The 57,149-nt window shown below is 61.8% G+C and carries 52 protein-coding genes, 1 tRNA gene and 2 riboswitches (1 of these 55 cut by a window edge); of the genes, 29 read left to right on the top strand and 24 right to left on the bottom strand.

What is annotated here, in order from left to right; translation table 11 throughout:
- Positions 1–2,021: the 3' portion of an NAD(+) synthase gene (locus tag J5274_RS02550; protein WP_142824645.1), read on the top strand. The gene continues 22 nt to the left of window position 1, outside the view; 2,021 of the gene's 2,043 nt are visible here — the last part of the coding sequence; the start codon falls outside the window, past its left edge; its stop codon occupies positions 2,019–2,021.
- Between the two features lie 49 nt (positions 2,022–2,070).
- Here the strand turns inward: J5274_RS02550 and J5274_RS02555 are convergent, their stop codons facing one another.
- Together J5274_RS02555 and J5274_RS02560 are read right to left on the bottom strand one after the other, a co-directional pair.
- Positions 2,071–2,832, bottom strand: coding sequence for an IclR family transcriptional regulator C-terminal domain-containing protein (locus J5274_RS02555; RefSeq protein WP_142824644.1), 762 nt, complete (start codon positions 2,830–2,832; stop codon positions 2,071–2,073).
- A gap of 196 nt (positions 2,833–3,028) precedes the next feature.
- Positions 3,029–3,103, bottom strand: a tRNA-Gly gene (locus J5274_RS02560).
- A 249-nt stretch (positions 3,104–3,352) separates the two neighbouring features.
- Between J5274_RS02560 and J5274_RS02565 the strand changes: the two genes are divergently transcribed.
- The 4 genes from J5274_RS02565 to J5274_RS02580 all read left to right on the top strand — a co-directional run bounded on the left by J5274_RS02565 (position 3,353) and on the right by J5274_RS02580 (position 5,896).
- Positions 3,353–3,862: a prolyl-tRNA synthetase associated domain-containing protein gene (locus J5274_RS02565; RefSeq protein WP_142824643.1), complete on the top strand. Its 510-nt coding sequence runs from the start codon at positions 3,353–3,355 to the stop codon at positions 3,860–3,862.
- A 57-nt stretch (positions 3,863–3,919) separates the two neighbouring features.
- Positions 3,920–4,888 (top strand): thioredoxin, encoded by a 969-nt coding sequence (trxA, locus tag J5274_RS02570; protein ID WP_142824642.1) that lies wholly within the window; start codon positions 3,920–3,922, stop codon positions 4,886–4,888.
- 148 nt (positions 4,889–5,036) lie between these two features.
- A complete protein-coding gene (locus J5274_RS02575; RefSeq protein WP_142824641.1) occupies positions 5,037–5,699 on the top strand; it encodes an LON peptidase substrate-binding domain-containing protein in 663 nt (220 codons plus the stop codon).
- An 8-nt stretch (positions 5,700–5,707) separates the two neighbouring features.
- On the top strand, positions 5,708–5,896 hold the full coding sequence (locus J5274_RS02580; protein WP_111219606.1) for a Trm112 family protein: 189 nt from the start codon (positions 5,708–5,710) through the stop codon (positions 5,894–5,896).
- A 7-nt stretch (positions 5,897–5,903) separates the two neighbouring features.
- Here the strand turns inward: J5274_RS02580 and J5274_RS02585 are convergent, their stop codons facing one another.
- On the bottom strand, positions 5,904–7,196 hold the full coding sequence (locus J5274_RS02585; protein ID WP_257625649.1) for a ubiquinone biosynthesis hydroxylase: 1,293 nt from the start codon (positions 7,194–7,196) through the stop codon (positions 5,904–5,906).
- Between the two features lie 5 nt (positions 7,197–7,201).
- Between J5274_RS02585 and tesB the strand changes: the two genes are divergently transcribed.
- The 6 genes from tesB (at position 7,202) to J5274_RS02615 (ending at position 14,677) form a co-directional block, all read left to right on the top strand.
- Complete coding sequence (gene tesB, locus J5274_RS02590) at positions 7,202–8,083, top strand: acyl-CoA thioesterase II (RefSeq protein WP_142824639.1); 882 nt, start codon at positions 7,202–7,204, stop codon at positions 8,081–8,083.
- 222 nt (positions 8,084–8,305) lie between these two features.
- The gene (locus J5274_RS02595) at positions 8,306–8,644 is read left to right on the top strand and encodes a P-II family nitrogen regulator (RefSeq protein ID WP_111220017.1); all 339 of its coding nucleotides are present in this window, start codon (positions 8,306–8,308) and stop codon (positions 8,642–8,644) included.
- Positions 8,645–8,672: 28 nt separating this feature from the next.
- Positions 8,673–10,040: an ammonium transporter gene (locus tag J5274_RS02600; RefSeq protein ID WP_142824638.1), complete on the top strand. Its 1,368-nt coding sequence runs from the start codon at positions 8,673–8,675 to the stop codon at positions 10,038–10,040.
- A 243-nt stretch (positions 10,041–10,283) separates the two neighbouring features.
- Positions 10,284–12,947: a DNA translocase FtsK gene (locus J5274_RS02605; protein ID WP_142824637.1), complete on the top strand. Its 2,664-nt coding sequence runs from the start codon at positions 10,284–10,286 to the stop codon at positions 12,945–12,947.
- A 133-nt stretch (positions 12,948–13,080) separates the two neighbouring features.
- Positions 13,081–13,749 carry an outer membrane lipoprotein carrier protein LolA gene (locus J5274_RS02610; protein WP_142824636.1) on the top strand — a complete coding sequence of 223 codons (669 nt, stop codon included), beginning with the start codon at positions 13,081–13,083 and terminating at the stop codon, positions 13,747–13,749.
- Positions 13,750–13,873: 124 nt separating this feature from the next.
- A complete protein-coding gene (locus J5274_RS02615) occupies positions 13,874–14,677 on the top strand; it encodes an exodeoxyribonuclease III (protein ID WP_142824635.1) in 804 nt (267 codons plus the stop codon).
- Positions 14,678–14,684: 7 nt separating this feature from the next.
- On the opposite strand, the gene J5274_RS02620 is transcribed toward J5274_RS02615, so the two are convergent.
- Together J5274_RS02620 and J5274_RS02625 are read right to left on the bottom strand one after the other, a co-directional pair.
- On the bottom strand, positions 14,685–15,140 hold the full coding sequence (locus tag J5274_RS02620) for a cyclic nucleotide-binding domain-containing protein (protein WP_111219592.1): 456 nt from the start codon (positions 15,138–15,140) through the stop codon (positions 14,685–14,687).
- Between the two features lie 10 nt (positions 15,141–15,150).
- Positions 15,151–15,834 (bottom strand): response regulator transcription factor, encoded by a 684-nt coding sequence (locus J5274_RS02625; RefSeq protein ID WP_142824634.1) that lies wholly within the window; start codon positions 15,832–15,834, stop codon positions 15,151–15,153.
- A 154-nt stretch (positions 15,835–15,988) separates the two neighbouring features.
- Between J5274_RS02625 and J5274_RS02630 the strand changes: the two genes are divergently transcribed.
- From J5274_RS02630 to J5274_RS02650, 5 genes are all read left to right on the top strand, one after another.
- Entirely contained in the window at positions 15,989–16,537 is a 549-nt protein-coding gene (locus J5274_RS02630) for a L,D-transpeptidase (protein WP_142824857.1), read from the top strand.
- Between the two features lie 145 nt (positions 16,538–16,682).
- Positions 16,683–17,513, top strand: a complete 831-nt coding sequence (locus J5274_RS02635) for an aldo/keto reductase (RefSeq protein WP_142824633.1) — start codon at positions 16,683–16,685, stop codon at positions 17,511–17,513.
- 96 nt (positions 17,514–17,609) lie between these two features.
- A complete protein-coding gene (locus J5274_RS02640; protein ID WP_142824632.1) occupies positions 17,610–18,149 on the top strand; it encodes a DedA family protein in 540 nt (179 codons plus the stop codon).
- Between the two features lie 172 nt (positions 18,150–18,321).
- A complete protein-coding gene (locus J5274_RS02645; RefSeq protein WP_111219583.1) occupies positions 18,322–18,558 on the top strand; it encodes an Lrp/AsnC ligand binding domain-containing protein in 237 nt (78 codons plus the stop codon).
- Between the two features lie 189 nt (positions 18,559–18,747).
- Positions 18,748–19,947 (top strand): glycosyltransferase family 4 protein, encoded by a 1,200-nt coding sequence (locus J5274_RS02650; RefSeq protein ID WP_219274744.1) that lies wholly within the window; start codon positions 18,748–18,750, stop codon positions 19,945–19,947.
- A gap of 33 nt (positions 19,948–19,980) precedes the next feature.
- On the opposite strand, the gene J5274_RS02655 is transcribed toward J5274_RS02650, so the two are convergent.
- The 7 genes from J5274_RS02655 to epmA all read right to left on the bottom strand — a co-directional run bounded on the left by J5274_RS02655 (position 19,981) and on the right by epmA (position 28,209).
- Positions 19,981–22,470: a glycoside hydrolase family 2 protein gene (locus J5274_RS02655; protein WP_142824856.1), complete on the bottom strand. Its 2,490-nt coding sequence runs from the start codon at positions 22,468–22,470 to the stop codon at positions 19,981–19,983.
- 14 nt (positions 22,471–22,484) lie between these two features.
- Positions 22,485–23,444, bottom strand: a complete 960-nt coding sequence (locus tag J5274_RS02660; protein WP_219274745.1) for a DUF1839 family protein — start codon at positions 23,442–23,444, stop codon at positions 22,485–22,487.
- A gap of 8 nt (positions 23,445–23,452) precedes the next feature.
- Entirely contained in the window at positions 23,453–24,361 is a 909-nt protein-coding gene (locus J5274_RS02665; RefSeq protein WP_142824629.1) for an amino acid--[acyl-carrier-protein] ligase, read from the bottom strand.
- A 5-nt stretch (positions 24,362–24,366) separates the two neighbouring features.
- Entirely contained in the window at positions 24,367–25,548 is a 1,182-nt protein-coding gene (locus tag J5274_RS02670) for an acyl-CoA dehydrogenase family protein (RefSeq protein WP_142824628.1), read from the bottom strand.
- The gene (locus J5274_RS02675; protein ID WP_111219575.1) at positions 25,548–25,799 is read right to left on the bottom strand and encodes an acyl carrier protein; all 252 of its coding nucleotides are present in this window, start codon (positions 25,797–25,799) and stop codon (positions 25,548–25,550) included. Before J5274_RS02675 ends, J5274_RS02670 begins: the two co-directional genes overlap by 1 nt.
- 278 nt (positions 25,800–26,077) lie before the next feature.
- Complete coding sequence (locus J5274_RS02680; protein ID WP_142824627.1) at positions 26,078–27,148, bottom strand: lysine-2,3-aminomutase-like protein; 1,071 nt, start codon at positions 27,146–27,148, stop codon at positions 26,078–26,080.
- Positions 27,145–28,209 carry an EF-P lysine aminoacylase EpmA gene (epmA, locus tag J5274_RS02685; protein ID WP_142824626.1) on the bottom strand — a complete coding sequence of 355 codons (1,065 nt, stop codon included), beginning with the start codon at positions 28,207–28,209 and terminating at the stop codon, positions 27,145–27,147. Before epmA ends, J5274_RS02680 begins: the two co-directional genes overlap by 4 nt.
- Before the next feature lie 150 nt (positions 28,210–28,359).
- On the opposite strand from epmA, the gene efp reads away from it, so the two are divergent.
- A complete protein-coding gene (gene efp, locus J5274_RS02690; protein ID WP_142824625.1) occupies positions 28,360–28,929 on the top strand; it encodes an elongation factor P in 570 nt (189 codons plus the stop codon).
- Positions 28,930–29,015: 86 nt separating this feature from the next.
- Here efp and J5274_RS02695 read toward each other — a convergent pair whose 3' ends face one another.
- Positions 29,016–30,887 (bottom strand): ABC transporter ATP-binding protein/permease, encoded by a 1,872-nt coding sequence (locus J5274_RS02695; RefSeq protein ID WP_142824624.1) that lies wholly within the window; start codon positions 30,885–30,887, stop codon positions 29,016–29,018.
- A 238-nt stretch (positions 30,888–31,125) separates the two neighbouring features.
- Positions 31,126–31,206, top strand: a riboswitch (SAM riboswitch).
- A gap of 46 nt (positions 31,207–31,252) precedes the next feature.
- Between J5274_RS02695 and metA the strand changes: the two genes are divergently transcribed.
- From metA to J5274_RS02725, 6 genes are all read left to right on the top strand, one after another.
- Positions 31,253–32,176, top strand: coding sequence for a homoserine O-succinyltransferase (gene metA / locus J5274_RS02700; protein ID WP_142824623.1), 924 nt, complete (start codon positions 31,253–31,255; stop codon positions 32,174–32,176).
- A 106-nt stretch (positions 32,177–32,282) separates the two neighbouring features.
- Positions 32,283–33,308, top strand: coding sequence for an aldose epimerase family protein (locus tag J5274_RS02705; RefSeq protein WP_142828773.1), 1,026 nt, complete (start codon positions 32,283–32,285; stop codon positions 33,306–33,308).
- 89 nt (positions 33,309–33,397) lie between these two features.
- The gene (locus tag J5274_RS02710) at positions 33,398–34,171 is read left to right on the top strand and encodes a GntR family transcriptional regulator (RefSeq protein ID WP_142824621.1); all 774 of its coding nucleotides are present in this window, start codon (positions 33,398–33,400) and stop codon (positions 34,169–34,171) included.
- A complete protein-coding gene (locus J5274_RS02715) occupies positions 34,168–35,193 on the top strand; it encodes an SIS domain-containing protein (RefSeq protein WP_142824620.1) in 1,026 nt (341 codons plus the stop codon). The genes J5274_RS02710 and J5274_RS02715 overlap by 4 nt, the downstream gene beginning before the upstream one ends.
- Entirely contained in the window at positions 35,193–36,377 is a 1,185-nt protein-coding gene (nagA, locus tag J5274_RS02720) for an N-acetylglucosamine-6-phosphate deacetylase (RefSeq protein WP_142824619.1), read from the top strand. The genes J5274_RS02715 and nagA overlap by 1 nt, the downstream gene beginning before the upstream one ends.
- Positions 36,374–37,102 carry an SIS domain-containing protein gene (locus tag J5274_RS02725; protein WP_142824618.1) on the top strand — a complete coding sequence of 243 codons (729 nt, stop codon included), beginning with the start codon at positions 36,374–36,376 and terminating at the stop codon, positions 37,100–37,102. Before nagA ends, J5274_RS02725 begins: the two co-directional genes overlap by 4 nt.
- 28 nt (positions 37,103–37,130) lie before the next feature.
- Here J5274_RS02725 and J5274_RS02730 read toward each other — a convergent pair whose 3' ends face one another.
- The 4 genes from J5274_RS02730 to J5274_RS02745 all read right to left on the bottom strand — a co-directional run bounded on the left by J5274_RS02730 (position 37,131) and on the right by J5274_RS02745 (position 40,787).
- The gene (locus tag J5274_RS02730) at positions 37,131–37,532 is read right to left on the bottom strand and encodes a response regulator (protein WP_142824617.1); all 402 of its coding nucleotides are present in this window, start codon (positions 37,530–37,532) and stop codon (positions 37,131–37,133) included.
- Between the two features lie 177 nt (positions 37,533–37,709).
- On the bottom strand, positions 37,710–39,536 hold the full coding sequence (locus J5274_RS02735) for an ABC-F family ATP-binding cassette domain-containing protein (RefSeq protein WP_209187646.1): 1,827 nt from the start codon (positions 39,534–39,536) through the stop codon (positions 37,710–37,712).
- Between the two features lie 3 nt (positions 39,537–39,539).
- Positions 39,540–40,190, bottom strand: coding sequence for a thiamine diphosphokinase (locus tag J5274_RS02740; RefSeq protein ID WP_142824615.1), 651 nt, complete (start codon positions 40,188–40,190; stop codon positions 39,540–39,542).
- Positions 40,191–40,262: 72 nt separating this feature from the next.
- The gene (locus J5274_RS02745) at positions 40,263–40,787 is read right to left on the bottom strand and encodes a MarR family winged helix-turn-helix transcriptional regulator (protein WP_374113728.1); all 525 of its coding nucleotides are present in this window, start codon (positions 40,785–40,787) and stop codon (positions 40,263–40,265) included.
- Between the two features lie 113 nt (positions 40,788–40,900).
- Here J5274_RS02745 and J5274_RS02750 point away from each other — a divergent pair, with 113 nt between their 5' ends.
- The 6 genes from J5274_RS02750 to J5274_RS02775 all read left to right on the top strand — a co-directional run bounded on the left by J5274_RS02750 (position 40,901) and on the right by J5274_RS02775 (position 48,123).
- Positions 40,901–42,442 (top strand): MDR family MFS transporter, encoded by a 1,542-nt coding sequence (locus J5274_RS02750; protein ID WP_142824614.1) that lies wholly within the window; start codon positions 40,901–40,903, stop codon positions 42,440–42,442.
- Between the two features lie 64 nt (positions 42,443–42,506).
- Positions 42,507–42,623, top strand: a riboswitch (TPP riboswitch).
- Positions 42,624–42,671: 48 nt separating this feature from the next.
- Positions 42,672–43,700, top strand: coding sequence for a thiamine ABC transporter substrate binding subunit (gene thiB / locus J5274_RS02755; protein WP_142824613.1), 1,029 nt, complete (start codon positions 42,672–42,674; stop codon positions 43,698–43,700).
- Positions 43,701–43,709: 9 nt separating this feature from the next.
- Positions 43,710–45,344, top strand: a complete 1,635-nt coding sequence (thiP, locus tag J5274_RS02760) for a thiamine/thiamine pyrophosphate ABC transporter permease ThiP (RefSeq protein WP_142824612.1) — start codon at positions 43,710–43,712, stop codon at positions 45,342–45,344.
- Positions 45,341–46,054: an ATP-binding cassette domain-containing protein gene (locus tag J5274_RS02765; protein WP_142824611.1), complete on the top strand. Its 714-nt coding sequence runs from the start codon at positions 45,341–45,343 to the stop codon at positions 46,052–46,054. Before thiP ends, J5274_RS02765 begins: the two co-directional genes overlap by 4 nt.
- A 292-nt stretch (positions 46,055–46,346) precedes the next feature.
- The gene (locus J5274_RS02770; protein ID WP_142824610.1) at positions 46,347–47,861 is read left to right on the top strand and encodes a M48 family metalloprotease; all 1,515 of its coding nucleotides are present in this window, start codon (positions 46,347–46,349) and stop codon (positions 47,859–47,861) included.
- The gene (locus tag J5274_RS02775; RefSeq protein WP_142824609.1) at positions 47,800–48,123 is read left to right on the top strand and encodes an EAL domain-containing protein; all 324 of its coding nucleotides are present in this window, start codon (positions 47,800–47,802) and stop codon (positions 48,121–48,123) included. Before J5274_RS02770 ends, J5274_RS02775 begins: the two co-directional genes overlap by 62 nt.
- A gap of 325 nt (positions 48,124–48,448) precedes the next feature.
- Here J5274_RS02775 and J5274_RS02780 read toward each other — a convergent pair whose 3' ends face one another.
- From J5274_RS02780 to J5274_RS02810, 7 genes are all read right to left on the bottom strand, one after another.
- Entirely contained in the window at positions 48,449–49,360 is a 912-nt protein-coding gene (locus tag J5274_RS02780) for a PhnA-like protein (RefSeq protein ID WP_219274746.1), read from the bottom strand.
- Between the two features lie 277 nt (positions 49,361–49,637).
- On the bottom strand, positions 49,638–49,853 hold the full coding sequence (locus J5274_RS02785) for a CsbD family protein (protein ID WP_142828771.1): 216 nt from the start codon (positions 49,851–49,853) through the stop codon (positions 49,638–49,640).
- 514 nt (positions 49,854–50,367) lie between these two features.
- Positions 50,368–51,231, bottom strand: coding sequence for an RNA polymerase factor sigma-32 (locus J5274_RS02790; protein WP_111219530.1), 864 nt, complete (start codon positions 51,229–51,231; stop codon positions 50,368–50,370).
- Between the two features lie 339 nt (positions 51,232–51,570).
- On the bottom strand, positions 51,571–52,140 hold the full coding sequence (locus tag J5274_RS02795) for a CarD family transcriptional regulator (protein WP_111219528.1): 570 nt from the start codon (positions 52,138–52,140) through the stop codon (positions 51,571–51,573).
- Positions 52,141–52,501: 361 nt separating this feature from the next.
- Entirely contained in the window at positions 52,502–52,840 is a 339-nt protein-coding gene (fdxA, locus tag J5274_RS02800; protein ID WP_111219526.1) for a ferredoxin FdxA, read from the bottom strand.
- A 199-nt stretch (positions 52,841–53,039) separates the two neighbouring features.
- Positions 53,040–53,444, bottom strand: a complete 405-nt coding sequence (locus tag J5274_RS02805) for an RNA-binding S4 domain-containing protein (protein WP_142824605.1) — start codon at positions 53,442–53,444, stop codon at positions 53,040–53,042.
- Between the two features lie 3 nt (positions 53,445–53,447).
- Positions 53,448–56,660, bottom strand: coding sequence for a helicase-related protein (locus J5274_RS02810; RefSeq protein ID WP_142828769.1), 3,213 nt, complete (start codon positions 56,658–56,660; stop codon positions 53,448–53,450).
- Positions 56,661–57,149 lie beyond the last annotated feature (489 nt).

Here is a 57,149-nt window from a genome sequence, read left to right on the forward strand (position 1 = left end):
ACCAGGGTTTCGTGCGTGTTGCCGCCTGCACTCCCGTCTGCGAGATAGCCGATCCCGCGACCAATGCTGCCGAGATCATGCGGCAGGCGACAATCGGCCATGCCGAGCATGTCGCCCTCATGCTGTTTCCGGAACTATCCGTCTCCGCCTACGCGATCGACGATCTGCTTGGCCAGAGCGTGCTGCTCGAGGGCGTAGAGAAGGCGCTGCTCGATATCGCGGCATTCACCCGCACGATCGCGCCGGTGCTGATCGTCGGTGCACCGCTGCACAAGGATGGCCGGCTTTATAATTGCGGCGTTGCCATCCATGACGGCAAAATCCTCGGCGTGGTGCCGAAATCCTATCCGCCGAACTACCGCGAATTCTACGAGCGCCGCTGGTTCGCTTCCGGCCGGACCATTCGCGGCTCGTCCATCGCGGTTGGCGGCCAGACCGTCCCATTCGGCGTCGATCTGCTGTTCGAAGCGGAGAATCATCCCGATTTCGTCTTCCACATCGAAATCTGCGAGGATTTCTGGGTGCCGACGCCGCCGAGCGATTTCGGCGCACTAGCGGGGGCGACCATTCTCACGAACCTGTCGGCAAGCAATATCACAGTCGGAAAGTCCGAGACGCGCAAGCGCCTTTGCGCCACGCAGTCTTCGCGGGCTCTGGCGGCCTACGTCTATTCGGCAGCCGGTCCCGGCGAATCGACCACCGATCTCGCCTGGGACGGACAGGCCTGCGTCTACGAGCTCGGCGAGCTTCTGGCGGAGACGGAGCGCTTTCCGGGCGGCTCGCAGATGTGCATCGCCGATATCGACGTCGAGCGTCTGAAGCAGGAACGCCTGCGTCAGGGAACGTTCGGGGAAGCTGCCCTCAATGTCGATCCGGACCGCGCGTTTCGCCGCGTCGGCTTCCGCACTGCGCGGCCGGAAGGTGATAGCGACCTGCGCCGCACTGTTGCCCGCTTTCCCTTCGTGCCCGCCGATCCGAGCCAGCTGGCGCAGGATTGCTACGAGACCTTTAATATACAGGTGCAGGGCCTGCAGAAGCGCCTCAAGGCAACCGGCATCAAGCGTTTGTGCATCGGCATTTCCGGCGGCCTCGATTCGACCCATGCGCTGCTGGTGGCGGCCCGCGCCTTCGACCAGCTGGGCTGGCCGCGTTCGGATATCCTGGGCTTTACCATGCCGGGTTTTGCGACCGGTGACGAAACGCTGGCCAATGCCTGGGCACTGATGCGCAGCCTCCATATCACGGCCGACGAGATCGACATCAAGCCGCTGGCGCTGCAATTACTGAAGGATCTCGGGCACCCCTTCGCAGGCGGCGAGCCGGTCTATGACGTGACGTTCGAGAATGTGCAGGCAGGCTTGCGCACCGACTTCCTGTTTCGCGCCGCCAACCAGCGCAACGCCTTCGTGCTCGGCACCGGCGACCTGTCGGAAATTGCGCTGGGCTGGTCGACCTACGGCGTCGGCGACCATATGAGCCACTACAACGTCAACGCCTCGGTTTCGAAGACGCTGATCCAGCATCTGGTGCGCTGGGTCATCCACTCGAACGACTTCGACGCCGACACAAACGCCACGCTCGACCGGGTGCTGAACACCATCATTTCGCCGGAGCTTGTCCCGGCTGGTGCAGATGGCGCGATCCAGAGCACGGAGGACCGGATCGGTCCTTATGCGCTGCACGACTTCGCGCTTTATTATATCAGCCGCTACGGGCTGAAGCCGTCGAAGGTGGCGTTCCTTGCCTATCACGCCTGGAAGGATGCCGAAGCCGGCGCCTGGCCGCCGAATTTTCCGGCCGATAAAAGGCAGGCCTATACGCTGCCGGAGATCAAGCACTGGCTGGAAAATTTCCTGTTCCGCTTTTTCACCATCAGCCAGTTCAAGCGCTCGGCCTCTCCGAACGGCCCGAAGGTTACCTCCGGCGGCTCGCTGTCGCCGCGCGGCGACTGGCGGGCACCGTCCGATGGCAATGCCCGGCTTTGGCTTAAGGAACTGGCGGACAACGTGCCGGATGCGTGAGGCAGTGACGTCGGGCAGCTACGGCTTGTGAACCCTCTATTCGTCGGGGTCAGCTGAGGATCCCGGCTAGTTCCCGGCTCGTCTGCTGGAGAGCGTCGAGATACTGTGCCACGACCGAGGGCATGGGCTCGTCCGACATGGGAAGGCCGGTGTTGAGCGCTGCGACGACCTGGCCACGGGCATTCTTCAGCGGCACGGCGATCGAGCGCAGCCCAATCTCGACTTCCTGGTCGACGGCGGCGTAACCCTGCGCCTTTATGCGTCCGAGCTCATCAAGGATGGCGTCCGGATCTGTCAGCGTAAACGAAGTCCTCGCCGTCAGCGGCGCGCTGGATAGCAGCGCGCGCGCCTGATCTTGCGGCAGCGTGGCGAGGAGAATGCGGCCCATCGAGGTGCAGTAGGCCGGTAGGCGCGATCCCGGCATCAGCGTGATCGACATCACCTTGCGCTCGGCGGCACGCGCCACGTAGACGATTTCGTGTTCGTCGAGGATCGCCACGGACGTACTTTGCCGGATCGTCTCGGACAGCCTGTCCAGAAAGGGCTGGACAATACGCGGTAGCGGCATCGACGCCAGGCAGCCGGTGCCGAGACGCAGCACCCTCGGGGTGACGGTGAAGTATTTTCCATCATAGGCACAATAGCCGATATCGGCCAGCGTCAGCAGGCAGCGCCGCGTGGTGGCGCGATCGAGGCCCGCCATTGCGGCCGCCTCCGAAATGCTGAGGCGCGGTGTCTCGGCCGTAAACGCTTCGATGACGCGCAGCCCCTTGGCAAGACCGCCCATCATGTCACTCGGCTTCATGTCCATCAGAGGCCCTTCGTGCGATATGGCAACAAAGTGCTTCTATCGCACAGGGTCATGATGGTCGAGATGCGGGATTTGTGATGAAGTCCAAGGCGTCAGAAATGCGCGAAGCGCGCACATCTGAGAATGATTTGTATCTTTAGTACAGGAAGATTTTACTCATTTGCGTCCCGTCATCGACACATGTCGAGAGGGAAATTGGAGCGGGTGAAGCGATTCGAACGCTCGACCCCAACCTTGGCAAGGTTGTGCTCTACCCCTGAGCTACACCCGCTCATCCCACTGGTCCGGGGGTAGTCTGTGGACCGTGGCGCCACCTTGCGGCGACGGGCGCTATATGGCCCAACCGTTTTTCAAATGCAACAGGAAATCTTTCGGCTTCGAGAAAAATTTGTCACACAGTTCGGAGCGTATGCGAAAAACCGTTCAGCAGCAGGACTTTCGCCCCAAAAGATTGCCAAAAGGCAGGCAGGGACGTATCACCGCAGCGACCCATTCTGCAGACGTTGCCAAGTGAGATCCGATGACCGAGCCGACCCCGAAAACCCGCGCCGATCTGTTCGCCTTTCTGGACGGGCTGGGCATCGCCCACACGACGCTCGATCATCCCGCCGTGTTTACCGTCGCCGAATCTGTATCGCTGCGCGACCAAATTCCCGGCGGCCATACCAAGAACCTTTTCGTAAAGGACAAGAAGGACAACTTCTTCCTTCTGACTGTCGAGGAAAATGCTGCCGTCGATCTGAAGACGGTCCACACCCTCATCGGTGCGGCCAGCAAGGTGTCGTTTGGCAAGCCGGAGAAGCTGATGGAATATCTCGGCGTCATCCCTGGTGCCGTGACGGCATTCGGCGCGATCAACGATATCGGCCACCACGTCACCTTCGTGATCGACGAGGCGCTGATGGCGGACGACATCATCAATTGCCACCCGCTGTCGAACGAGGCAACGACCTCGATCGCCACGCAGGATCTCGTGCGCTTCATGGAGGCGACAGGCCACACGCCGCTCGTCTTGAAAGTTGCGTCCTGAGATACGATTATAAACGCTATAATTTCGGTCCGGACACGCGGACAGACGGGAGACATCATGAGCGGCACAGACAATCCCTATAACGCGGCTTCGCTGGGCGGACAGATGTCGGGCTCCGTCGCCATGGGAGCCCCTGCTGCAGGCGGCTCCCACATCAAGGATACGACGACGGCGACTTTCACGCGTGACGTGATCGACGAATCCCGAAAGCAGCCGGTGCTGGTCGACTTCTGGGCGCCGTGGTGCGGTCCGTGCAAGCAGCTGACACCAGTGATCGAAAAGGTCGTCAACGAGGCTGGCGGACGCGTCAAGCTGGTGAAGATGAACATCGACGATCACCCGTCGGTCGCAGGCCAGCTCGGCATCCAGTCGATACCGGCCGTCATCGCTTTCGTCGATGGCAGGCCTGCCGATGGCTTCATGGGCGCCGTGCCGGAAAGCCAGGTGCGCGAATTCATCGACAAGATTGCCGGGCCTGCCGGCCCAGATGCAGAAGCTGCCGAAATCGCCGCCATTCTCGAGGAGGCAGCAGCCTTGCTCGCCTCGTCGGACATCCATGGTGCTGCCGAGCTCTTCGGCGCCGTCCTGCAGGCCGACCCGGAGAACCCCAAGGCGCTTGCCGGCATGGCCGAATGCATGATCGCCGCCGGCCAGAGCGAGCGGGCCCGCCAGGCGCTCACCGATCTGCCGGAGACGCTGTCGAAGGATGCAGGCATCCAGGCGGTGGTGAAAAGGCTCGACCAGATCGAGGAGGCTGCCAAGCTCGGTGACCCCTCAGCGCTCGAACAGCAGCTGGCACTGCAGCCGGACGATCACGCGGCGCGCCTCAAGCTTGCCAAGATCCGCAATGTCGAGGGCGACCGGAATGCGGCTGCCGAACACCTGCTGACCATCATGCGTCGCGACCGGACCTTCGAGGATGACGGCGCTCGCCGCGAGCTGCTGGCATTCTTCGATGTCTGGGGTCCGAAAGATCCTGCCACCATCGCTGCAAGACGCCGACTGTCTTCAATCCTGTTTTCGTAGGGCTTGCCCTGTTCTCTCAGGGCTTAGCCGATCCTCATAAAATCTGGCCCGTCACTTGCGTTTTCGGTGGCGGTTCCCACATCTTGACGAGACATCTGCTGCGCATAGGATGCATGGTGGACGCTGTAACCAGAACGGGAAACCTTTAATGCAGGTGGGCAACGCCAGATATCTGAAGCCGAGCGATCTGCCCGAATCGGTCGCGATCTTTCCGCTGACCGGGGCGCTGCTTCTTCCGGGCGGGCAGTTGCCGCTGAATGTCTTCGAACCGCGCTATCTCGCGATGTTCGACGCTGCAATATCGGGCAACAGGCTGATCGGCATGATCCAGCCGGCGCTGGGCGACGCTGCGGATAGCGGCCAGCTTGCGCATGTCGGCTGTCTCGGACGCATCACGTCCTTTGCCGAGACCGGCGATGGGCGGTACATGGTATCGCTGACGGGGATTTGCCGTTTCCGGGTCATGGACGAGATTTCCGGTCATCACCCCTACCGGACATTCCGCATCGCGCCATTCTTCGCGGATCTGAAGGCGGAAGACGAGGAAAGCAGCGTCGATCGCGCCGGCCTCCTCTCCGCATTCAAGGCCTTCCTGGAAGCCAACAAGCTCGAGGCGGACTGGGATAGCGTGGAGCGGGCCGGCAACATGACGCTGGTCAATTCGCTGTCGATGATGGCGCCGTTCGAACCTGCCGAAAAACAGGCGTTGCTCGAAGCCCCGGACCTCAAGACAAGGGCCGAGACGTTCGTCGCCATTACCGAAATCGTGCTGGCGCGCAGTTTCGGCGATTCCGACACCATCCTGCAATAGGTGCTGAGATGGTCGATACCGTCAGCAAGGTCGATACCAAGCTCCTGGACCTGCTCGTCTGCCCGCTGACGAAATCGCGGCTGAGCTATGATCGCGAGCGTAATGAACTCGTCTCCGAAAAGGCTAGGCTCGCCTATCCCATCCGCGACGGCATCCCGATTATGTTGACCTCGGAAGCCCGCCGCATCGAGGACTGATCGGTCCTCAGATCGTCTCGCCTGCAAGCAGCCGGGGATTGTGAGCGGCGCTCGTGCCGGCAGCCTGGCCGATGAAATAGGATTTCAACGCCGGCAACCTGTCGACCAGGCCGAGGCCGAAATCGCGAGCGATACGCAGCGGCGCAACGTCGTTTGAAAACAGCCTGTTCAGCACATCGGTGGTGACGCCCATCCGGAAGGTGTCGAAGCGACGCCAGGTCTGGTAGCGCTCCAGCGTGTGGATCGAGCCGATATCGATACCTAGGCGGTCCGCCTCGACGATGGTTTCCGCCAGCGCCGCCACGTCCTTGAAGCCCAGATTGAGACCCTGGCCCGAGATCGGGTGGATACCGTGCGCGGCGTCGCCGGCGAGAGCGAGACGTGGTGCCACGAAAGCGCGGGCGAGCGTCAGGCCGAGCGGGAAGGCGCGTTTGCCGCCGACCACCTTCAGCGCGCCGAGCTTGCGGCCGAAACGACGTTCCAGTTCCTCCTCGAAGATCAGGTCGTCGGCAGCGACCAGCCGGTCGGCATCGGCCGTGCGCTCCGTCCAGACCAGCGAAGAGCGATTGTTTTTGAGTGGCAGTATGGCAAACGGGCCGGAGGGCAGGAAGTGCTCCTCGGCGCAGCCATTGTGCGGACGCTCATGCTCGATGGTAGTGACGATGCCGGACTGGCCGTAATTCCAGCTGACGGTCTTGATGCCGGCCATCTCGCGCAGCTTCGATTTTACCCCGTCGCAGGCCACCAGCAGCTTGGCCTCCAGCATGCTGCCGTCGGAGAGGGTCAGAGACACGCTGCTGTCGGCAGTCTTGAAGTCGGTCGCGGAGAGGCCTTCGCGGATGGTGATGCCGAGCCTTTCGCAGGCTCCCCTGAGCGCGCCGACCATGGCGACGTTCGGCACCATGTGGGCAAAGGGTTCGCCTTCGACAACTGCACCCTCGAAGGTCAGGAAGACGGGGCGAACGGGGTCGGCGGTGCGCGAATCGGTGACGATCATCTTGGTGATCGGTTCGGCCTCGGGAAGGATGTCGTCCCAGACGCCGAAGACGGAGAGCATGCGCGAGGCTGCGGTGATGATCGCCGAGGCGCGCTGATCCTTCTTCCAGCTACCCTCAGGCGCAGCCTCAATCACCATCACATCGAGATGCGGGGCCGCCTGCTTGACAGCCACCGCTGCGGAAAGGCCCACGTAACCGCCACCTACCACCAGCATGTCCAACATTGCGCTCTCCTGCTTCCCGTGATCCACTGCCCGTCTATATAGATCAGCCTGACGTCCGTTCCTACTGCCGGAGAGCATCCATTATGTCGCGCCACCCCCATTCCGCCGCCATGGAACAATTGCTCTCGACGCTGGATCTGGAGGCCATCGAGGTCAATCTTTTCCGTGGCGTCTCTCCTGATGTCGGCTGGCAGCGGGTGTTCGGCGGCCAGGTGGTCGGCCAGGCCGTCATGGCGGCGCAGCGCACGGTGGATGCCCACCGTCACATCCACTCCCTGCACGGCTACTTCATGCGACCCGGCGATCCCTCCGTGCCGATCCTCTACCAGGTCGAACGGCTGCGTGACGGCGGCAGCTTTGCCACCCGGCGCGTGCTTGCCATCCAGCACGGCCAGGCGATCTTCTCGATGTCGGCCTCGTTCCAGATCGATGAGCCCGGCTACGATCACCAGATTGCCATGCCCGCGCGACCGGCGCCGGAAGAACTCCTCGGGGAACAGGAGATCAAGGAGAAATATCTCGCCCAGGCGCCGGCCTCGATCCGCAGGTACTGGGAACAACCGAGGCCGATCGAGATCCGGCCGGTGTCGCTGACGCATTATTTTTCCAACACCAAGCTCGATCCGCAGCAGGACGTGTGGGTGCGCGCGACCGGCCCGGTGCCGGACGACCGCCATTACCAGGCGGCCGTGCTGGCCTACCTGTCGGACATGACGCTTCTCGACGGCGCGCTGTTTGCGCACGGCACATCGATATTCGATCCCAGCCTCCAGGTGGCGAGCATCGATCACGCCATGTGGTTCCACCGTCCGTGCGCGCTGGACGATTGGCTTCTTTACACTCAGGACAGTCCGAGCGCCTCCGGAGCGCGTGGACTGGCCAGGGGAAGCCTTTTTAACCGGTCAGGCGTGCTGATTGCCTCCGTCGCCCAGGAAGGCTTGATTCGGAAAAAGGCAAATGCCTAATTAACGTGCAAAATCGTAAATTTGCCTTATATTTGCTCGCTTTCAGACGCCGAAATTGCCTCATTTTTGGGGATGTGTTTTTATCCCATTGATTTTCAACGGCTTAATGGCTGATTTGAATCTGGCACGGCCTTTGAATGTAGAAGACCAGTCGCTGCCCATTCGATGGTCGGCGTCGAGAAGGGTCGGCCTGTGCCGAGGGTAACAAAGGATGGGAACCAGATGAAAATTGTGATGGCCATTATCAAGCCGTTCAAGCTCGATGAGGTCCGTGAGGCTCTCACGGCGGTCGGCATTCAGGGCCTGACCGTGACGGAAGTGAAGGGCTACGGGCGTCAGAAGGGGCACACCGAAATCTATCGCGGCACGGAATATGCGGTCAGCTTCCTTCCGAAACTGAAAATCGAAGTCGCGGTCTCCACCGAGATCGTCGACAAGGCAGTCGAAGCCATTGCCGCATCTGCCAAGACCGGCCAGATCGGCGACGGCAAGATCTTTGTTTATTCGATTGACCATGCCGTGCGTATCCGTACCGGCGAAACCGATTCAGAAGCGCTGTAAGTCACGGCCGATCAGGGAGTTTTCCGCAATGTCTCTTTCCAAGTTGTCTTCCACGCTGACAGGGCTGGGCGTCGCTTCTGCCGCTCTGCTCGCGCCGGTGATTGCGTTCGCGCAGACGGCGACCGATGCTGCCGCAACCGCGGTTGCCGCTGCCCCGGTGCCTGACAAGGGCGATACCGCCTTCATGTTCATCTCGACGATCCTCGTCCTGTTCATGCTCGTTCCCGGCCTCGCACTTTTCTACGGCGGCCTCGTCCGCTCGAAGAACATGCTTTCCGTGCTGATGCAGTGCACCGTCATCGGCGCTACTGTCATGTTGATCTGGGTTATCTACGGTTACTCCTTCGCCTTCGGCGGCGGCACCAGCCCTTACTGGGGCGGCACGGCTAAGATGTTCCTGTCGGGCGTCAACACCACGACCACGGCGGCAACCTTCTCCAAGGGCGTCGTCATTCCTGAATTCATCTTCATGCTCTTCCAGATGACCTTCGCCGCCATCACGCCGGCGCTGATCATCGGGGCCTATGCCGAACGCATCAAGTTCTCGGCCTCGGTGCTGTTCTGCGCATTGTGGGTTACCTTCGTCTACTTCCCGATCGCCCACATGGTCTGGGACTCGAACGGCTTCCTGTTCAAGATGGGCGCCCTCGATTTCGCTGGCGGTACCGTCGTGCACATCAATGCCGGTGTTGCCGGTATCTGCGGCGCCCTGCTCATCGGCAAGCGCACAGGCTACGGCAAGGACATGATGGCTCCGCACTCCATGACATTGACCATGGTCGGCGCTTCCATGCTCTGGGTCGGCTGGTTCGGCTTCAATGCCGGCTCCAACCTTGAAGCTTCCGGCGGCGCAATGCTTGCTACCGTCAACACCTTCATCGCCACTGCCGCCGCCATCGTTTCTTGGTCGCTGGTCGAAACACTGACACGCGGCAAGGCTTCGATGCTCGGCGGCGCGTCCGGCATGGTTGCCGGTCTGGTTGCCGTTACACCGGCTGCCGGCATCGTCGGCCCGATGGGAGCCATCGTACTCGGCCTCATCGTCTCGCCGCTGTGCTACTTCTTCGTCTCTGTGGTGAAGAACAAGTTCGGCTACGACGACACGGCTGACGTGTTCGGCGTCCACTGCATCGGTGGTATCTTCGGCGCGCTGGCAACAGGCATCTTCGCCAGTGCATCGCTCGGCGGCGTCGGCTATGCCGAAGGCGTCACCATGAGCAGCCAGCTTATGGTCCAGGCGACCGCTGTCCTGACCACCATCGTCTGGTGCGGCGTTGGCTCGCTCATCCTCTACAAGGTTGTCGATGTCATCGTTGGCCTGCGCGTCACGGTCGAAGCCGAGCGCGAAGGCCTCGACCTTGCCTCGCACGGCGAAGCCGCCTACCACGCATCGTAATCCGAGAGACCGTCCTGCCGAAGCTACGTCTTCGGCAAGGCTGATCCTCCCGTCGCGTCCGATCGAAAGATAGGTCGTCTTTGGCCCGAGCCTCCGGTTCGGGCCTTTTTCGTGGAATGAGCCAGCGCGTCAAGCATGGTTAACGCCGCTTTAACCCTCGTCTGGTTAGGTGGGGCTGACGTATTGAATGATCGGCATTGCGTCGATTCGTCCGATCATCGCCAACAGACGGGCTTAAGCATTATGGGCAGAAGCAATTCGCCAGCATTGGACGGTCGTCCCGTCCGCTTCACGCTCTCGACATTCGTGATCCGGCAGATTACCGGGCTCGCCGGTTTCGTCTTGTTCTTCTTTCTGGCGCTGGCAGTTGCCGCGCTGGCGACCTGGAACGTGATGGACCCGAGCTATTCCTACGCCACCAGCAATGCGCCCACCAATATCCTCGGTGCCTACGGCGCCATCTTCGCCGATGTCGTCATGCAGGCGCTGGGGCTCTCCAGCGTCATCGTCATGTTGCCGGTCGTCGCCTGGGCCCTTGCCCTCGTCTCCGGTCGCAAGCTTCACCGCCTGCCTGCCCGCCTAGCAGCCTGGGTCGGCGGTGCAGCACTTGCCGCCGCTGCCGTCGGCTGCCTGCCGGAGCCGCTCACCTGGCCGATCCCGAACGGCATCGGCGGCGTCATCGGAGACATGATCCTGCGCTTTCCGGCCTTGTTCGTCGGCGCCTATCCAAGCGGCGTGTTCGGCGCCGTCGTTGGCACCGTCTTTGCCGTGCCTGCCATTTGGTGCATGCTGTTTGCGGCAGGCCTGATCGGTAACAGCATCGACGATTTCGACTTCGAAGAGGACGAGGAAGACGATATCCCCAGCCGCATGCGCGCCGTCGGTGACGATGCGGAGGATGACGAGCCGCGGTTTCTTGCCTTCGGCGTCGTCATTCACATGTGGTACAATGCCAAGGCGCGCCTGCGCCGGCTGTTCGGCATGGGTCCCCGCCAGCGGCGCGACCACGCCTTCGACGCCCCTTACGATTTCAACGACGACGAATTCGGTCGCCTGAACGAGCCTGCCCGCGCCAAGACAGCAGCCAGCCGCAGCGAGCGGCTCGAGCCGTCCATGGATGGCAGTCCGTCGCGCCGCGTCATCTCGGCACCCCCGATTTCCGTCGGCGACGCAGACCATGACGACGACGACAATGATGTACCGTTCGACGTCGATCCGCGCCGTCCTGCCGGCATTCTGCCCGATGACGACGACGTCATCCGCCCTATCGGCTCCCGAGCTTCGCCTTCCAACGCCGGCCACCGCGTCATTCCGCCGGCACCGCGCCCGAAACCCGGCATTCGCGCCGAGCGCGAGGCGCAGACCTCGTTCATACGTCCCCAGGGCTTCCAGCTGCCGGCCGTGCACCTGTTAGCCGAACCGAAAGCCGTGGTGCGCGATTCGACGCTGTCGGCCGATGCGCTGGAACAGAACGCCCGCATGCTCGAAGGCGTGCTGGAAGATTTCGGCGTCAAAGGCGAAATCATCCATGTCCGCCCGGGTCCCGTCGTCACGCTCTACGAGCTGGAGCCGGCGCCCGGTATCAAGTCCTCGCGCGTCATCGGCCTTGCCGACGATATCGCCCGCTCGATGAGCGCGATTGCTGCCCGTGTTGCCGTCGTCCCCGGCCGCAATGCCATCGGCATCGAATTGCCGAACAATATCCGCGAAACCGTCTATCTGCGCGAGATGATCGCGTCGCGGGATTTCGAGACCTCCAAGGCGAAGCTCGCCATGGCACTCGGCAAGACCATCGGTGGCGAACCCGTCATTGCAGACCTCGCCAAGATGCCGCATCTGCTGGTCGCCGGCACCACCGGCTCGGGCAAGTCGGTGGCGATCAACACGATGATCCTGTCGCTGCTCTACCGGATGACGCCGGAGCAGTGCCGCCTGATCATGATCGATCCGAAAATGCTCGAACTCTCCGTCTATGACGGCATCCCGCATCTGTTGTCGCCCGTCGTCACCGATCCAAAAAAGGCCGTCGTGGCGCTCAAGTGGACCGTCCGCGAGATGGAAGAGCGCTACAAGAAGATGTCGAAGATCGGCGTGCGCAATATCGACGGCTTCAATACCCGCGTCGAGCAGGCTGCTGCCAAGGGCGAGGCGATTTCGCGCACCGTGCAGACGGGCTTCGACCGGGCGACCGGCGAGGCTATGTACGAAACGGAAGAGTTCGACCTGAAGCCGCTTCCCTACATCGTCGTCATCATCGACGAGATGGCCGACCTGATGATGGTCGCCGGCAAAGATATCGAAGGCGCCGTGCAGCGCCTGGCGCAGATGGCGCGTGCCGCAGGTATCCACGTCATCATGGCAACGCAGCGTCCCTCCGTCGATGTCATCACCGGCACGATCAAGGCAAACTTCCCGACGCGCATTTCCTTCCAGGTGACTTCGAAGATCGACAGCCGCACCATCCTCGGCGAACAGGGTGCCGAACAGCTGCTCGGCATGGGCGACATGCTCTACATGGCCGGCGGCGGTCGCATACAGCGCGTTCACGGCCCCTTCGTTGCCGATGGCGAGGTCGAGGACATCGTCGCCTATCTGAAGACGCAGGGCTCGCCGCAATATCTCGACGCCATCACCGCAGACAGCGATGAGGACGACGAGGATGGCGACGGTCCAGTCGGCACCGGTAACCTGTCGGATTCGGACGATCCCTACGACCAGGCCGTGGCTGTGGTACTGCGCGACGGCAAGGCCTCGACATCCTATGTCCAGCGCCGTCTCGGCATCGGCTATAACCGCGCCGCCTCGCTGATCGAGCGGATGGAGCAGGAAGGCATCATCGGCCCGGCCAACCATGCCGGAAAGCGCGAGATCCTGGTGCCGACGGAAGCCGATATCCTCGACCGCTAGCAAGTATCGTCGGGTTGTCCGGCTGGGGCTACTAAGGCTCTCGGCAAATTGACCGTGCGCCCTATGTATGTCGCCGAAAAGGTCATGAAGCCGCCGGTTTTCAGCGCCATAGAGATCGGCAAAGGAGATTTTAATGAAAAAGACTGAAGTCGGCGCCGTCGCACGCAGCCCGTTGCAGCTGACGCGCCGCCATTTCATCGGCGCCTGCGCTGTCGGACTCGTGGCTGCCGCCTTGCCGTTCAACGCCTTCGCCCAGGCAACCTCCAATGCGCCGCCGCCGGCGCTGGCCCAGGCCATTGCCGACCACTTCTCCGCAACCAAGACCATGCAGGGCTCGTTCGTGCAGTTCGGTCCGCGTGGCGACCAGACCGGCGGCCGGTTCTTTATCGAGCGGCCGGGCAAGATGCGCTTCAACTACGACGATCCATCGCCGATGCGGGTAATCTCCGACGGTTACAATGTCGTGGTCGGCAATTCGCAGCTGAAGACCTGGAACACCTATCCGCTGTCAAAGACGCCGTTGACGCTGCTGCTCGCCAGCAAGATCGACCTTTCGGCCGACATGGTGCGCAGCGTCAAGGTTGAACCGACGCTTACCACCATCGTGCTCGGCAGCCGGACGATCTTCGGCGATTCGACCATCACCATGATGTTCGATTCCAAGACCTACGATCTGCGCCAGTGGACGGTGACAGACAACCAGGGCAAGGACACGTCGGTCGTTATCAGCAACGTCAAGACCAACGTTGCCTTCGACGAAAGCGTGTTCAAGATTCCGAGCGACACCAGCGCCCGCCACTGAACCTTTTCATCTTCTCTGTCGGGGCGGTCGCGGCGAGCGGCCGCCCTTTGTTTTTCGCCGTTCTGGCAGTTTCCTTTCATTGCTGCTCGGTCTAAGCCATGGCCATCCATTCAAGAGGCATGGCATGAGCTTTTCGATCACCACGTGGAATATCAATTCGGTGCGGCTGCGCATGCCGATCATCGAAAAGCTGGTGATGCAGCAGCAGCCGGACATTCTTTGCCTTCAGGAAACCAAGGTCATCAACGATCTCTTCCCGTTGGCGCCGCTGCGCGCCATGGGCTACGAGCACATCATCATCCACGGCCAGAAGGGCTATCACGGCGTTGCCATCGCCTCGCGCATCCCGCTCGTCGAGGATCATCGCCAAGATTTCTGCGGCGTCGGCGATGCCCGGCATATCTCGGCGATTTTCGAGCGTGGCGGCCGTCGGGTGCGGCTGCATAATTTCTACGTGCCGGCCGGCGGCGACGAGCCGGACCGGACGATCAACCCGAAATTCGGTCACAAGCTCGATTTCATCGAGGAGATGAAGCAGCTGCATGCCAATGCCGAGCCCGACACCTCTGCCATCCTCGTCGGCGATCTCAACATCGCGCCGCTCGAGAACGATGTCTGGTCGCACAAGCAGCTGCTGAAGATCGTCAGCCATACGCCCGTCGAGACGGAAGGCCTGCTGGAGGTGATCAGGGGTGGAGCCTGGGTTGATCTCATGCGCCAGACGGTGCCGGCCAGCGAAAAGCTCTACACCTGGTGGAGCTACCGCGCCAAGGACTGGGAGGAGGCCAATCGCGGTCGCCGCCTCGACCATATCTGGGGATCGGCCGATCTCGGGCCCCTGCTACAGCGCATCGACATCCTCAAAGAGGCGCGCGGCTGGGACAGGCCATCCGATCACGTGCCGGTGACGGCGCATTTCGATCTCTGAGCCGTCCTTATGAAAAGCGGTCGAGCATCGCGACCGCCTGATTGACCATGATATTGAAATTGTCGCGCACCCGGCGTTCGATAAGCTGCGCTGCCTCGGGATATTCCTCGATCAGCCGGTGAAACAGCGCCCGGGTGATGCGAACGACGGTCGAATCCTCAAGCGCGATGGCCGTGTATTTGCGCTCGACCAGCGTTACCAGCGCCAGCTCGGACAACAGCGTGCCCGCCTCTACGAGAGCTTCGACCCGCGATGCGCCTTTTCCATCCTGCGTCGTCAGTTCGAAACGGCCGCTGGCCACCACATAGGCGCATTCGGCCGGCGACCGCTCGCGAAACAGGGTCTGGCCGGCAGCGATGTGCCGCCGATCGGCCCCGAAGGCGATCAGCCGCAGTTGATCCTCGCCCATGCCCTGGAAAAGCGGCAGTTGCGAAAACAGCTGGATATCGTCACTGAGGGCCATCGGAAACGCCTTACGGGATGATCTTGTAGCCGCCGTTTTCCGTTACCAGAATTTCGGCATTCGATGGATCACGCTCGATCTTCTGGCGCAGGCGGTAGACGTGGGTTTCCAGCGTGTGGGTGGTGACGCCGGAATTGTAGCCCCAGACTTCTTCGAGCAGGATATCGCGGGTGACGACCTTCTGCTCGGCGCGGTAGAGATAGCGGATAATTGCCGCTTCCTTCTCGGTCAGGCGGATCTTCTGCCCGTCTTCCGTGGTCAGCAGCTTCTGGCTCGGCTTGAACAGATAGCGGCCGACGGTGAAGGTCGCATCTTCGCTCTGCTCGTGCTGGCGCAACTGCGCACGGACACGGGCGAGAAGCACGGCGAAGCGGAACGGCTTGGTAACGTAATCGTTGGCGCCGGCTTCTAGACCCAGGATCGTGTCCGAGTCCGTGTCGTGGCCGGTCAGCATGATGATCGGTGGCTTGAAGCCGCCCTTGCGCAGCAGCTTGACGGCCTCGCGGCCATCCATATCCGGCAAGCCGACATCCATGATCAGCAGGTCGATGGCTGTGGCGCGGGCTGTAGCTATGCCCTTGCCGGCATTGGCTTCCTGCAGGACAGTGAATTCCTCGTAAAGCGACAATTGTTCGACCAGCATCTCGCGCAGATCGGTGTCATCGTCCACCAGTAGAATGGTGCGTGCGGTCATACGGCTCTCGTCCTTGTGTGGTTCGATCCGATTAAAGGCTTACGCCAAATTGCGTTTTTGGCAAGCGAAGGCACGCTTGCCGCTTGGTCGTCCCCTTGAAACTGCTAGAGTTTCATCAACAGATCGACCGGGCGAGAGAGAACACTTGAGAAAGATGGGTAAAGCAAGGCAGCAGCCAGCCACACGCAGCACGATCATCACCGTTCGCCCTGCGCCGGGAAACCGCAGCCGCGCGCTTGTCGCCTTCGACGGGGTCGTCGTGCCGGCCGCAATCGGACGAAACGGCAGGACCGTGCGCAAGCGCGAGGGTGATGGCGCAACGCCGATCGCGTCGATGCGACTTATCTCGGGCTTCGCGCGAGGCGACCGCGTCATGATGCCGGCGACGATGCTTGCCATGCGCCGTATCCGGCCAGGCATGCTGTGGTGCGACGATCCAGGCCACGCCAGCTACAACACGCTGGTCAAGGCACCCTTTCGCGCCGGTCACGAGGAGATGATGCGCGGTGACGGGGTGTATGACATCTGCCTCGTGCTCGACTGGAATATTTCAGTGCGGCAGCGCAATCGCGGCTCGGCGATCTTCTTTCACCTGATCCGCCCGGGTTTCGAGCCGACAGCCGGCTGTATTGCCGTCAGCCTGCCACACATGCGCCGCTTGCTCTCCCATGTCGGCAAGGACAGCGTCGTGCGCGTGCTTTAGCCACCGCTCTCAGGGAGGGGTGATAAACGTCGGACGCGACCTATATGAAAGGCGTCGGCCTTTGAGCCGGCGGGGCTAGGCGCCGGACCGCAGTCGGTTCGCGCCGCCCCGCATTCCGATTGAACATCATTTCCGGAGAGACAGTGTGACCGATCAAACCAGCATCACGTTTAACGACGGCCGTTCCATTCCCCAGGTCGGGCTCGGCGTCTGGCAGACGCCGAACGAGACAGCCGCACCGGCCGTGCGCGCCGCGATCGAGGCCGGCTACCGTCATATCGACACCGCCGCCATCTATGGCAACGAAGAGGGCGTCGGCGAGGGCATCCGCTCCTCCGGTGTCGACCGCAAGGATATCTTCCTCACCACCAAGCTCTGGAACGACGCACAGGGCTTCGACAGCACGTTGAAGGCCTTCGACGAGAGCCTGAAGCGCCTCGGCACCGACTATGTCGACCTCTACCTCATCCATTGGCCGGCACCATCCAAGGACCGGTATCTCGACACCTGGAAGGCGTTCGTCCAGCTGCACAGCGAAGGCCGGGCAAAGTCGATCGGCGTCTCCAACTTCGCTGCCGAACACCTGAACCGCATCATCGGCGAGACCGGTGTTACGCCTGTTCTCAACCAGATCGAACTGCATCCGGATTTCCAGCAGCGGGCGCTGCGCGAGACCCATGAGGCACTCGGCATCAAGACCCAGTCCTGGAGCCCGCTCGGCCAGGGCAAGCTGCTCGATAACGCCGTGATCGGAAAGATCGCCGGCAAGTACGGTCGCACGCCGGCGCAGGTGATCATCCGCTGGCACATCGACGCTGGCCTGATCGTCATTCCGAAGTCGGTCACCCCGAGCCGCATTGCCGAAAACTTCAAGGTATTCGACTTCAAGCTCGATGCCGATGACCTGAAGCAGATCGACACGCTCGACACCCCCGGCGGCCGCATCGGTCCGGATCCAGTCACCGCGACGTTCTGATCTCGCCTTCGCGCAAAATTTCCCGCTCCCGTCTGGCCTGCCGGCCGGGAGTGGGATAGGCATCTGGCATCGAACCCGTGACCCCGAGGGCCGCCCTTGAGCTTCCTGCATGATGCCTGGTCGTCGATCCAGCCTTTCCTTCACGAATACGGCCTGCTGACGCTCTTCCTGATCATCTACTTCGAATCGCTCGGCGCACCGCTTCCCGGCGAGAGCGCCCTCGTCAGCGCTTCGCTGCTCGCATCCCGAGGCGAGTTGAACATCGTCAGCGTCTTTTTTGTCGTCTGGGTCGCGGCCGTCGCCGGCGATTTCACCGGCTACCTGATCGGCCATTATGGCGGAAGGCCGCTACTGGAAAAGTATGGCTGGATGGTGCGCCTGACACCGGAAAGGCTGCACAAGTTCGAGGAGATCTTTCGGGTTCGCGGTCCGATCATCGTCGTCACCGCGCGTTTCTTCATTCTCCTGCGGCAGCTCAACGGCCTGATCGCTGGCTCGATGGGCATGCCATGGGCCCGCTTCCTCATTGCCAACATCATCGGCGCCGCACTCTGGACCGCCGTGTGGGGCCTCGGCCCATACTTCTTCGGCGACTTCGTAGGACGAGGATTTACAGCACTGCGCTCGCTGTTCTGATGGGGGTACTCCTCTCACTCTGGCAATCAGGATGGGCCGGTCTCAGTCGGATCCAGCGTCCCTTATCCTTGCACCCGCGAAGGCTGAAGGATGCGGGTTTGCTTGATTGCGGCGGGTTACGCGGATATGCAGGCAGGCACATCGTTTGTCTCAAATGTGCCAGGATAGAGCCATGAAGCCCATTTTCGTTCAGCTGCAATGCGCCCCCGGCAAGACCTACGAGGTCGCCGATGCCATCTACCAGACGGAGCTCGTTTCCGAGCTCTATTCGACCAGCGGCGACTACGACCTCCTGATGAAGGTCTATGTCGGCGAGGACCAGGACATCGGCAAATTCATCAACGACACCATCGCCAATATCCCGGGCATCGTCCGCTCGCTGACGACGCTGACCTTCCGGGCCTTCTGACGACGCGCCGCCCACAATCCGGCCATACCAAGCATACCTTGCCTCAGGGTCGCATTAACCCTTTCCCGCCGTATCCGCCGGCGACCGAGGCAATTTAGCGCTTCCTTAACTGGCGCAATGATTTGCTGACCCGAGACAGACACGACGCGTGTCAAGCCGGAGATCGAACTTTGGCGCGAGGGTGGACCGATGACATTGGCGCAGGCTCATGGCCGCGATTTCAAAATTCCGGACGAACGACGACCCCTGATCGTCCATGTGGTGCGCGAGTTGCTGCCTGACGGCGAGGGCACGGACGCCGTCGCCATGCTCTGCCGCCAGCTATCGCGCCGCTACCGTATCCGCGTCGTCACCTGCGAGAACCCGGCTTCCGGAATCGCCGGCAACCGGCCAGCGCGGGACACGATAGACGGTCTCGAGATCGTGCGGATTACCGGTCCCGGCAACAGCGTCTATCCTGCGGCGCTCGAGGTCTTCAGGCATATCGCTGATGCCGACCTGGTCCATGTCCACGGGGTCGACTTCTGCTTCGATGCTCTGGCCTGGGGCAGGTTTCTACATCGGCGACCGCTTATCGCGACCATCAGCTGCAACGTCCGGCACGCAAGCCGACACGAAGAGATGAAGAAGCTGTGGTTCAGCCTCGTGACGCGCCGCTCCTGCAAGGCCTATAGTCGCATTGCCTGCAGCAGCGAGCCGGACCACCGGCTTTTCGACACCATCGTTGGCAACCGCGCGACGTCGATCGGCAGCGGCGCCGACGTCGCGAAGTTCGCCAACTGCGCCGCTCTCGATGCCCGTCGCCGGATCGTCACCATCGGCGGGCTGTCGTCGGAAGCCCGGCTCGACCGGCTGCTCGATGTGATGCAGGTGCTCGCCCCGCGCCATCCAGACTGGCATCTCGACATTATCGGCACGCCCTCCGGTCTTGATGGCCAGTCGCTCAACGCTGACATCCGGTCGCGTGACCTGTCGCGGCATGTCTCGCTGCAAGCCTCGGACGACCATTGTACCATCCGAAACACGATGGCCCGCGCCTCGCTTTTTGCATCGGCCTCGGATAGCGCCGGCTCGAGGCTTGCCGTCATCGAGGCCATGAGCGCCGGCCTGCTGCCCGTGCTCAACAGCAACGACACCTTCCGGGCGCTCGCCACAGCCCATCCGGTCCTGATGCTAACCGATTTTTCCGGGGCGCAACGGTCGGCAAAGGCCCTCGAAGCCGCCTTTGCGCGCCTTGTAGCGCAGGGAACAGGCATTCGCGAAGAACTGCTCGGCATCGCCCGCAGCTATGCCTGGGACAAGGTCGCCGAGCGCTATGGTGCGCTGTATGACAACGTGCTGCCAGACCTTGAACGTGTGCCGATATGCGTTTACGGCGAACTCGCCTGACGCACGATAGCTACGCCGGCGCCGCTCTCTACGTCAGATCGAGACGATATGCCGGCTGCTGATCGTGCCGATCTGCACGGCCGGCGGTCTATCGACCACGCCGGCATCCCTCGGGATGAGCTTGACGCGACGTGGCGCCCCTGGCGCGAGGTGAAACCAGTCGTCCTCGGCCCTGAAACCCTCCGCCTCGATATGGACGGACTGGGCGAACCGCTCGCATTCGAGATCGACGAACCATGCGCCATCCTCAAAGACAACCGCCGCAACGATACCGGGCGCGTGAAAGGCCCTAGCCCTGCCGAGCGGGAAGTGAAAGGCCTCCGCCTGGATCGCGCCTGGTATCTTCGGGTCCGATACCAGCGACCGCAGGCGGGCAACGGTGACATCGTGCGACGGCGGTCCGAAACGAAAGGCATAGGTGGTGTCGAAGAAGGCACCGAACAGATTGGTGCAGGCGATCTCCTGGCTGGAACGGGCATCGAGCGTCAACTCGCGCCGGCCGCTGACGACAACCTGGCGGCCGTCGCGCAGGGCGGAAACCTCGAGTTCCAGCGCAAGCGGCGCAGCAGTCTCGTTGATGACATGCACGGTAAGCCCGTTGGTGCCCTCGTCGGTCATCAGCACCTGCACCGGCCGGAACGCACGGCGCATCGCATACCAGACCGGCTTTGGCTCGCCTGTCGCATCGATCACCCCCCAGCCGGGGCCGGGCAGGAGGTCCTGCAGCGTCCAGACCAGCGCGCCACTGCAGCTCGAGCCCGTGCGCCGCCACTCGCCATAGGTCGCCTCCACCACCTCGCCGGTGGTGGCGCGCGAAAGGTCGAGATAGAGATTGGGGTCCTCGCGGCGCAATCGGGCCGGATCGAAACCGTAGAGTTCCTGCAGATAGTGATCGCGGACATCCTCGAAATCCCAGGAAGCGCTGCGGTCGCGCGGTACACGGGCCTTCCATTGCGGGCTGTGGACGGCGGGAGCGGGCAGATGCGCATCGAGCGTGCGTTGCTGCGGCACATTGGCGAAGGCGAGGCTTTCGGCTGCGAAACGGACATGGGCGCGACGGGCATCGTCGAGCGGCCTGAGATAGGCGCCGACGCCATAGTAATGGGTCACGCCTGTATCGGGCGAGAACGGCATGGCGCCACCGACGGGGGAGTTGGCGACATAGGGCACGTCCGGGCGCCTTGCCTCGGCGACGGCCGGCAGGATCTCCTCCGTTACCGGGTTCATCCAGAACCGCTGCGGCAGTCCCATCATCGCCGCCTGCTGGTACATTTCACTGCCGCCGCAGATGACGGCCAGCGACGGCGACAAGCTGATGGCGTCGAGAAATCCGGCGGCCTCCCTCTCGACATGCGCATGAAATGTCTTGTCGGTTTTCGGATAATCGAAATTGGCGAACATCATGTCCTGCCAGACAAGAATCCCGAGCTCGTCGCAAAGCCCGAAGAACTCCGGCGTCTCATAGACCATCGTGCCGCCGATCCGCACCATGTTCATGCCGGCCTCTGCCGCCAGCCGCAGCCACGGCTCATAGGCGGCACGGTCGCCGGGCAGCCGGACGATATCGGCGCTAGTCCAGACCGCACCCCGGCAAAAAATGCGCTCGCCATTGACGACGAGGGCGAAATCCCGGCCATCGGCACCGCGATCGACTTCGATGCGGCGAAATCCGGTGCGGCCGGCGGTGTGGACCACACCGTCGATGACGAGGGCCACATCGTGGAGATCAGGCCTCCCATGGCTATTCGGCCACCACGGACGGACGGCGGGGATCGTCAGCGTCGCCGCCCAATGGCCTTTGCCATCGCTTTCAAGGTTTTGCTCGGCCCCGGCGCAGGAAAGTACGATGGCGCTGACCTTACCCTCCACCGACAGGGAAACATGCAGCCGCCCCTCGCCGCTCTCGCTGAGTTCAGGTCGCAGGACGAGATCGCGGATAGCGACGGGCCCCGGCCGCAGCAGCGATATCGGCCGCCAGGGGCCGACGGCATGAATCTCGGGGCACCAGCCCGGCATATGGCCGAGCAGCGTCGTGCGGACCATGCGCAGCCCCTGCGGCACGATCATCTGTGGCCGCCAGCGGGCGCGTGGACCGGGCTCTGCAAGCCTTGGCGCCAGCGCCCGAAAACATAAGCCCAGCTCGTCGCCGCCGAGCAAGGTGACCGGCAGGTCATGGCTTTCGAACATGCTCTCGCTGGGCAGAAGCATGACGCCGTTGAGGAAGACCTCGCAGAGTGTCGCAAGACCGGCAAGGCGTAGCACGGCATCGCCAGGCGCTGCGTCGACCAGCCGGCAGAAATACCAAGCATCACGATCGTTCAGTGGTTCCGGATGCTCGCGGTCGAAGAGGCCCGCCTTCTCCAGCGCTTCTGCGACGGTGCCGGGCACCGTGGCCGGGATGAAGGCTGCACCCAACGACACGTCGGCGGGCGTCTGCCATTCGCCGGGAGCGGTGAGGACAAGGGTCCAGCCCTCGCCCAGCAGCGTCTCCTCAGCGCCGATGCCTGCCAAACGCCCCTCGATTGCCATTGCCCGTTTCAGACCTGTCGTTCCAGAAGCCCGACCATGGCATCCCATGCATCCGCCACCGGATCAAGCGCCGTCTGCAGCGGCTCGAATTTCCGCCGCGTCACCGCCCGGGCGATCTGGAACTGCACCGATTTTGCAGCCTCGGATAGCCGCCGGGCTTGCGCACTTGCAGCCGCGAATTCCGGCGACATCCAGTCGAGATGGCTGCCGGCGAGTTCGAAATTTGCGCCAACCTGACGCAGCGTGTTGAAAGCATATTTGTGGAACACGCCGAACGGCCTCTCGGAAATCGCCTCGACCTGGGCGGCAAACACCGTCGCAAAGGCGCGGATCGGGTTGTCGCGCGGGCGCCGGGCAAAATGGGCTCCCAGCAGGCGACGGGCCGTCCGGCGGATTTCAGCTTCGGCCGGCGGCTGCAGCGGCAATTTAGCGAATTCCGTATAGGGCAGGAACGGCGGCGCACCTTCCGGCAGGTGTCGCTGGAAAACGCCATAGAAGTCCTCGCCGGAGAGCCGGAAAAAGCCGCCATTGTGGAAATAATCGAGTTCGCGGGCAACCGGGTCTAGCCTGTTGATCGCCACCGTCGTCTTGCCGTGCTCGGTACGGTAGGCGACGCCTTGCGTATCCGGCATATAGAACGAATCCATCTCGACGAGGCAAAGCCGCCCGCGCGCGATCTGCACCGCCAGATGCCGTTCGACGTCGTCGTAGATGGCAAGTTCGGTGCAGCGGATGCCATAGAGCGCCTCGAGGTCCTCCAGCGGCACCTTGAAGAAGGTGAACTGGTCGCCCTCGAAATCCTGCCCCATGGTGAAGCCGAGCATCGCCTCTGGCGGCAGGCCGAGCGTGTTCAGCACCTCGATCCACAGATCGATATAGCAGTTGGTTTCCGGCCACATCCGTTCGCTGTCGTGCAGCCGGTGGCGGGAATAGCCGGCAGGATCGAGCCCGGGAAATACTGACGGCATCCCGGCGATCAGCCCCACAGGACGTCGCGCACCGGCGCCGGCCAGGCTTTTACGTCGAGCCCGTGATGGTGGAACAGCGCCAGCGCAATCCGCTCGAGCCCGAAGCCGACGCAGGCCGTATGCGCGACCTTGCCGTCGGCAAGGTTGAGGCCCCATTTGGTGCCGAACGAATCCTGGTGATAGTTGAAGCTCATGCAGGCCGTCGGATTGGCGGTCGAGGTGATCGGGATCAGCAATTCGAACTTCAGGTTCTGGTCGCGCTGGTTGTTGACCATCATTTTGCCTGCGCGGCCGAAGAACGGGTCATTGGCGACATCGATGACGACCTCGAGACCGACCGACTTCATCATCTCGACGCCACGATCCATCCAGCTCTGGCGGAAATCCGTGACATGCTGCTCGGTGCCCATGCAGACATATTCGCGCATGCGAAAAAGCTGCTGGCGGGCGGGATCCTGTGACGGTTCATGGCGGAAGCAATAGGACTGCAGGTCGAACAGCGCGCCCTTCGCCGGCAGGTTGCCGCGCCGGGCCACCGTCGGATAGAGCGGATAGCAGGCGGCGGGCGTCAGCACGATCTCGGTTGCTTCCTGACCCTTGGTCCAGTCGTCGCCAACCTCCATGCACTTTAGCAGGTTCATATGGTCCATCTCGCCGCCGCAGAAGCTGTGGACCGTGCCGGCCAGCTGCGGAAAGCTCTTCATGTAGCCGCTCTTTTCAAAGATCGCGCGGTTCATGCCGGGCGGGAAGCGCATCGCCTCCGCACCGTCGTCACCGCCGAACCTGTCGATCAACCGCTCGAAGGCAGCGATGACGTCTTCAAACTGGCCGCTGCGGCCATAGAGGCCATCGACACCGGTGTCGATCAGGAGGCCTGATTCGAAGAGCCGATCGAGAAAAGAAACCTGCATGTCCATGGCGATTACCCCAGCAAATTGGTGTCTTGTTTGTGGACCAGCAGCATCGTCGATGTGTTGGCAAGGATGCGGTCGTTCGAGATCATCAGCTGCGCCGAGTGCGCGTCGCGCAGGTGGCGGCCGAGGCTGTAGGGCGTACCGTTCTTGTAGCCCATGATGCCGCAGATCAGCATGGCGTGGTTGATGATCGGCAGGATCGCCTCTGAGGAGACGATCTTGACGTTGTTCATCGCCACCGCGAAAGCCATGGAAGACAGGCGGTCGGCATCGAGCTTGGCCTCTTCGTAGACTTTCAGCGCAGCGACGACGTTCGACTTGACCATCTGTAGCTGGCCGGAGACCTCTGCCAGACGCAGCGCGCCGGGCGGAGGCGTGCCGGGTGACTTCCGGGCCGCAGCGCGCACGAAAGCCTGGGCACGGGCCACCGCATCGGCGGCGATCCCGTACCAGAGAGCGCTCCACAAGAGGTGTGAGGTGGCAAGCATGGACTGCGCGGCAATCTCGGCAAACGGTTTCGGCAGGATCTGGACGGCCGGCGCTTCTCCCTTGAATAGGAAGCCATCGGAGCAGGTGCCGCGCATCCCGAGCGTATCCCAAACGGAGGTTCTGTCGAGCGTGTACTGGTCCTTCAGGAAGGCCGTCAGCACCTGGTCGGAGGGTGCCGCATCGGCGTGAGCGCGCGATGTAATGAGGATGGCGTCGGCATAGGCGCCGTAGGAAATGACGGTGGTGTCCTTCTCGAGGAAGCAGCTGTCGCCCTCGACGCGGATGGCGCAAATGCTGTTGCGCATGTTGCCGCCGATGCCGCCTTCGGTCGTGGCAGACGCCAGCAGCAGCTGGTCACGGGCGATACGGCGCATAAAATCGCGATGCCAGTCGCTGCCTTCGCCGTGCTCGACCAGGCTCGACAGCTTGATCTGGTGCATGGCGAAAATCATCGCGGTGGCCGCGCAGGCTTGTCCGAGCACGGTGCACAGCGCGGCGATTTCAGTGATTGTCGCGCTTTCCCCGCCGAGTTCGGTCGGGATCTGGATCGACAGCAGGCGTTCGGCCTTCAGGGCTGTGACGGCCTCGCGCGGAAACCGCGATTCGCAGTCGACGGCATCGGCGTGTGCTGCAGCAATTGCCGCGACGCGGGCGATGCGGGCATTGAGATTGTCCTTCGCTATCGCCACCGCCACGCTCATCAGGCCACCTTTCTGGAGCCGAGGATCGCATCCACCGTGCTGGTGATGGCGCTGATGCTGGCAAAGGATTTACGGTTCAGCAGGTTGTCCGGAAACTCCATGTCGAACGCCTCTTCGAGCCCGAGCATAAGCTGCACGGATGCGAAGGAGGAAAGGCCTGCCGCATAGAGATCGGCGTCGTCGGCAATGCTGTCGACGGGCACTGGAAGGCCCCCGAGCTTGGTGAGCAAACCACGGATTGTCTCGTTCATCCAATCGTCTCCAGGTGTTTTTAGCGGTCGTACCGCCTTATCTGAGGTTGTTTTAGGCGCAAAATTCCAACATACCGCTAAGCCTTCTGGTTAAGGAAAGATGAGCGTTCGCCGGCCATTGTTCATGATCCGGACAGAATGTAATCCGCCGACACGCTAATAATATCGGGGGTTGCTTCTCTTAGCGCGGATTGGACCGGGTAGGTAGAGCAACGCTCCTGGATGCGTCCGGAAAATGTGAAGAAGATAAATTTTCGTGAGTCGTCGCGGGATCGCGCCTAGTCAGGCTTACCGCTGCCGGATGGCGGCGGGTAATCGTGCCATTCGCCTCGGAAATCGGAAACCGAATAGCAACCCTCGCCGACATCGCGGATGGCACGCTCGCCGATGACCGCTTTGCCGTAGCCGCCGGGAATATCGAGGATATAGGCCGGCTGGCAGAGACCGGACAAGCGACCGCGCAACTCGGCCACAAGGCGCTGGCCCTCGGCGATGGTCAACCGGAAATGGCTGGTGCCGGGCGCGAGATCGGGATGGTGCAGATAGTAGGGTTTGATCCGCGTTTCCACGAAGGCGCGCATCAGCGCCGCCAGTACCAGGGGATCGTCGTTGACCCCTTTTAAAAGTACGGACTGGCTGACCATGACGATGCCGGCATCGACAAGACGGGCACAGGCGGCGCGTGCGTCCGCCGTCAGTTCGCGCGGGTGGTTGGCATGCAACGCCACATAGACCGTCTTGCCGCTCGCCTTCAGCGCGGCCACAAGCGCTGCGTCGATCTTCTGCGGATCGACGACTGGAACGCGGGTGTGGAAGCGGACGATCTTGACGTGATCGATGGCAGCAAGCCCGGCCAGCAGTTCTTCGAGACGCCGGGGCGACAGAACCAGCGGATCGCCGCCGGTGAGGATCACCTCCCAGATCTCCGGATGGGCGCGGATATAGTCGAAAGCGGCATCGAGTTCGCCGGCATCCAGCGTACCCATACCCTGCGGACCGACCATCTCGCGGCGAAAGCAGAATCGGCAATAGACGGGGCAGACATGCACCGCCTTTAGCAGCACACGGTCGGGATAGCGATGGACGATGCCTGTGACCGGGCTGTGGGCCGCATCGCCGATGGGATCGGCACGCTCTTCCGGCGTCACCACCAGCTCTGCCATATCGGGCACGAATTGCCGGGCGATCGGATCATCGGGATCGGTGCGGTCAATCAGTGCGGCAATGGCAGGCGTCAGCGCGATGGCATAACGTTCCGCGACCGCTTCCAGCGACGCCGCGTTTTGCCCATCGACAAGCGATGCCCGCTGGAGATCGTCGACTGTCCTGATCGATCGAATGACGTTCATCTTCCGAACTCCGCAACGGGCGCCCAAAGCACCTGCTCGATGCGGGATGCTCCGGTAGCCAGCATCACCAGCCGGTCGAAACCGAGGGCGATGCCGCTTGCCTCGGGCATGATGGCAAGCGCGTCGAGAAAATCCTCGTCGAGCGGATAGGTTTCGCCGTAGACCCGCGCCTTTTCCGCCATCTCGATCTCGAACCGCCGCCGCTGTTCGACGGCATTGGTGAGTTCGCCGAAGCCATTGGCAAGCTCGACGCCGCAGGCATAGAGTTCGAAGCGCTCGGCGACACGCGGATCCCGCGCCGAGGGCCTGGCAAGAGCGGCCTCGGAGACCGGATATTCGTCAAGGATCGTCGGTCGGCCAAAACCGAGATGCGGTTCGATCTTTTCCACCAGCACCCGGCTGAACATATCCGCCCAGCCATCGTCGCCGGCAACACGCATGCCGAGGCGGTTCATTTCCGCAGCAAGGCAGTCGCGGTCCGTCTGTCCGTCGGCGGCAACCGAGGACAAGAGGTCGATGCCGGCATGCTGCAGGAAGGCCGCCGCAACGCTGATCCGCTCCGGCTCGGCAAAGGGATCGCACTCGGCACCCCGGAACGCCAGCCGCGCAGCCCCCGCGGTTTTCGCCGCCAGTCGCATTATATCGACGCAGTCAGCCATCAGCTGCTCGTAGCCTTCGCCGACCCTGTACCATTCGAGCATGGTGAACTCCGGATGGTGCAAGGGCCCGCGCTCACGGTTGCGATAGACATGGGCAAAGCATGCAATACGTTGTTCGCCCGCGGCCAGCAGCTTCTTGCAGGCAAATTCCGGCGACGTGTGCAGGTAGAAGGGTGCCGCCTGACCGTCGGTCGTCAGGGCTTCTGTAGCGAAAGCATGCAGATGTGCCTCGTTGCCGGGCGATATCTGAAGGGTTGCCGTATCAACCTCGAGGAAGTCGCCGGCTGAAAAAAAACTGCGCAGCGCCGCCTGGATCGCATTGCGGCCGATAAGAAAAGGCCGTCGATCCGCATGGACGCCGGGCGTCCACCAGGGAGATGCTTTTGTCAGGCTGGCGTTCATTCCGCGCTTTCTTTTATAGGATGAGCCGCGACGGGGTGGCTATTTCCACCATTTTAGGTTAGTTGCGCCCCCAAGAAAACATTGCTGCATCAGGGAAACGGGCTCGGTCCGTCCTCTACGATGCAAAAAGCTGCGTTACAAGGAAGTCTTATGGTCAAGGTTATCGCCTCTTCGATCCGCAAGGGCAATGTGCTCGACGTCGACGGCAAGCTCTACGTCGTGCTGACGGCCGCCAATTTCCACCCCGGCAAAGGCACGCCGGTCACCCAGATCGATATGCGCCGGATTTCGGATGGCACGAAGGTTTCCGAGCGCTGGCGCACGACCGAACAAGTCGAGCGCGCCTTCGTCGAGGACGTCAACCATCAGTACCTTTACGAAGACAGCGACGGGTTCCACTTCATGAACCCGCAAAACTACGACCAGGTTACCGTCGATGCCGAAACCATGGGCGACGACAAGGCCTACCTGCAGGAAGGCATGACCTGCATCCTGTCGATGCATGAAGGTATCGCGCTTGCCATCCAGATGCCACGCACTGTGACGCTTGAAATCATGGAGACTGAGCCGGTCGTCAAGGGCCAGACGGCGTCGTCCTCCTACAAGCCAGCCATGCTGTCGAATGGCGTTCGCACCATGGTGCCGCCGCATGTCAATGCCGGCACCCGCGTCGTCATCATGACCGAAGACAATTCCTACGTCGAACGCGCCAAGGACTGATCCCGGACCTGGCACTCCATCTCGATAAAAGGCCCCGAACGCGTGGATTGCGCGTCGGGGCCTTTTTCGTATCCGGGCGAAGTTGTTCAGGCGGGCCGCACCGTCTCCTTGCGGACAATGGGGCGCCGTGCCGGGTTTTGTCCGCGAGCAGCACCCGAGACAGGCTTTGCAGGCGGCGCTGTCGGGTCCGGCGGAACCAGGGCCTGCAGATGCAATACCCGCGGCGACATGAGTTCAAGATAAGCCTCTGAACGGCCGATATAGATCATCGTCGTATCCTTGAGTTCGCCCAGAAGCGCAACCAGGCGCTTCTGGATATCCGGCTCCAGGCCTTCGAGCGTTTCGTCGAGGATCAGCCAGCGCGGCTTGGCGAGCAGGGCATGGGCAAAGCCGACGGCCTTCTGTTCGTCGGTATCGAGCATACGATCCCAGCGGGCGTTCGTATCGAGCTTGCCTTTCAGCCTGCCGAGACCAGCTTTTTCAATCGCCATTTCGAGGTCGGAATCCGGGTAGGCATCGCGTGCCTCGGGGAATGTCATGGCCTCGCGCAGCGTTCCGCTCGGGACATAGGCGGTGTGCGGCATGAACAGCATGTCTTCCGGCGGCGGCAGGTCGATCTCGCCCTTGCCGCAATGCCATTCGCCGGCTAGCGCCTGGAACAACAGCTTGCGGTTCACGCCGTGATCGCCGTTGATCATGATGTGCTCGCCGGCGGTGATCGTCACCGTGCCCTCGCGGATCCGAAAACCGTTCTCGACGATCTCGTCGGACATCTTGGTCGAGACCTCGAGATCCTTCAGCACCATCATGCCAGGCGCAGCGCGGGCGACGTCGATCATGTTGGGCAGGTGATCCTCGATATCCATCTCGACGACCGCCTCGCGAAAATCGGTAACGCGCATCAGCGTCGCGCGCCACTCGGCGATCGGCCCGAAATTGGCGACATACCAGCGCAGTGCCGTGTTCACCTGGTTGAAGGCGCCAACCACCATCATCAGCTGGCCGATGCTGAGGCCGCCCGAGAAGTAGGCTGGCGCCGCCACCAGGATTGGAATGACCAGCACCATCCAGCCGTAGCTCGCCGACACCCAGGTAAGATTGGTGTTGGCGATGGCCAGCTTACGGATAACGCCGAGCACCGAGGAAATATCGCCGTTGATGCGGCGGCGCTCGTTTTCCTGTCCGCCGGCAATGGTGATCGACGGCATGTACTCGTTGGCGTGCATCAGCGCGAAACGCAGTTCGGCCTCCTTGGAGTAGCGGTCGGCATTGAGCCGCACCAGCTTGCCGCCGACGAACTGGCTGAGGAAAGAAGCCGAGGCGGCATAGATAATCGCCGCCCATACCATGTATCCCGGAATGGAAAAGCTGCTGCCGCGAAAATGGAATATGAAGCCGCTCGACAGCTCCCAGAGCACGCCGATGAAGCTGATCAGCAGGATCGTCGACTGGACGAGGCCGATCGCAAGGCCCGTGGTGCTTTCTGCAAGGTTGCGGGCATCCTCATGGAGACGCTGGTCCGGATTGACGCCGATCAGACCAGACGACGCCAGCCGCAGGGCGCGCTTGCCCTTCAGCCACTGATCGACCAGGTCGCGCGCCAGGCCCTCGCGCATGTAGAGCGCCGCCATCTGGTTGAGCCAGGCCTGGATGACGTTGAGCACCAGCAGCGAGCCGGCGATCATGCCGAAGACACCAAGCTGTTTCACGAATTCGTTAAGGTCGCGTCGTGCCAGCGAATCGTAGAATGGCGCATTCCACTCGTTCAAGAGAACCTGCACATAAGCCGTCACGAGAATGATGACGAACAGCGATACCACGAGCGATATGAGCCTGACGCGCACGGGCGAATGCCAGAACGCCGAAAGCATCATCCTCAACCTGTACAGCACACTCAAGTCGTATCCGACGCGCGCATCGCCCTGGACGCTGGGCTTCTCTGTAGTATCAACGGCCATCAAAAAATCCTGATCCTCATCCCTCAGATAGTCATGGCCATCGCACATGTCCATCCATGCGAGCCCGAAGCGCGTAGCGCCAGCGATCCCTGGCCTGGAACCGCCCTCCTCGCCATCAGCTTGCGCTTCAAACCTTATGAAAGCCTTATACGCCCGAATGCCGCTGCAGGTTCACCACGCCGCGCCGCGCATTTACCAACCGGCGATTGATGTTGATTCGAAACCTGTCCAGCGCTATTTAACATCGCGTGGTGATTTGGCCGGCCGGCTTGCAGCCACGTTAAACAAGTCGCTAAATCAGGGCCGCATGCGGACCGGTAGCGATTCGTTTTTTCGCCGCCGGTTTAGTTGATCGAGTAACGCGCATGCCCATTAAGATCCCCGATACACTGCCCGCCTTCGATACCCTCGTCAAAGAGGGCGTGCGGGTGATGACAGAGACGATGGCCGTCCGTCAGGATATCCGTCCGCTGCAGATCGGGCTGCTCAACCTGATGCCCAACAAGATCAAGACCGAAATACAGATGGCGCGCCTCGTCGGCGCCTCGCCGCTGCAGGTCGAGTTCTCGCTGATCCGCATCGGTGGGCACAAGGCGAAGAACACTTCCGAGGAGCATCTCCTGTCGTTCTACGAGACCTGGGAGGAGATCAGGCATCGCAAGTTCGACGGCTTCATCATCACCGGTGCGCCGATCGAGTTGCTCGACTTCGAGGAAGTCACCTACTGGGACGAAATGCGCCAGATCCTCGACTGGACGACCACCAACGTTCATTCGACGCTGAACGTCTGCTGGGGTGCGATGGCGGCGATCTACCATTTTCACGGCGTGCCGAAGCACCTGCTGAAGGAAAAGGCGTTCGGTGTCTACCGGCACCAGAACCTGAACCCGTCCTCGGTCTATCTCAACGGCTTTTCCGACGACTTCGGCGTGCCCGTGTCGCGCTGGACCGAAGTCCGCCGCAAGGATGTCGAAACCGTCCCTGGCTTGGAAATCCTGATGGAATCGCCGGAAATGGGCATTTGCCTTGTGCACGAGAAGACAGCAAGGCGGCTCTACATGTTCAACCACGTCGAATACGATTCGACGTCGCTGGCAGACGAATATTTCCGCGACGTCGATGCCGGCATCCCGATCAAGATGCCGCACGACTATTTCCCGCACAACGATCCGTCCCTGACGCCGCCCAACCGCTGGCGCAGCCACGCTCATCTGTTCGTCGGCAACTGGATCAACGAGATATACCAGACGACACCTTACGACATGGCCGACATCGGCTTGCAGAAATAGTCACGTCCCCGGGACGGAGGTCTGATTCCGCCGGCAGGCGGGTTGCGGATAGCGGCGAATGGAGGCAGGGTCGGCGCCTCGCATTAGAGACGAATGGGATGAGGACATGACGGACAGCACTTTGCAGCGCGAAGTTTTCGGCAAGACTGCGGCCGGCGAGACGGTACACCGCGTCAAGATTACAGGCGGCGGGCTGACTGCCCATGTCATCAGCTGGGGAGCGGTGATCCAGGACCTCCGGCTTGAAAACCACGCGCCGGCCCTGACGCTTGGCTTCGACAACTTCGAAAGCTACGAAAAGCACTCCGCCTATTTCGGCGCAACGCCCGGCCGCTGCGCCAACCGAATCGCCGACGGCAGGTTCACGCTCGACGGCAAGACGTACCAGCTGGACCTGAACGAGAACGGCGTAACCCATCTGCACGGCGGCTTCGACAATATCGCCCTGCGCAACTGGACGATCGTCGAGCATGCCGCCGACCGCGTCGTCCTCAAGATCGTAGATCCCGATGGCCGCAGCGGCTATCCCGGCAACTGCACGATCCAGGCTACCTACTGGGTCCACGGCAATGGTGAGCTATCGGTAATCTACGAGACCACGACAGACCAGCCGACCATTGCCAATGTCTGCCAGCACGCCTACTTCAATCTCGACGGCCGCGACGATGCGCTCGACCACGACATCATGATCGCAGCCGACCACTACCTGCCGACCGATGCGCGGCAGATCCCGACCGGCGAGATCGCTCCCGTCGCCGGCACGCCCTTCGACCTGAGAGAAATGGGCCCGATGAAGCGCTTCGTCGACGGTGAACAGGTACTATACGACCACAATTTCTGTTTATCGCAGGAGCGCACGGCCAAGCGCGCCGTTGTTCTCGCCCGCAGCATCAATTCCGGCGTAACGCTCGAAGTGCGTACGACGGAACCGGGCGTCCAACTCTACGCCGGCTTCAAGCTCGACGTCCCCGTCCCCGGCATTGACGGCAAGATGATGGGTCCGTTCGCCGGTTTCTGCCTGGAGACGCAGATCTGGCCCGACGCCATCAACCAGCCGGGCTTTTCCTCCGCTTCGCTCCATCCCGGCGAAGTCCTGCGCCAGGAAACGGACTACATTTTCACGAAGAACTGAGCGCGCAGCCTTCGCTGGTCGCAGGCTAAGCGACCAGCGCCCAAGAGATACCTTGCAAAGTGGTCCTACATAGGTTCTAATCCGAACCCATGGATAGAACCAGTTTGATTTCCGAACTGAATGGGCGCGGCTTGCGGGATGCGGCAGCGAGCGGGCCGCTTTACAGGCGTTTGGCGATAGCGCTGACCGGGCTTATTCAAGAAGGACTGTTGAAACCGGGCACTGCATTGCCGGCCGAGCGCGATCTCGCCGAAGGACTGCAGCTCGGCCGTGTCACCGTGCGCACCGCCTATCGCGACCTGCTGACGGCAGGCACTCTGGAGTCGCGGCACGGCAGCGGTACTTTCGTCTCCCAGAAGGTCGAGCGGATGGAACAGTCGCTCTGGCGCCTCTCCTCCTTCTCCGCCGATATGCGCTCGCGCGGTCGCTCGCCGGCGGCAAAAATCCTGTCCCGGAGCGTTTCCATGCCGACGCCCGAGGAGACCTTCCTGCTCGGCCTCGGCGTCGACGAACCGGTGCTGCGGCTCGACCGATTGCGGCTGGCCGACGGACTGCCGCTCGCCATCGAACGCGCCGTCGTCCCGACCCAGTTCCTGGCCGAAGACGCGGCCGGCGAGAGCTCCCTTTACGATGCCCTGACTGCCAACGGGTTCCGCCCGGTTCATGCCCTGCAGCGGCTGACCGCAGTCACCCTCGACCCATCCTCGGCCGCCACGCTTGACGTCAAGCCCGGAGCCCCGGCACTGCTGATCGAGCGCATCTCGCGCCTGGCTGACCAGCGGGTCGTCGAATACACCAGATCGCATTATCGCGGCGACGCCTATGATTTCGTCGCAGAGCTGAAAATTGGAGATGACCTATGACGCAATCCCTGATGCTGACCGAGGCCGGCCAGTCGCCCGATGCCGTGGCGACCTTGCTGGAGAAGGAAAAGCCGGTCTTCGCCGAAATCGCCAAGCTGTTTGCTGTGGCTAGACCCTCCGTCGTCACCACGGCGGCGCGCGGCTCGTCGGACCATGCTGCGACCTTCTTCAAGTATCTGTTCGAGATCTCCTGCGGCGTCCCCGTCGCCTCGATCGGCCCGTCGATCGCCTCGGTCTACAATGCGCCGCTGCATCTGAAGGGTGGCATCCATTTCACCGTGTCGCAGTCCGGCGGCAGCCCCGATATCATCGCCCTGCAGGCCGCCGCCAAGAAGGGCGGAGCAACAACGATCGCCGTCGTCAACGTCACCGACAGCCCACTGGCGCGGCAAGCCGATATCGTCCTCGACCTGCATGCGGGCCCTGAGAAAAGCGTCGCCGCAACGAAATCCTTCATCACCGCCGTCGCTGCCCTGTCGGGCGTTACCGCTGCCGTCTCCGGCAACAGCGCACTGCAGGATGGCCTTTCACGCCTGCCCCAGGCATTGGCAGCCACCGATGGCATCGATAGTGCTGCCGCCGAGGAGGTGCTGTTCGGAGCCAGCTCGCTCTACACCGGCGGTCGTGGTCCGGCCTTCGCCATCGCGCTGGAAGCGGCGCTGAAGGCCAAGGAGACGTCGGGCCTGCACGCCGAGGCCTTCTCGCTCGCCGAATTGATGCACGGCCCGATGCGGCTGGTTCAGCCCGGCTTCCCGGTCGTTGCTTTCGCCCCGGACGACGCCGCGTTTGCCAACAACGCCCAGGCTCTGGAGCGCCTTCAGAAACTCGGCGCCACCGCCGTGTCTTTCTCGACCACCCCGCTGCCGGGTATCAACCTGACAATGCCCTCGACCGGAAACGGCCTCATCGACCCGCTGGTCTCCCTGCTCTGCTACTATCGGATGATCGAGCGAGTGACGCGCCGCAAGGGTTTCGATCCCGACAAGCCGGCTAATCTTCTCAAGGTGACGGAGACGATGTGATGGACTACACGGTCTTTACCGGCGCCCGCATCTTCGACGGCGACCGCTTTCACGACGACAACGCGCTTGTTGTCGGCGATGGCCGGGTGCAGGCGATCACCGCCCGAAATAGCCTGCCGGAGAGCAGTGTGCGTGTGGAACTCGACGGCGGCGTGCTGGCACCGGGCTTCATCGACGCACAGGTGAACGGCGGCGGCGGGCGGCTGCTGAACGAAGATCCGTCGCCGGCCTCGATGTATACCATTGCCGAAGGCCATCGCCGTTATGGCACGACTTCCCTGCTGCCGACGCTGATCACAGACATCGGCGCTGCCACGACCCGGGCGATCGAAGCCGCCATCGAGGCTGTCAAAGCCGACCGGGGTGTCGTCGGCCTGCACCTCGAAGGGCCCCACCTGTCGCCGGCGCGCAGGGGCGCCCACCTGCCGGAACTGATGCGGCCGGTTGAGGACAGCGATGTTACGACCTTCATCCGTGCCCGCGAGGCAATCGGCACGCTGCTGGTCACCATCGCCGCCGAGCAGGTGACGCCCCGCCAGGTGCAGGCGCTGAACGAGGGCGGCGTCATCGTCAGCCTCGGTCATTCCGATTGCGCGGCCGATGTTGCGGACGCCCTTTTCGATGCCGGCGCCCGTGGCGTCACCCATCTCTACAATGCCATGAGCCAGCTAGGCCATCGCAGCCCAGGTCTGGTCGGTGCGGCGCTCGATCATCCCCGTACGTGGTGCGGCATGATTGCCGATGGTCACCATGTCGATCCCCGTGCCTTGCGCGTCGCCCTGCGCGCCAAGCGCGGCGAGGGCAAGCTGTTCTTCGTCACCGATGCCATGTCGCTGGTAGGTTCCGATGCCGACAGCTTCGAGCTGAACGGCCGCACGGTCTACCGCGAGAAGGGCGGCTTCTGCTCGAAGGTGGTACTGGCCGACGGCACGCTGGCCGGCTCCGACGTCGACATGGCCTCGACCGTGCGCTACGGCGTCGGCATGCTGGAACTGCCGCTGGCCGAAGCGCTGCGCATGGCGACTTCCTACCCGGCCCGTTTTCTGCGCCTGACTGACAGGGGTCACTTGTCGCCGGGTGCGCGTGCCGACCTCGTGCACATCAACGATGACATCGAGGCGACCGCCACCTGGATAGCCGGTGCTGCGAAGTCTGTCGGGACAGGCCCGGAGACATCCGTATGACCGCGATCACGGATGCCTATTTCCTGGAGGTGATCGAAAGGCTCGGTGCACTGCGCCAGTCTTTAGCCGAGCCGATGGCAAGGGCTGCTGCCGTTATCTGCGAGGCGGCGCGCAGCGACCACCGCGTTTATCTGTTCGGGACAGGCCACTCTCACATGCTGGCAGAAGAGGTGCATTATCGCGCCGGCGGACTGGCGATTACCGTTCCGGTACTGGTCGGCTCGGCGATGCTGCATGAAGGTGCCGTCATAAGCTCGATCTACGAGCGCACCCCGGGGCTGGTTCGACCGGTGCTGGAACGCTACCGGATGGAGCGTGGCGACGTGCTGGTCATCGCCTCCAATTCGGGCGTCAATGCCGCGCCGACGGAAGCCGCCGACTACGGCCGGGAAATCGGCGCCACCGTCATCGCCATCACATCGCTCGCCTATTCGGCAGCCATCGCCAACGGTCGCAGGCGCCTCGCCGATATCGCAGACATCGTCTTTGATAACGGTCTTCCCCCCGGCGATGCGCTGGTCGATTTGCCCGGCACCGACCTCAAGGTGGGGCCGGCATCGACTGCCATCGGCGCGACACTTCTAAATGCAATTTTTGCTGAAGTTGCTTCACAGCTGTCAGGAGACGGCGATCCGCCGGTCTACCGCAGCGCGAACATGCCGGGAGCGAAGGATATCAACCAGCGCCTAGTAGACATCTACAGGCCGCGAAACCCGCATCTTTGATGATGCCGGCAGGCAACTGACCAGTCGCTCAGGCGGCAAAGACTTCCATGTCACGGGGAACGGCGGCCAGTTGGCCGGTCAGCCGTCCCATTGCGTATTTCAGAGCTTGGGCCACCATTCCAGGCTGCACGGGCTTGCGCAGGACACCGAGGGTTCCCTGAATCCCGCCCGACACGACCTCGGGGTTTGCCGTCATGAAGACGACGGCTATGCCAAATTGCTCCGCCAGCATGCGGCCAATCGCCGGACCGGTTGGCCCGTCGGAAAGATTGACGTCGACGAGGGCGATATCAGCATGGGGTGCCGCCGCCAGCGCCCGCGCCATCGTGTTGGCGATGGCTGCGACCTGCAGTCCATTGCTTTCCACCATGTCTTCGAGATCGAGTGCGATCAGCAACTCGTCTTCGACAATCAGCACTTTCCTGTCCATCGTCATATCCTTGAAGCCAGGTGGGGCGCATCAGGCCAGCACCTGAGGCTTGCAAAAGCAATACACACTGCCTCCACGTACCCCCTTGAATGGTCGGATCAGACGAATGTTCCACGCGGAGACAAGAAATTTTCCTGCTACGGTTTCTTGACCATGAAATTGACGCCTTTGCTGTTCTCAGGAGCCCATCTGCTCGCGAATCGTCTCGAGCTCCAGCCACTCCTCTTCCATTTTCGTCACCTTGCCGCGCAGCTTCTCGACTTCCTTTGCGAGAGCATTGAACGTTGCCGGATCCTTGGAAAACAGCTTGGGGTCAGACATTTTCAGTTCGCGGGCAGCAATTTCAGCCTCCGCCTTGGCGATTTCCTTCGGAATATTTTCAAGCGCATAGGTCTGCTTGAACGACATCTTGGCCTTGCCCTTGACGCCGCCCTGGTTACCGGCGTTCGATCCACCGCCCCGGGCTTTCTCGGCCTTTGCGGCCTTGCGAAGCTCGTCGGCAACGCCCTTGCGCTGTATCAGCATGTCGGAATAACCGCCGGCATATTCGATCCACCGGCCATCGGGCGCGTCAGGATTCATCGGCGCGATGGTCGAGGTAACGGTACGGTCGAGGAAGTCGCGGTCATGGCTGACGAGGATGACGGTGCCGGCAAAGCTGGCAACGGTTTCCTGCAGCAGATCGAGCGTCTCGATGTCGAGGTCGTTGGTCGGTTCGTCGAGGATGAGGAGATTGGTAGGCCGCGACAGGATACGGGCGAGCATCAGGCGAGCGCGTTCGCCGCCCGACAATTTGCGGATCGGCGTGCGTGCCTGTTCCGGCGCGAACAGGAAGTCCTTCATGTAGCCCGTGACGTGGCGCTGCTCGCCATTGACGATCAGGCTTTCGCCACGCCCGTCGGTCAGGTAATGGGCCAGCGTCTCTTCCGGATCGAGGTCTTCGCGTTTCTGGTCAAGCGTGGCGATTTCGAGATTGGTGCCGAGCTTAAGCTTGCCGCTGTCCGGCTTCAGCTGGCCCGTCAACATCTTCAGGAGCGTTGTCTTGCCGGCACCGTTGGGGCCGACGAGGCCGATGCAATCGCCACGATGGACGCGGATCGAGAACGGCGCGACGATCGTCCGCTCGCCATAGGCCTTGGTGATCAGTTCCGCCTCGATCACCAGCTTGCCGGATTCCTGCACGTCGGAAATGTTGGCGTTGACCGAGCCCTGCGGACCCTTGTGGCCGCGATAGTCGGCGCGCATCGTCTGCAGATCGCCGAGGCGGCGCATGTTGCGCTTGCGACGCGCGGTGACGCCGTAGCGCAGCCAGTGCTCTTCGCGCTCGATCTGCTTGCCGAGCTTGTGCTGCTCAAGCTCTTCCTGCTCGAGCACCGTGTCACGCCAGGCCTCGAAGAAACCAAAACCCTTGTCGAGACGACGCGAAGTACCGCGGTCGAGCCAGACGGTGGCTGTCGAGACCTTCTCGAGAAAGCGACGGTCATGCGAGATCACGACGATGGCGCTGCGGGTCTTCTGCAACTCGCCTTCCAGCCACTCGATGGTCGGCAGGTCGAGATGGTTGGTGGGCTCGTCGAGGAGCAGGATGTCCGGTTCCGGCGCCAGCACGCGGGCGAGTGCGGCCCGGCGGGCTTCGCCGCCCGAAAGGCTCTGCGGATCCTCATCACCGGTCAATCCCAGGTGCGAGAGCAGGTAGGTGAGGCGATAGGGATCGTCGCCCGGTGTCAGCCCGGCCTCGGCATAGGCGAGAACAGTCTTGTGGTCGCCGAAATCGGGCGCCTGTTCGAGATAGCGGATCGTTGACGAAGGATGGCGGAAGATTTCGCCGGATTGCGCCTCAACCATGCCGGCGGCGATCTTCAACAGCGTCGACTTGCCGGAGCCGTTGCGACCGACCAGCGAAATCTTGTCGCCGGGCTCCACCTGGAAATTGGCACCAGCCAGAAGCGGAGCGCCGCCGAAGGAGAGAAAGATGTCGTCGAGTTTCAGAATAGGGGGGGCCAAGGGTCAGACTCCGGAAAGGTCATAGGGGCGGGCAAGGACGATGGCCCTGCCGCTCGAAAGGGAAAAGCGCACGATACCCTGCGCAACGTTTGAAATGGTGCGGGAGGCACCGAACGGCAAATGGAAACCGGCAAGCGGATAGCGGGCATTGTCAATCGACAGGCCATCGAGCGCGCTGAAACCGGAAACGGAAAACAGGCTACCGGCGGGAAGGTCTATCTCCATGGCGCCGGCGATCAGCGGCACGGCCTCCTCCTCGCCGGAGGTCAACAGCATCGAGAACCCCTGCTCCGCCAGGCTGACGCCGTAGAGAAGCAAGGCCAGCGCATGGTCGGACCGCTCGCCACCGAGCGCGCCGGCAAGCACCAGGCGACGGGCACCGCGACGGATTGCCTCCTCGATGGCAATCTCGCCATCCGTCTGGGCCTTGGCGGCAGGATAAGGCTGCCGCGGCACATCCGGAAAGGCCTCGCCGAGGTCAGCCGGGCTCGAATCGAAATCGCCGACCCACAGTTCCGGCACCACACCGAGCGCCTGCGCATGGCGCATTCCGCCATCGGCGGCGATGAAGCGACTGCCGGCGACTGCCGCCTGAAGCCGCTCCGTCAGATGCAGCGCCCCGCCAAGCAGGATCGTGAAGGTGGATGAACTCATGGGCCAAGCCCATAGCGCAAAGACCGGTCGATAGGGAAGAGCGACAGCCTGTCATCCGTCAAATCGGCGCCTTTAGGGATCCGAATCCCGGTAGCGCGCCCGAAACGCATCCTCGAAGCCACCGATGAACTGATCGAAAAGCCGCGAAAAGGTCTGCATGTCGTCCTCGGACCAATCGGCAACGATATCCCCGATGAGCGCCCGCTTCTGTGCCTGCACCTCTGCAAGAAGCCGCTGGCCGAGCGCGCTCATCACCACGACGATGCGCCTTGCGTCCGCCTGCGACGCCTTGCGGCGCAGGACGCCACGCGTCACCATCTCGGCAACGATGCGGCTGGCCCGCGACGGATCGATCCGCAAGATCTCGGCCACCGCCCCGACTGTCACCTCGCCCCCCGCCTCGGCCCGTCTGATGGCATCGAGCACGTCGAGATGCGAGAGCTCGAGGTCCGGTGCCACGTTCTGGATCGCCAGCCGGCTGATCATCCGGCGTCCGGTCATCAGCCGCATCCGCGTCATCACCTGTCCGATGTGCTGGATATACGCCTCCTGCGCATCCATCGAAACCGGCTCGTCTGTCTTCAAGGTTACTGTCATTCCGCCACGGTAACAGATCATCGCGAAAAGTTGAATATGCAGAATGCATTCAAATGCGCTTGACAGATATATGCTATCAGCACATATAACGGCCATTCTGGATAGGAAGCCCCATGGATATGCACCTGCCGTCTGCGCCCCTTGTGGCGGATCCCCGTCGCCGGCTGATACTTTACCTGTTCCTGATGGTTGCCATGTTCATGGCGATGCTCGACAACCAGATCGTCTCGACGGCACTCCCGACCATCGTCGGCGAATTCGGCCATCTCGAGCGTTTCGGCTGGATCGGCTCTGCCTATCTCCTTTCGCTGAGCGCCGTCATGCCGGTCTACGGCAAGCTGGGCGACCTTTTCGGCCGCAAATACGTGATGATCACCGCGATTGCCATCTTCACCGTTGGCTCCGCCATCTGCGGTCTTGCCGTATCCATGAACACTCTGATTGCCGCCCGCGTTCTGCAGGGGCTCGGCGGCGGCGGTATCCTCGTATCGATCTTCTCGATCAACGCCGACCTGTTCGAGCCTCGGGAGAGAGCCCGCTACCAGAGCTATTCCAGCCTGGTCCTGATGGCATCAGGCGCCATCGGCCCGGTGCTCGGCGGCACGATGAGCGACCTGTTCGGCTGGCGCTCGATCTTTCTCGTCAACATACCGATCGGCTTCATCGTCCTTGCCGGCCTCGTCACCATGCTCCCCTACCGGAAACCCGCCCGCAAGCCGCAGATCGACTATGCCGGCGCCATCGTCCTGGCGATGACGACCACCTGCATCGTGCTTGCCGCTGACGGTACCCAGCTGTTCGGATCGCTGCTGTCCCCGGCAGTTCTCGCTATTATCGCATTCGGCATCGTCTGCGCCATGTCCTGGATCTTCATCGAGCGCCGCGCCCCGGAGCCGATCGTGCCGATGCAGTTGTTCCGCAATCCGACCTTCGGGCTGTTGCTGATCACCTCGCTCACCAGCGGCGCCATCGCCATAGGCATGGTCAACTATTTCGCGCTGTTCCTGCAGACGACCACTGGCCTTTCGCCCTCGGTTGCCGGCCTGTTGTTCATTCTCCTGACCGGCGGCATCGTCTGTGGCTCGCTATCGGCGGGACGGCTTATCTCGGCCACCGGCCGCTACAAGCCCTTCGCCATCGGCAGTGCGGCCTGCAGCATGATTGCCTTTGCGGCCCTGTCGCAAGTCCACGCGGGCACGCCGGTTTACCTGATCGGCGGCCTGATGCTGCTTCATGGCATCGGCATCGGGCTTGCCCAGCAGGTCCCGGTCATCGGCATCCAGAATGCAGCCTCCAGCCGCGATATCGGAGCAGCCACCGGCGCCGTCACGCTCTCGCGCATGGGGGGCGCCTCGATCGCCATCTCCATCTACGGCGCCATCATCGGCTCCCGCCTGCTGCATGTCGGCCTGTCGATCCCCGGCGTCAGCAATATCGAGGAAGTCACACCGAAGATGATGGCGGCCTTGCCGGCTGCCACGCGCGAAGCCGTGGCCGAAGCCTATGCCGCCGCCTTCAACCCGCTGTTCCTGACGGCGTCGGGCATCTGCCTTGTCGGCCTGGTCACCGCACTTTGCCTTAAGAACGTCCAGCTACCGGGCGCAACCATTGCCAAGACGATCGACCCTGCGGCTGCAGCCCACGTCGCGGACTGATAAAGCTGGGCTTCGCGCGTGTCGGGGGCCCTTGCCATCCACCCCTCCCGCCGCTACATCTTTCCTCGCTCTAACGGGGTGCCTTGTGTCCATCCGGACATCTGGCTGAGAGGCTTTCACCGGCCAACCCGCGGAACCTGATCCGGTTAACACCGGCGGAGGGATTAGACGCGCGAAATCAACAGCGCCTATTCTCCGTTTTAACGCGAACCAAGGAGGAGGCGCTTCGATGCCCACCCGATCTCTGACGACATTTATGGCTGGCCTTGTTCTGGCGGCCGGCACGACACTTCTGACCGCTCATGCCAGCCAGGCAGCAGACAAGACACTGACCGTCTATACCTACGAGAGTTTCACCGCCGACTGGGGCCCCGGCCCCAAGGTCAAGGCGGCGTTCGAAAAGACCTGCGGCTGCACCGTCAACTATGTCGCCGTCACCGACGGCGTCGCGCTCCTGTCGCGCCTGAAACTCGAGGGCAAGGACACCAAGGCGGACGTGGTTCTTGGTCTCGACACCAATCTCGTCGACGAAGCCAGGGATACCGGCCTGTTCGAGCCTGCCGGGATCGATACGACGGCCGTGAAGTTGCCGGGCGACTTCAAGGACGACGTCTTCGTTCCCTACGATTACGGTCACTTCGCAGTGGTCTACGACACGCAAGCCATCAAGAACCCGCCCAAAAGCATGAAGGAACTGGTCGAGGGAGACCCGTCGCAAAAGATCGTCATCGAGGATCCGCGCACCTCGACACCGGGCCTGGGCCTGCTGCTTTGGGTCAAGTCGGTCTATGGCGACAAGTCGGCGGAAGCCTGGAAAAAGCTCAAGGGCCGCATCCTGACCGTCACGCCCGGCTGGTCGGAAGCCTATGACCTGTTCACGAAGGGCGAGGCACCGATGGTGCTCTCCTACACGACGTCTCCCGCCTACCACATGATCGCCGACAAGACCGACCGCTACCAGGCGGCATCGTTCTCGGAAGGCCACTACATCCAGATCGAGGTCGCTGGTATGACGAAAACCTCGGCTAACAAGGATCTGGCCCGCGACTTCCTGAAATTCATGATCACACCCGGTTTTCAGGACATTATCCCGACCAACAACTGGATGATGCCGGGCGCCGCCACCTCGGCGCCGCTGCCGGACGCTTTCGGCAAGCTCGTCGTACCCACCAAGACGTTCCTGATGAGCCCGGCCGAAGTCGACAAGAACCGCAAGGCCTGGATCGACGAATGGCTGGCCGCCACCAGCGGCAACTGATCGAGCCCTATGCTGACGACATCCGAGCGCGCAAAGGCACTGACCGGCGGGGCTATCAGCCTCGCCGGCATCCTGCTGTTTGTCGGCCTTGCTGTCGGCGCGCTGCTCGCCGCCGGCATCGAGACGCAAGGTAACGCTCCTCTGCTCGATTCCTATATCCTGCGGGTCCTGCGCTTCACCTTGCTGCAGGCGACGCTCTCGACGGTGTTGGCGGTAGCGCTTGCCATCCCCGTGGCGCGTGCCCTTGCCCGGCAACGGCATTTTCCCGGCCGCCTCTGGCTGATCCGCCTGATGGCGGTGCCGATGGGGCTGCCGGTGCTGATCGGCGCCATGGGGCTTCTTGGCATCTGGGGCCGACAGGGCATCCTCAACGGCGCCCTGCAGACGCTTGGCCTCACACAGCCGGTCAGCATTTATGGGCTTTCCGGCATTCTCATAGCCCATGTGTTTTTCAACCTGCCGCTCGCCGTCAGGCTGATGCTGCCGGGCCTCGAGCGCGTGCCGCCGGAATACTGGTTGATGGCATCCGGCCTTGGCATGCGTCCGGGCGCCGTATTCCGCTTCATCGAGTGGCCTGTGCTACGGGCGCTCATTCCGGGTATCGCTGGCCTCATCTTCATGCTCTGCGCCACCAGCTTTACCCTGGTCCTGATGCTCGGCGGCGGGCCGGCGGCCACGACAATCGAAGTTGCCATCTATCAGGCGCTGCGGTTCGACTTCGACCCCGGCCGTGCCGTTGCATTGGCCTTGCTGCAGGTTGCGATGACCGGCGCCGTGCTTGCCGTGATGGCGCTGCTGCCGGCGCCGGACGATCCGGGCCCCGCAACCGGCAGGGCGCCACGCCGCCTCGACGGGCGGCAGCGTCTGGCACGACTGTCCGACGGCGCGGTCATCGCGACTGTTGCGCTGTTCATCGGCCTGCCGCTGGTGTCCGTCGCAGTGGCCGGCATGGAGGCCAACCTCGGCAGGCTCGCCAGCCAGCCGGTCTTCCTGCAGGCGCTGCTGACCAGCCTTGCCATCGCGCTTTCCGCCGGCCTGCTCGCAGTCATCCTCTCGCTGGCAATCGTGCGAGCCCGCTATGCCATCTCGTCGGTGCGAAAAGGCACGACAGGCCTCCGCGCCTTTTCGGCGACGCTCGGTGCCGCCTCATCGCTTGTCCTCTTGGCGCCGCCGATCGTGCTGGCGACCGGATGGTTCATGGCGCTGCGTCCCTTCGGAGATCCGACGCGGTTTGCGGCCATCCTCATCGTCTGCATCAACATGCTGATGGCGCTACCCTTCGTCATCCGCGTCGTCGAACCGGCCTTTGCCATTCACACGGCCCGCACCGGTCGGCTGGCAGCAAGTCTCGGTCTCACGGGCTTTTCCCGCTTGCGCCACGTAGACTGGCCCGGGCTGCGCAAGCCGCTGTTTACGGCGCTGTCCTTCGCCATGGCGCTGTCGCTTGGCGACCTCGGAGCGGTAGCGCTGTTCGGCTCCGGCAATATCGTCACCCTGCCATGGCTGGTCTATAGCCGGCTCGGCAGCTATCGTACCAACGACGCAGATGGCTATGCGCTGCTGCTGGGCCTGCTTTGCCTCGCATTGACGGTGGCTGGAACCGCAGGCCAGGCATCCAGGGCCGAGAAAGGCGGCAGGCTGTGAACTCTCTTTCCGATCTTGTCCTGTCGGACGTGCGGTTGCGGCTGGGCGGCCACGATTTCCGCTTCGACTGCACCCTTCCCGCCGGCAAGATCATTGCCGTCACCGGCCCGTCGGGCGCTGGCAAATCGACCTTTCTCAATCTGCTGGCCGGCTTCGAGACGCCGGATAGCGGCCGTATCATGCTGAACGGCACCGATGTCACTATGATGAGCCCGGCCGAGCGGCCCGTGTCGCTGGTGTTCCAGGATAACAACCTATTTGCCCATCTCGACCTCTTCACTAATATCGGTCTTGGGCTGAGCCCATCGCTGCGGCTCAGCGCCGACGATCGCCGGCGGATCTCGGATGCTCTCGCACGCGTCAGTCTCAAGGGCTTCGAAAAGCGGATGCCGGGCACTCTGTCCGGCGGCGAACGGCAGCGCGCAGCCTTTGCTCGGGCGCTGATCCGCGACCGGCCGATCCTGCTGCTGGACGAACCTTTTGCATCCCTAGACCCCAGCCTTCGCGCCGGCATGGCCGACCTGCTCAGGGAGTTGCACCGCGAGACCGGCAACACGGTGTTGATCGTCTCCCACGATCCGCGCGAAGTGCGTCAGCTTGCCGACCATGCGGTGTTCATCGATGCCGGCGAAATCCGCCTGGCAGCCCCGATAGATGGCTTTCTCGAGGCACTCGGCCTGCCCGCTTTGCAGCGCTTTTTGCAGATTTGAGGTCATGACCGCGCCGCGGCACGACTTTTGCCGCAATTTCGGTGTTGCACGACAATGTAATCTCGAACCGATGCTTGCCAAAATGCAACGACGCCACAATTAAGCAGAGTCTCGCTATGCAACTAAGGCCTAAATCAGTTAGAGCAGTGGGAGCAGACCATCGACAAATGCGGCGCGAAAGCGCGGATGGATCTAAACCTCGAGCATGTAGGACGACGATCAGCGCGATCTTGCGACCTGCCGACATTAAGACACGACAAGCGGAACTGAAGTCCTGAAGCAGCCCGAGCGCATGGAACGAACGAGGACACGCTTGCGCCCTTCCAGGCTGCGCGGCGCTGCTACGTCGTGCCGGCGCTACGTCCTGCTGCTGGCAGCAGCGACAGTGCTGAATAGCTGCCAGTCGCTGATGGACCAGACGTACCAGCCAAACGTCTCGCCATCGGCCAATCCGCAGATCGTCTCGGAAGTCCAGAAGAACGATCCCCGCGCCCAGATGGGCGCACGCGAGCATCCCCGCATCGTTGCCAGCTATGGCGGCGAATACAAGGATGCAAAGACCGAGCGGCTTGTGGCCCGCATTGCCGGCGCCCTCACCAGCGTCTCGGAAAATCCGCTACAATCCTACCGCATCACCATTCTGAACTCGCCGGCTATTAACGCCTTCGCCCTACCGGGCGGCTACCTATACGTCACCCGTGGCCTGCTGGCGCTCGCAAACGATGCTTCTGAAGTGGCGGCCGTGCTTGCCCACGAGATGGCCCACGTGACCGCCAACCACGGCATCGAGCGGCAGAAGCGCGAAGAGGCCGAGGTCATCGCCAGCCGCGTCGTCGGCGAGGTTCTTTCCAGCGACATCGCCGGCAAGCAGGCATTGGCGCGCGGCAAGCTGCGTCTGGCTGCATTCTCGCGCCAGCAGGAACTGCAGGCCGACGAGATCGGTATTCGCACGCTCGGCCAGGCCGGATACGACCCCTACGCCGCCGCCCGCTTCCTGGATTCGATGGAAGCCTACAGTCGCTACCAGTCGGCAAACTCCGACGCCGACCAGAGCCTCGACTTCCTATCGAGCCATCCAAGCACGCCGCAGCGCATCGATCTGGCGCGCGAACATGCCCGTGAATTCGGCGAGCAGGGCAAGGTCGGCGACACCGGCCGCGACTATTATCTCAACGGTATCGACGGGCTGCTCTATGGCGACAGCCCGGAGGAGGGCTATGTCAGGGGCCAGGTGTTCCTGCACGGCGGCCTCGGAATCCGCTTCGAGGTGCCGCCGGAATTCCGCATCGACAACAAGGTCGAGGCAGTGCTGGCGACCGGCCCCGGCGACATAGCCGTCCGCTTCGACGGCGTCGCCGACACACAGAACCAGTCGCTGACAAACTATATCTCGAGCGGCTGGGTCACCGGCCTCGATCCGGCAACCATCAAGCCGATGGTCGTCAACGGAATGGAAGCGGCAACGGCACGGGCATCGGCCGACCGCTGGGATTTCGACGTGACCGTCATTCGCGACAAGTCGCAGATATTCCGCTTCCTGACCGCAGTGCCCAAGGGCAGCGCAGCACTGGAGCAGACGGCCGATGTCCTTCGCGCCAGCTTCCGCCACATCACGCCGGCAGAAGCCGCATCGCTGAAACCGCTGCGTGTCCGCGTCCTCACCGTCCAGCCGGGCGACAACATCACGACGCTCGCCTCGCGCATGATGGGGACCGACCGCAAGCTTGACCTCTTCAAGCTGATCAATGCGCTCCAGACAGGCTCCTCCGTCTCTCCCGGCGACCGCGTCAAGATCATCGCCGAATAGCGTCGCTGCCGCGCCCGAACGCATCTTGCACGTGCATGATCCTCGCTTGTTCGATGAAATTTCCTCCACCATCGCGCGGTGCGGTTTCCCCTTTCATCGTGCGCATATCGAAATTACCGAAAGCGTCCTGATCGAAGATCAGGAACTCGCTTTGGATAGTATCCGGCAGTTCAAGAGTGCAGGCTTCGGGATTGCCCTCGATGACTTCGGAACCGGCTTCTCCAGCCTCACCCGTCTCGACGCTTTGCCGTCGACAAGCTGAAGATCGATGCCAGTTTCGTAAAGACGATGGACGTCGATGCCGGGAGCCACAAGATCGTGGCGCCCGTTATCAGATCGGGGCATAGCCTCGGCATGGCAGTCGTTGCCGAAGGTGGGGGTAAGATTAGCGTGATGCCCAATGCCATATTGCAGCTGTTCAGGTCGTAGACCGTCAGCGGCCTGGACATCCAACCGCCAAAAAAAACGTTGCGATGCCCGATGAAGGGTGAGTTGCCTTTCAAGCAGTGCCCGAAACGCAGCGTTCCCCATTGCCGTCGGGGCAATGGGGAACGCTTTGGTATTCATATCGCCGAAGAGCCTAAATATCAGACGCCTCTGTTGACTGCGACGGTAGCGACCGGAATTGCCCGAGTGCCGACCGAACCGCCGAACCACGAGGCGACCGCACCGAGCAGCAGGGCGATGAAGGCAAGGATGGCGCCGCTGGACACAACCTTGGTAGCTGTCTGCGCGGCGTCGATAGCCTTCTGCTTGGCTGCTTCCATGTTCGTGCGATACGTTGCTTCGTACTGGGCAACCTGCGCCTTAGCCTGATCGACAGGGATGTTCTGAGCCTTTGCAATCGCATCTGCAGCACGGTTGCGGGCATCGTCAGCCTTTGCCTGGTCGCCGGTGATCACTGCCTGTACGGCGCTGACAGCAGCCGCGCGAAGGGCTTCAGGATCGTTGCCGCCGCTGGCGTTGCGGATCTGCTTCTCGATGTCTGCCATCGGGTTGTTGGCGTTTGCAGTCATTGGAGCGGCAGCCGAGACGGCTGTGCTTGCTGTTTGTCCAACGCCGCCCAGCATGCTGCCGAGACCGCTGAATGCGCCGCCGACCACGGCACCGATCGATGTCGTAAGCAGGTACAGGATGACCAGCGTGGTTACAGCCCATGTTGTCAGGCCATGGAAGGAGCCCGTCGACTTGCTTGGCCGACCGGACAGGCGCCCGGCGACATAAGCACCCACGAATGCCGCGATGAGCCCCGCAACGACGAACCAGATGCCACCGCCGATGGAAAAGGAGCTCGCGGAAGGATTGTCGTATTTGGCAGGGTCAACGACGGCAGCACCGATGCCGACACCGAGGAGGTTGAGAAGGAACTGGACGGCAAGCGCTACGGCGACGCCTGCGAAAATCGCTCCCCAGGAAATCTTGTTGAAAAGGGCAGAGTCGCTCGGGTCTGCAGCGTAGGCGAGTTCGGCGCGGCGGTTGATGCCAACGGGGTCTGTCATGGGTCGAGTCCTGATGTTCGAAAGTTGATTGAGAAAGACCCGCATCCGAGGGCGGTTGTACCCTTTTTGACCTCGGAGGCAATTCTTGTGACTGTGGGGATTTGACGCGCTCCTGCCAGCTTCCACCGTGATCCGGGGTCGGGTGGCAGGGCGCGTCGAAGTTCGGACTATCGTCTTGCGGGCTCCTCGAGCTTGTCTTTGTTGACGCGCGAATGGCCATTTATAAAAGGCGCAGTAACCACGTTTAGGCTGAGTTCAGAGCCCGCAGACTGGATAATCAGAGCTTCTTGTCGAGATAGTCTGATGCCTTTTGAGCACCGTCCTTAACAGCGGCCTTTGCTTCGCCGGCGGCCTGCTGGCCTTCACCCTTGATCTCCTGCAGCTTGCCTTCAGCCTGAAGCTTTTCGCTGCCAACCAGCTTGCCGACGCCCTGCTTGATGTTGCCGATCGCTTCGTTTGCGAGACCGGATGCCTTGTCTGTGGTGCTGCTCATGAGACGCCTCATTTCGTTGACTTTACAGGGCGCAAAACGCAAGTGTCGACATCTTGTTCCGCTAATGTAGAAAATTATATCGAGGATAAGTGAGGGCCGGAATTTGGTGATATAGACGTCGTCAACCAGCGAGTGAGTTCACAAGCCTGCGGGGTAAGCGCGCCCCTCAGTATCGGCGCAGCAACGCAATAGCCGGTACATCGCCCAGAGTCTGAATTTTACTGCAGCAAGATTGCGGATTTTGGCGAGGGCGTTGGGGTCGGCATGTCAACGGCGCTCATGGGAGCCATTGTGCAGTCCCGCGCCTATGTGGTTGCAAATCAAAAGATGGATTTGGTGCAGAGCGACTGACTTAATCAGTTAAAGAAATTGGGGCATCCACTCACCTGAAACGCGTCCGCGTAAATGGCGGTGCGATACGCTGAAAGCAGGCAGCGTATCGGATCGCGTTTCTGTTATGTGCAGAAGCTATCGCGAGAGACGCAAGTATCTTCCAAATCTGAGACCTTCTGCCTTACGCAAATGCCGCCATGTGCGGATCGGCAACAACCAGCGCGCTGCGAAGCTTTTCGATGGCGCGGCTTTCGATCTGGCGAACACGCTCTTTGGAAATGCCGAGATCGGCACCGAGTTCTTCGAGAGTTGCACCATCCTCAGCCAGGCGACGGGCACTGATGATCTTCATCTCGCGTTCGTTCAGATGGGTGAGGGCTGCGGCAAGCCATTTGCGCCGGCGCTCGCCGTCGATCATCGATGTCACCTGCTCGTCCGGCAGCGGCTCGTTACTGACCAGAAAATCCATCCGCTCGGCACTATCGGCATCGCCGGAGATCGACGGGGCCTGCAGAGAGGCATCGTTGCCGGAGAGACGGGCATCCATCACCTGCACATCGTTCAGACTGACGCCGAGAGCAGCAGCAATTTCCTGATGGATGGACTGGACAGTCAGCTGCGTATCGCCCTTGGCGAGCTTGGCGCGCAGCCGACGGAGGTTGAAGAACAGCGCTTTCTGGGCCGAACTCGTGCCGCCGCGAACGATCGACCAGTTGCGCAGGATGTAGTCTTGGATAGAAGCGCGGATCCACCAGCTTGCATAGGTCGAGAAGCGCACTTCCCGCTCAGGCTCGAAGCGGGCAGCGGCTTCCAGCAGGCCCACGTAACCTTCTTGAACGAGGTCGCTCATCGGCAGGCCGAAGTTGCGGAACTTGCCGGCCATGGAGATGACAAGGCGCATATGGGCAGTCGCAATCTTGTTGCGGGCGCCGCGGTCATCATTTTCCTTCCAGCGAAGTGCAAGATCGTGCTCTTCGCTTCGCTCGAGATAGGGAGCCGCCATTGCGATTTTGATCATGCGTCGATCTGCAGACATGGTCGTCATATCATTCTCCCTAATGTCGGCGTCGCGCCGGAAGCAGAAAAAGCAGTGCCTAGTCCGCGCAGACGCTGCGCAGATGACCTTTGGTGTCGGCGATAGGGGTTTTAAATCGGCCCCTGATCTTCAATGTGTTTTCGTCAGGGCTTGTCGGATCGGTGCGGTGGACTATGTACTGTCTGAGAGACATAAAGTCTTGGAATTGAATGCATGATCCGGCCCCAAGTTGGTGGACGCGGCAGGTCCTCTGCCGGAATTACATGCGATTAACGCAATGAAAAAATAAAAGTTCCAAAGAAAAACCCGGCACAAGGGCCGGGTTTTTGAAGAATGCTGCCTATATCATTACGCCGCTTCGTCTTGCGACTCTTCCTCTTCCAGAACCTTGCCTCGCTTCGGTCCCTTGTTGAGGTTGGTCTCGACGACACGAACGGCTTCCGTTTCCGACAGGCGGTTGACGGCAGCAATTTCGCGAGCCATCCGGTCCAGAGCTGCTTCGTAAAGCTGGCGCTCGGAGTAGGACTGCTCCGGCTGGTTCTCGGCGCGATAAAGATCGCGGACGACTTCAGCAATCGAGATCAGGTCGCCGGAATTGATCTTCGCATCATATTCCTGCGCCCGACGCGACCACATGGTACGCTTGACGCGGGCTTTACCCTGCACGACCTTCAAGGCACGTTCGACGAAATCGCTTTCCGACAGCTTGCGCATGCCGATACTCATGGCTTTCGCCACCGGAACCTTCAAACGCATCTTGTCCTTTTCGAAATCAATCACGAAAAGTTCAAGCGTCATGCCAGCCACTTCTTGATCTTCAATCGCGGTGATCGTACCCACACCGTGGGCGGGATAAACGATCGATTCGCCGGTTTTGAAGCCGTGGCGCACTGAAGGTTTCTTCTGTTGGGTCGTCATTCTTATCAAAAACTCCCTGTTATGCACCCGGCGAGCGCCGAGGCCGGGTCAGTCAGGCCCGGATGAGACGGATAACCGTCGGGGTGACTACATGCTGGTCCACCAAAGGCGCAGAAAAACAATCCATTCATCGCGATCCTTGACCCGACAACTCATAATGTTGATATGTCAAGGAAACCGCGTGCGGGATTGTTTGTTTGCTTTCGTGGTGAAAAGAAGCATCAAGATGCCTCAATGGATCAGTAGAGCGACCCTAGCACAAAAATCTGAGGAAATCAATAATTTGCTTTGCAGTGCCGTATTTGCACGCCAATTCGAACGCGCGCCATGATTCGGCGCAACGTTCATTTGAAGGCAGGGATCAGTCGCCAGAACCGGGGTTGGCAGAGAAGTATTTCTCGAACTTGCCGGTCTCGCCATCCATCTGCTTTGCTTCGGCCATCGGCTCCCGCTTGACCGTGATGTTTGGCCACTGGGTCGCGTAATCGGCATTGATTTTCAGCCACTTGTCGAGGCCCGGCTCGGTATCGGGCTTAATGGCTTCAGCCGGACATTCCGGTTCGCAGACGCCGCAATCGATGCACTCGTCGGGATGGATGACCAGGAAATTCTCGCCCTCGTAAAAGCAGTCTACCGGGCAGACTTCAACGCAATCGGTGTATTTGCAACGTACGCAATTGTCGGTCACGACGTAGGTCATGATGAACTCCAGGATTTTTCAAGTTTTCCGGGGACGCACGACCTGGAACGTCGCGCCTTTCCATCGGGTACCGGCAACCTGCCTCGTCCCGGAGGCAAGTAAACCGGCTGTCTCAGCGGGTTGCTCGTCAGGTATCGGCTTTGTCGGCAGATTTCAAGATTAAACAGTCTCTAAATCTCAAGCCTGCCGGCATCGTATTCTATTCGTCGTCCGCCATCAGCCGGTCGATCTCGCGGCGCTGGCGCTTCGTCGGGCGCCCGGCGCCGGGGTCGCGCAGCGCTTGTTCGAACAGGGTCAGCTTCTTCGTTTCATCCGGTGGCGGCGTGATGTCCTCATACAGCAGCTTGGCTTCCTCGAAAGGACCTCGCCTCTCCCCGGGCAGTCTGACAACGAGAACTATGTCCCGTCGTTCCAGCGACAGTTCGATCTTGTCGCCGGGCCTGACGCCATGGCTCGGCTGGATGATGCGCTCGCCATTGATCCGTACGTTGCCCTTAAGCACGTAGGTCTGCGCCAGCGAGCGGGATTTTATCATGCGGGCGAAAAACAGCCACTTGTCGATGCGCTGTCGCGAACCGCTTGAGACCTGTCTTTCGTCCACCATGGCTTACTTCTTCATCTGCTCCTTGAGCGCGGCCAGCTTTGCGAAGGGCGAATCCGGATCCATCGGCTTTTCCTTGCGAGGTGGCTTCGCCTCGAAGCGTGTCGGCTGAGCCGCCGGGCGATTGTTTCGATCGTTGCGCTCTCCACCACGGTCATTGCGCTCATTGCGCTCGCCGCCGCGATGATCGGGACGCTTGCCCTGCTGCTGCGGCGGACGACCGCCGCCGCCGTCCTTGCCACCGCGCGGCCCGCCGCGATTGTCGCGTGCTTCGCGATTGCCTTCGCCCTGCGGCTGGTCGCCGGATGGGCGACGATTGGTGTTTGGCTGCGCATTGGCCTGATCCTGGCCAGCGCGTGGACCCTGTTGACCACGGCGCTCGCCCTGGCGCGGAGCCGGACGCTGGTTGTCGTTGCGGCCACCCAGCCGCCACAGCAATACCGGCTTCGGCGGCTCGGCAGCGACCGCGTCGACTGGAGCGCCTTCGGCCGCAGCTTTTGACGGAGCCACATCGGTAACGGCAGCCTCTGCTGCGCTTTCAGGCGCAACGTCTTTGGCGGCTTCCGGCTCGGCAACAGGAGCATCTTCCGAAACCGCTGCGGACACTTCCGCGACTGTTTCCGCGACGGCCTCTGACTGGGTCGCCACGGCAGCTTCGGCTTCAGCTGTCTCTGGGTGCGGCGTAGAGGATCCGTCGACTGGTGCCAATACGTTTGTCGCAGCGACTGGCGTAGCGTCCTGCTTGCTGAGGTGAATTGCAGCTTCTTCGGCCGGCACGGCATCGGCGCGATAGCCGAGGCCCTTCAGGATCTCTTCCATATCGTCGAGCGTAGCACCAAGAATGGACAGCATCGCCGTCGTCGTTGTGAAGCGCCGGCCATCATAGGCACCGTCCGGACGGGAAGGCTGGCCGGGCTTCCACTGCAGCAGCGGCCGGATAAGATCGGCAAGGCGCTCGAGAATGTCGATGCGCACGGCACGCTTGCCAAGGAAACGGAAGCCGGCGAGCTTGTAGAAGGTGCGCTCATAGGTCGAATCCGTGACCACGGATGTGCGGCCGGCAGCCAGGACCGGGATGAGATCGCCATAGCCCGGCTTGTCGATGCCGTCGTTTTTCAGCGCCCAGAGCAGGGTGATGAGCTCAGCCGGAGCCGGCTTCAGCAATGCTGGAACGAAAATATGATAGGCGCCGAAGCGGATGCCATAGCGGCGCATCGAGGCGCGCGCATCCTGGTCCAGCGACTTCACTTCTTCCGTGACATCGCGGCGGAACAGCACGCCGAGGTTCTCGACGACCTGGAAAGCCAGACCCTTGGCAAGGCCTTGCAGGTCTTCAGCGCGAGAGAGGTCGTCGAGCGGCTTCAGCACCGTCGAAATGTGATGATTGACGAAGCGCTCGATGCGGGCGGCAACATGTTCGCGCGCATGGCCGGTCAGCTGCTCGTCGGCAAGCAGGATGACGCGTGGGCGCATGATATGGTCGCTGCCGGTAAGCCGCGCCACGGGGTCGCCGAGCCAGCGCACCGAACCATCGGAGCCGATCGCCAGATCGCCGTTGCCTGCCGCATGAATGCGGGCAGCGCGCGCCTCGAATTCCAGACCCAGCGCTTTGAGCGACGCGTTCTGCACGGCTTTGGCGTCGGGACCGTCAGTCCCGCCGATAGGAGAGAACCGGAACCCGGTCAACTGCCCGACATGATGCCCTTCGACGAAGACATCTCCATTTACACTGATTTCAGCTTCCAGCATTGCATTCTCTCTCAGGCGCTTCATGAGCACAGATGTCCTGCGATCAACAAAGCGGTTCGTCAACCTTTCATGTAACGCGTCGGACAATCGATCTTCGATTTCCCGCGTCTTTTCTTGCCAGTGTGTCGGATCGGCAAGCCAACCGGGCCGATTCGAAACATAGGTCCAAGTTCTTATCTGCGCGATTCGCGCCGAAAGCGTGTCTATCTCGCCATCGGTCCGGTCGGCGCGCCGGACTTGCTCGGCCATGAAATCCTCGTTCACCGTGCCATGTTGCACGAGATCGGAAAACAGGGACGAAATCAAATCGGCATGTTGGGCCGGTGTGATACGCCGATAATCCGGCAATGCACAGGCTTCCCATAATTTTTCTACATTCGCCCGGCCGACGGCGAGGCGCGCAACCTCCGGATAACCGGTCAGTTGCTCCAAAGCCTGCTGGTCGACGGAAGGCAACGAACGTGTCAGCCCATGGATGCGCGGCGGCGCATCGAGGCTGAGCTTCAGCGCGGCGACGGAGGAAAAGTCGAGATCCTTCGTGCGCCATTGCAACACTTTGACGTTGTCGAACTGGTGGCTCTCGATGCGGCGAACGAGATCGGCATCGAAGGGATCGACCTGGCCGGTAACACCGAACGTCCCGTCGCGCAGATGGCGACCGGCACGGCCGGCAATCTGCCCGAGTTCACCAGGATTGAGATGACGGAACTGGTAGCCATCGAATTTCCTGTCCTGGGCAAACGCGACGTGATCGACATCAAGATTGAGGCCCATGCCGATGGCATCGGTAGCGACGAGGTATTCGACATCGCCGTTCTGGTAAAGCTCGACCTGGGCATTGCGCGTGCGTGGGCTTAGGGCACCGAGGACCACGGCCGCCCCGCCGCGCTGGCGACGGATCAGTTCGGCAATGGCGTAGACCTCATCCGCTGAAAACGCGACGATGGCGCTACGCTGCGGCAGCCGGGTAATCTTCTTCTGGCCGGCATAGGCAAGATGGGAAAGCCTTGGCCGCTCGACAACGGTAATTCCCGGCAACAGATGCTCCAGGATCGGCCGCATGGTGCCCGCGCCGAGAAGCAATGTCTCGTCGCGGCCGCGCAGATGCAGGATACGATCAGTGAAGATATGACCGCGCTCGAGATCGCCGGCGAGTTGCACCTCGTCGATGGCAACGAAAGAGGCCCGCGTCTCGCGCGGCATCGCCTCGACAGTGCAGACGGAGTAACAGGCGTTAGGCGGGGCGATCTTTTCTTCGCCGGTAAACAGCGCAACGTTCTTGATACCGACTTTCTCGACAAGCCGCGTGTAGACCTCGCGCGCCAGAAGCCGCAGCGGAAGGCCGATCATGCCATTGCCGTGCGCGACCATGCGCTCGATGGCGTAATGGGTCTTGCCGGTATTTGTCGGTCCGAGCACCGCGGTTACACCGCGACCGCTCAAAATCATGGGCTGCGAAGTCAGGGTCATTGGTCCATGCGAAGATGAGGCGCAGCAGCCTTCAGGGTCAGGAACGCTTGTTGTAAGCTTCCCCACAGATGACCAGCCTAGGTGGCAAAGGCAAGGCCCGGAAGGCAAAACAATTTTTTAGACACCCGGATAATACTGGTCATTTGCCACAGACGGGAAGCAAAGTGGCCTCGGACGACCTGCGGGAGCGGTTTGGAACGCCCCCGGAACAAAGAGGCTACGAATCGCTGACTCGCCCGGATTCATGATCCGTTCACGCCTAGATATCGTCACTACGCCGGCCAAAAGCACCAGATGATGAATCGTCGTCGGCGCCGACGTGACAGCATCTTCAGGGCGAGAGCAGCATCCAGCCATGAAAAACCGCTGAGCCGGCTATAAAATCTCCCCAATAAGCCATTGTCCCAAATAATCGAGATAGTTGGCGGGAACAACTTTATGTGAGCCGCGTTTATGGCATCAGCAAACAAATGCTTTCGAAGTGAAGGG

The organism is Rhizobium sp. L51/94, assembly GCF_019355555.1.
In the GTDB taxonomy this organism is placed as follows: domain Bacteria; phylum Pseudomonadota; class Alphaproteobacteria; order Rhizobiales; family Rhizobiaceae; genus Rhizobium; species Rhizobium rhododendri.

Coding starts and splice junctions, on each gene's coding strand:
- fdxA (WP_111219526.1), bottom strand. CDS start 52,840: ATGACCTACGTCGTGACCGACAATTGCGTACGTTGCAAATACACCGAT.
- J5274_RS02730 (WP_142824617.1), bottom strand. CDS start 37,532: ATGGACAGGAAAGTGCTGATTGTCGAAGACGAGTTGCTGATCGCACTC.
- J5274_RS02600 (WP_142824638.1), top strand. CDS start 8,673: ATGTCTCTTTCCAAGTTGTCTTCCACGCTGACAGGGCTGGGCGTCGCT.
- J5274_RS02790 (WP_111219530.1), bottom strand. CDS start 51,231: ATGACGACCATGTCTGCAGATCGACGCATGATCAAAATCGCAATGGCG.
- J5274_RS02795 (WP_111219528.1), bottom strand. CDS start 52,140: ATGACGACCCAACAGAAGAAACCTTCAGTGCGCCACGGCTTCAAAACC.
- J5274_RS02575 (WP_142824641.1), top strand. CDS start 5,037: ATGCAGGTGGGCAACGCCAGATATCTGAAGCCGAGCGATCTGCCCGAA.
- J5274_RS02805 (WP_142824605.1), bottom strand. CDS start 53,444: ATGGTGGACGAAAGACAGGTCTCAAGCGGTTCGCGACAGCGCATCGAC.
- J5274_RS02670 (WP_142824628.1), bottom strand. CDS start 25,548: ATGAGCGTGGCGGTGGCGATAGCGAAGGACAATCTCAATGCCCGCATC.
- J5274_RS02715 (WP_142824620.1), top strand. CDS start 34,168: ATGACGCAATCCCTGATGCTGACCGAGGCCGGCCAGTCGCCCGATGCC.
- J5274_RS02630 (WP_142824857.1), top strand. CDS start 15,989: ATGGGTAAAGCAAGGCAGCAGCCAGCCACACGCAGCACGATCATCACC.
- J5274_RS02745 (WP_374113728.1), bottom strand. CDS start 40,787: ATGACAGTAACCTTGAAGACAGACGAGCCGGTTTCGATGGATGCGCAG.
- J5274_RS02710 (WP_142824621.1), top strand. CDS start 33,398: ATGGATAGAACCAGTTTGATTTCCGAACTGAATGGGCGCGGCTTGCGG.
- J5274_RS02620 (WP_111219592.1), bottom strand. CDS start 15,140: ATGGCCCTCAGTGACGATATCCAGCTGTTTTCGCAACTGCCGCTTTTC.
- J5274_RS02665 (WP_142824629.1), bottom strand. CDS start 24,361: ATGGACATGCAGGTTTCTTTTCTCGATCGGCTCTTCGAATCAGGCCTC.
- thiB (WP_142824613.1), top strand. CDS start 42,672: ATGCCCACCCGATCTCTGACGACATTTATGGCTGGCCTTGTTCTGGCG.
- J5274_RS02770 (WP_142824610.1), top strand. CDS start 46,347: ATGGAACGAACGAGGACACGCTTGCGCCCTTCCAGGCTGCGCGGCGCT.
- J5274_RS02650 (WP_219274744.1), top strand. CDS start 18,748: ATGACATTGGCGCAGGCTCATGGCCGCGATTTCAAAATTCCGGACGAA.
- J5274_RS02725 (WP_142824618.1), top strand. CDS start 36,374: ATGACCGCGATCACGGATGCCTATTTCCTGGAGGTGATCGAAAGGCTC.
- J5274_RS02660 (WP_219274745.1), bottom strand. CDS start 23,444: ATGCCGTCAGTATTTCCCGGGCTCGATCCTGCCGGCTATTCCCGCCAC.
- J5274_RS02695 (WP_142824624.1), bottom strand. CDS start 30,887: ATGGCCGTTGATACTACAGAGAAGCCCAGCGTCCAGGGCGATGCGCGC.
- J5274_RS02595 (WP_111220017.1), top strand. CDS start 8,306: ATGAAAATTGTGATGGCCATTATCAAGCCGTTCAAGCTCGATGAGGTC.
- J5274_RS02605 (WP_142824637.1), top strand. CDS start 10,284: ATGGGCAGAAGCAATTCGCCAGCATTGGACGGTCGTCCCGTCCGCTTC.
- J5274_RS02775 (WP_142824609.1), top strand. CDS start 47,800: ATGCGCTCCAGACAGGCTCCTCCGTCTCTCCCGGCGACCGCGTCAAGA.
- epmA (WP_142824626.1), bottom strand. CDS start 28,209: ATGAACGCCAGCCTGACAAAAGCATCTCCCTGGTGGACGCCCGGCGTC.
- trxA (WP_142824642.1), top strand. CDS start 3,920: ATGAGCGGCACAGACAATCCCTATAACGCGGCTTCGCTGGGCGGACAG.
- J5274_RS02645 (WP_111219583.1), top strand. CDS start 18,322: ATGAAGCCCATTTTCGTTCAGCTGCAATGCGCCCCCGGCAAGACCTAC.
- J5274_RS02750 (WP_142824614.1), top strand. CDS start 40,901: ATGGATATGCACCTGCCGTCTGCGCCCCTTGTGGCGGATCCCCGTCGC.
- J5274_RS02810 (WP_142828769.1), bottom strand. CDS start 56,660: ATGACCCTGACTTCGCAGCCCATGATTTTGAGCGGTCGCGGTGTAACC.
- nagA (WP_142824619.1), top strand. CDS start 35,193: ATGGACTACACGGTCTTTACCGGCGCCCGCATCTTCGACGGCGACCGC.
- J5274_RS02555 (WP_142824644.1), bottom strand. CDS start 2,832: ATGGACATGAAGCCGAGTGACATGATGGGCGGTCTTGCCAAGGGGCTG.
- J5274_RS02625 (WP_142824634.1), bottom strand. CDS start 15,834: ATGACCGCACGCACCATTCTACTGGTGGACGATGACACCGATCTGCGC.
- J5274_RS02675 (WP_111219575.1), bottom strand. CDS start 25,799: ATGAACGAGACAATCCGTGGTTTGCTCACCAAGCTCGGGGGCCTTCCA.
- metA (WP_142824623.1), top strand. CDS start 31,253: ATGCCCATTAAGATCCCCGATACACTGCCCGCCTTCGATACCCTCGTC.
- J5274_RS02705 (WP_142828773.1), top strand. CDS start 32,283: ATGACGGACAGCACTTTGCAGCGCGAAGTTTTCGGCAAGACTGCGGCC.
- J5274_RS02740 (WP_142824615.1), bottom strand. CDS start 40,190: ATGAGTTCATCCACCTTCACGATCCTGCTTGGCGGGGCGCTGCATCTG.
- J5274_RS02615 (WP_142824635.1), top strand. CDS start 13,874: ATGAGCTTTTCGATCACCACGTGGAATATCAATTCGGTGCGGCTGCGC.
- J5274_RS02610 (WP_142824636.1), top strand. CDS start 13,081: ATGAAAAAGACTGAAGTCGGCGCCGTCGCACGCAGCCCGTTGCAGCTG.
- tesB (WP_142824639.1), top strand. CDS start 7,202: ATGTCGCGCCACCCCCATTCCGCCGCCATGGAACAATTGCTCTCGACG.
- thiP (WP_142824612.1), top strand. CDS start 43,710: ATGCTGACGACATCCGAGCGCGCAAAGGCACTGACCGGCGGGGCTATC.
- J5274_RS02565 (WP_142824643.1), top strand. CDS start 3,353: ATGACCGAGCCGACCCCGAAAACCCGCGCCGATCTGTTCGCCTTTCTG.
- J5274_RS02680 (WP_142824627.1), bottom strand. CDS start 27,148: ATGAACGTCATTCGATCGATCAGGACAGTCGACGATCTCCAGCGGGCA.
- J5274_RS02580 (WP_111219606.1), top strand. CDS start 5,708: ATGGTCGATACCGTCAGCAAGGTCGATACCAAGCTCCTGGACCTGCTC.
- J5274_RS02785 (WP_142828771.1), bottom strand. CDS start 49,853: ATGAGCAGCACCACAGACAAGGCATCCGGTCTCGCAAACGAAGCGATC.
- efp (WP_142824625.1), top strand. CDS start 28,360: ATGGTCAAGGTTATCGCCTCTTCGATCCGCAAGGGCAATGTGCTCGAC.
- J5274_RS02780 (WP_219274746.1), bottom strand. CDS start 49,360: ATGACAGACCCCGTTGGCATCAACCGCCGCGCCGAACTCGCCTACGCT.
- J5274_RS02585 (WP_257625649.1), bottom strand. CDS start 7,196: ATGCTCTCCGGCAGTAGGAACGGACGTCAGGCTGATCTATATAGACGG.